At 30.8% G+C, this 57,671-nt stretch carries 57 protein-coding genes and 1 tRNA gene (2 of these 58 only partly in view); 30 read left to right on the forward strand and 28 right to left on the reverse strand.

Annotated features, from left to right (window positions below):
• The 4 genes from sprA to WHD54_RS06560 form a co-directional block, all read left to right on the forward strand.
• Positions 1–5,901, forward strand: partial view of a cell surface protein SprA gene (gene sprA, locus WHD54_RS06545; RefSeq protein ID WP_088324203.1) — the 3' portion only. It extends 1,206 nt beyond the left edge of the window; only the last 5,901 of its 7,107 coding nucleotides appear in the window; its start codon lies off the left edge, out of view; its stop codon occupies positions 5,899–5,901.
• Between the two features lie 25 nt (positions 5,902–5,926).
• Complete coding sequence (gene gcvH / locus WHD54_RS06550) at positions 5,927–6,307, forward strand: glycine cleavage system protein GcvH (RefSeq protein WP_088324202.1); 381 nt, start codon at positions 5,927–5,929, stop codon at positions 6,305–6,307.
• Between the two features lie 58 nt (positions 6,308–6,365).
• Positions 6,366–6,653 (forward strand): VanZ family protein, encoded by a 288-nt coding sequence (locus WHD54_RS06555; protein ID WP_340766588.1) that lies wholly within the window; start codon positions 6,366–6,368, stop codon positions 6,651–6,653.
• A 64-nt stretch (positions 6,654–6,717) separates the two neighbouring features.
• Positions 6,718–7,437 (forward strand): energy transducer TonB, encoded by a 720-nt coding sequence (locus WHD54_RS06560; RefSeq protein ID WP_088324200.1) that lies wholly within the window; start codon positions 6,718–6,720, stop codon positions 7,435–7,437.
• A gap of 250 nt (positions 7,438–7,687) precedes the next feature.
• Here the strand turns inward: WHD54_RS06560 and WHD54_RS06565 are convergent, their stop codons facing one another.
• The 3 genes from WHD54_RS06565 to WHD54_RS06575 all read right to left on the reverse strand — a co-directional run bounded on the left by WHD54_RS06565 (position 7,688) and on the right by WHD54_RS06575 (position 10,217).
• The gene (locus WHD54_RS06565) at positions 7,688–8,038 is read right to left on the reverse strand and encodes a toxin-antitoxin system YwqK family antitoxin (protein ID WP_088324199.1); all 351 of its coding nucleotides are present in this window, start codon (positions 8,036–8,038) and stop codon (positions 7,688–7,690) included.
• A 156-nt stretch (positions 8,039–8,194) separates the two neighbouring features.
• The gene (gene rseP, locus WHD54_RS06570; protein ID WP_088324198.1) at positions 8,195–9,541 is read right to left on the reverse strand and encodes an RIP metalloprotease RseP; all 1,347 of its coding nucleotides are present in this window, start codon (positions 9,539–9,541) and stop codon (positions 8,195–8,197) included.
• 142 nt (positions 9,542–9,683) lie between these two features.
• Positions 9,684–10,217, reverse strand: coding sequence for a TrmH family RNA methyltransferase (locus WHD54_RS06575; RefSeq protein ID WP_088324197.1), 534 nt, complete (start codon positions 10,215–10,217; stop codon positions 9,684–9,686).
• A 118-nt stretch (positions 10,218–10,335) separates the two neighbouring features.
• On the opposite strand from WHD54_RS06575, the gene mutS reads away from it, so the two are divergent.
• Positions 10,336–12,945, forward strand: coding sequence for a DNA mismatch repair protein MutS (gene mutS / locus WHD54_RS06580; protein ID WP_088324196.1), 2,610 nt, complete (start codon positions 10,336–10,338; stop codon positions 12,943–12,945).
• Between the two features lie 321 nt (positions 12,946–13,266).
• Here the strand turns inward: mutS and WHD54_RS06585 are convergent, their stop codons facing one another.
• Positions 13,267–13,479 carry a hypothetical protein gene (locus WHD54_RS06585; RefSeq protein WP_088324195.1) on the reverse strand — a complete coding sequence of 71 codons (213 nt, stop codon included), beginning with the start codon at positions 13,477–13,479 and terminating at the stop codon, positions 13,267–13,269.
• An 84-nt stretch (positions 13,480–13,563) separates the two neighbouring features.
• Between WHD54_RS06585 and WHD54_RS06590 the strand changes: the two genes are divergently transcribed.
• Positions 13,564–13,845: a Sec-independent protein translocase subunit TatA/TatB gene (locus WHD54_RS06590; RefSeq protein WP_088324194.1), complete on the forward strand. Its 282-nt coding sequence runs from the start codon at positions 13,564–13,566 to the stop codon at positions 13,843–13,845.
• Between the two features lie 5 nt (positions 13,846–13,850).
• Here WHD54_RS06590 and WHD54_RS06595 read toward each other — a convergent pair whose 3' ends face one another.
• The 3 genes from WHD54_RS06595 to WHD54_RS06605 form a co-directional block, all read right to left on the reverse strand.
• A complete protein-coding gene (locus WHD54_RS06595; RefSeq protein WP_088324193.1) occupies positions 13,851–14,492 on the reverse strand; it encodes an O-methyltransferase in 642 nt (213 codons plus the stop codon).
• A gap of 98 nt (positions 14,493–14,590) precedes the next feature.
• Complete coding sequence (locus tag WHD54_RS06600; RefSeq protein ID WP_088324192.1) at positions 14,591–14,851, reverse strand: hypothetical protein; 261 nt, start codon at positions 14,849–14,851, stop codon at positions 14,591–14,593.
• A gap of 3 nt (positions 14,852–14,854) precedes the next feature.
• On the reverse strand, positions 14,855–15,421 hold the full coding sequence (locus tag WHD54_RS06605; RefSeq protein ID WP_088324191.1) for a sigma-70 family RNA polymerase sigma factor: 567 nt from the start codon (positions 15,419–15,421) through the stop codon (positions 14,855–14,857).
• Positions 15,422–15,567: 146 nt separating this feature from the next.
• On the opposite strand from WHD54_RS06605, the gene panB reads away from it, so the two are divergent.
• The 3 genes from panB to WHD54_RS06620 are packed head-to-tail and all read left to right on the forward strand — an operon-like array spanning position 15,568 to position 17,762.
• Complete coding sequence (gene panB / locus WHD54_RS06610) at positions 15,568–16,386, forward strand: 3-methyl-2-oxobutanoate hydroxymethyltransferase (protein ID WP_088324190.1); 819 nt, start codon at positions 15,568–15,570, stop codon at positions 16,384–16,386.
• A 1-nt stretch (position 16,387) separates the two neighbouring features.
• Positions 16,388–17,332, forward strand: coding sequence for an NAD(P)-dependent oxidoreductase (locus WHD54_RS06615; RefSeq protein ID WP_088324344.1), 945 nt, complete (start codon positions 16,388–16,390; stop codon positions 17,330–17,332).
• Between the two features lie 31 nt (positions 17,333–17,363).
• The gene (locus WHD54_RS06620) at positions 17,364–17,762 is read left to right on the forward strand and encodes a DoxX family protein (protein ID WP_088324189.1); all 399 of its coding nucleotides are present in this window, start codon (positions 17,364–17,366) and stop codon (positions 17,760–17,762) included.
• Positions 17,763–17,902: 140 nt separating this feature from the next.
• On the opposite strand, the gene WHD54_RS06625 is transcribed toward WHD54_RS06620, so the two are convergent.
• The 4 genes from WHD54_RS06625 to WHD54_RS06640 are packed head-to-tail and all read right to left on the reverse strand — an operon-like array spanning position 17,903 to position 24,551.
• A complete protein-coding gene (locus WHD54_RS06625) occupies positions 17,903–18,763 on the reverse strand; it encodes a class I SAM-dependent methyltransferase (RefSeq protein ID WP_088324188.1) in 861 nt (286 codons plus the stop codon).
• A gap of 58 nt (positions 18,764–18,821) precedes the next feature.
• A complete protein-coding gene (gene mnmG, locus WHD54_RS06630; RefSeq protein WP_088324187.1) occupies positions 18,822–20,699 on the reverse strand; it encodes a tRNA uridine-5-carboxymethylaminomethyl(34) synthesis enzyme MnmG in 1,878 nt (625 codons plus the stop codon).
• Positions 20,700–20,744: 45 nt separating this feature from the next.
• Positions 20,745–21,158 carry an rRNA maturation RNase YbeY gene (gene ybeY / locus WHD54_RS06635; protein WP_088324186.1) on the reverse strand — a complete coding sequence of 138 codons (414 nt, stop codon included), beginning with the start codon at positions 21,156–21,158 and terminating at the stop codon, positions 20,745–20,747.
• A 3-nt stretch (positions 21,159–21,161) separates the two neighbouring features.
• Positions 21,162–24,551, reverse strand: a complete 3,390-nt coding sequence (locus WHD54_RS06640; protein ID WP_088324185.1) for a DUF4175 family protein — start codon at positions 24,549–24,551, stop codon at positions 21,162–21,164.
• 141 nt (positions 24,552–24,692) lie between these two features.
• On the opposite strand from WHD54_RS06640, the gene gltX reads away from it, so the two are divergent.
• From gltX to WHD54_RS06655, 3 genes are all read left to right on the forward strand, one after another.
• A complete protein-coding gene (gltX, locus tag WHD54_RS06645) occupies positions 24,693–26,213 on the forward strand; it encodes a glutamate--tRNA ligase (protein WP_088324184.1) in 1,521 nt (506 codons plus the stop codon).
• Between the two features lie 155 nt (positions 26,214–26,368).
• Entirely contained in the window at positions 26,369–27,289 is a 921-nt protein-coding gene (locus WHD54_RS06650) for an SPFH domain-containing protein (RefSeq protein ID WP_198943159.1), read from the forward strand.
• A 10-nt stretch (positions 27,290–27,299) separates the two neighbouring features.
• A complete protein-coding gene (locus WHD54_RS06655) occupies positions 27,300–27,617 on the forward strand; it encodes a heavy metal-binding domain-containing protein (protein ID WP_088324342.1) in 318 nt (105 codons plus the stop codon).
• A gap of 156 nt (positions 27,618–27,773) precedes the next feature.
• Here the strand turns inward: WHD54_RS06655 and tatA are convergent, their stop codons facing one another.
• The 3 genes from tatA to rnr form a co-directional block, all read right to left on the reverse strand.
• Positions 27,774–27,962 (reverse strand): twin-arginine translocase TatA/TatE family subunit, encoded by a 189-nt coding sequence (tatA, locus tag WHD54_RS06660; RefSeq protein WP_088324183.1) that lies wholly within the window; start codon positions 27,960–27,962, stop codon positions 27,774–27,776.
• Positions 27,963–28,017: 55 nt separating this feature from the next.
• Entirely contained in the window at positions 28,018–28,710 is a 693-nt protein-coding gene (locus WHD54_RS06665) for a head GIN domain-containing protein (RefSeq protein ID WP_088324341.1), read from the reverse strand.
• 99 nt (positions 28,711–28,809) lie between these two features.
• A complete protein-coding gene (gene rnr / locus WHD54_RS06670; protein WP_088324182.1) occupies positions 28,810–31,032 on the reverse strand; it encodes a ribonuclease R in 2,223 nt (740 codons plus the stop codon).
• 151 nt (positions 31,033–31,183) lie between these two features.
• Between rnr and WHD54_RS06675 the strand changes: the two genes are divergently transcribed.
• The 3 genes from WHD54_RS06675 to WHD54_RS06685 all read left to right on the forward strand — a co-directional run bounded on the left by WHD54_RS06675 (position 31,184) and on the right by WHD54_RS06685 (position 33,582).
• Positions 31,184–32,116 carry a diacylglycerol/lipid kinase family protein gene (locus WHD54_RS06675; RefSeq protein ID WP_088324181.1) on the forward strand — a complete coding sequence of 311 codons (933 nt, stop codon included), beginning with the start codon at positions 31,184–31,186 and terminating at the stop codon, positions 32,114–32,116.
• Between the two features lie 547 nt (positions 32,117–32,663).
• Entirely contained in the window at positions 32,664–33,095 is a 432-nt protein-coding gene (gene rpiB, locus WHD54_RS06680; RefSeq protein WP_088324180.1) for a ribose 5-phosphate isomerase B, read from the forward strand.
• 37 nt (positions 33,096–33,132) lie between these two features.
• The gene (locus WHD54_RS06685; RefSeq protein WP_088324179.1) at positions 33,133–33,582 is read left to right on the forward strand and encodes a GNAT family N-acetyltransferase; all 450 of its coding nucleotides are present in this window, start codon (positions 33,133–33,135) and stop codon (positions 33,580–33,582) included.
• A gap of 186 nt (positions 33,583–33,768) precedes the next feature.
• Here the strand turns inward: WHD54_RS06685 and WHD54_RS06690 are convergent, their stop codons facing one another.
• Entirely contained in the window at positions 33,769–34,338 is a 570-nt protein-coding gene (locus tag WHD54_RS06690) for a pseudouridine synthase (RefSeq protein ID WP_088324178.1), read from the reverse strand.
• Positions 34,331–35,131 (reverse strand): aldose 1-epimerase, encoded by an 801-nt coding sequence (locus tag WHD54_RS06695; protein WP_088324177.1) that lies wholly within the window; start codon positions 35,129–35,131, stop codon positions 34,331–34,333. The genes WHD54_RS06690 and WHD54_RS06695 overlap by 8 nt, the downstream gene beginning before the upstream one ends.
• 109 nt (positions 35,132–35,240) lie before the next feature.
• Here WHD54_RS06695 and recA point away from each other — a divergent pair, with 109 nt between their 5' ends.
• Complete coding sequence (gene recA, locus WHD54_RS06700) at positions 35,241–36,251, forward strand: recombinase RecA (protein WP_088324176.1); 1,011 nt, start codon at positions 35,241–35,243, stop codon at positions 36,249–36,251.
• A gap of 78 nt (positions 36,252–36,329) precedes the next feature.
• Positions 36,330–36,866: a GNAT family N-acetyltransferase gene (locus WHD54_RS06705; protein ID WP_088324175.1), complete on the forward strand. Its 537-nt coding sequence runs from the start codon at positions 36,330–36,332 to the stop codon at positions 36,864–36,866.
• Positions 36,867–36,868: 2 nt separating this feature from the next.
• Here the strand turns inward: WHD54_RS06705 and WHD54_RS06710 are convergent, their stop codons facing one another.
• From WHD54_RS06710 to WHD54_RS06725, 4 genes are read right to left on the reverse strand one after another with little or no spacing between them, the layout of a single operon-like run.
• Positions 36,869–37,021 carry a PspC domain-containing protein gene (locus WHD54_RS06710; RefSeq protein WP_088324174.1) on the reverse strand — a complete coding sequence of 51 codons (153 nt, stop codon included), beginning with the start codon at positions 37,019–37,021 and terminating at the stop codon, positions 36,869–36,871.
• A gap of 6 nt (positions 37,022–37,027) precedes the next feature.
• Positions 37,028–37,396 carry a hypothetical protein gene (locus WHD54_RS06715; protein WP_088324173.1) on the reverse strand — a complete coding sequence of 123 codons (369 nt, stop codon included), beginning with the start codon at positions 37,394–37,396 and terminating at the stop codon, positions 37,028–37,030.
• A 3-nt stretch (positions 37,397–37,399) separates the two neighbouring features.
• Positions 37,400–37,831 carry a dUTP diphosphatase gene (gene dut, locus WHD54_RS06720; protein ID WP_088324340.1) on the reverse strand — a complete coding sequence of 144 codons (432 nt, stop codon included), beginning with the start codon at positions 37,829–37,831 and terminating at the stop codon, positions 37,400–37,402.
• Positions 37,832–37,836: 5 nt separating this feature from the next.
• Entirely contained in the window at positions 37,837–38,706 is an 870-nt protein-coding gene (locus WHD54_RS06725) for an alpha/beta hydrolase (protein ID WP_088324172.1), read from the reverse strand.
• A gap of 93 nt (positions 38,707–38,799) precedes the next feature.
• Here WHD54_RS06725 and WHD54_RS06730 point away from each other — a divergent pair, with 93 nt between their 5' ends.
• From WHD54_RS06730 to WHD54_RS06740, 3 genes are read left to right on the forward strand one after another with little or no spacing between them, the layout of a single operon-like run.
• On the forward strand, positions 38,800–39,798 hold the full coding sequence (locus tag WHD54_RS06730; RefSeq protein ID WP_394364890.1) for an NAD(P)H-dependent glycerol-3-phosphate dehydrogenase: 999 nt from the start codon (positions 38,800–38,802) through the stop codon (positions 39,796–39,798).
• Positions 39,799–39,841: 43 nt separating this feature from the next.
• A complete protein-coding gene (locus WHD54_RS06735; protein ID WP_088324171.1) occupies positions 39,842–40,501 on the forward strand; it encodes a hypothetical protein in 660 nt (219 codons plus the stop codon).
• Positions 40,502–40,504: 3 nt separating this feature from the next.
• Entirely contained in the window at positions 40,505–41,770 is a 1,266-nt protein-coding gene (locus WHD54_RS06740; RefSeq protein WP_088324170.1) for an MFS transporter, read from the forward strand.
• A 57-nt stretch (positions 41,771–41,827) separates the two neighbouring features.
• Here WHD54_RS06740 and WHD54_RS06745 read toward each other — a convergent pair whose 3' ends face one another.
• On the reverse strand, positions 41,828–42,163 hold the full coding sequence (locus WHD54_RS06745; RefSeq protein WP_088324169.1) for a hypothetical protein: 336 nt from the start codon (positions 42,161–42,163) through the stop codon (positions 41,828–41,830).
• A 166-nt stretch (positions 42,164–42,329) separates the two neighbouring features.
• Positions 42,330–43,979 carry a glycerol-3-phosphate dehydrogenase/oxidase gene (locus WHD54_RS06750; protein WP_088324168.1) on the reverse strand — a complete coding sequence of 550 codons (1,650 nt, stop codon included), beginning with the start codon at positions 43,977–43,979 and terminating at the stop codon, positions 42,330–42,332.
• 121 nt (positions 43,980–44,100) lie between these two features.
• Between WHD54_RS06750 and WHD54_RS06755 the strand changes: the two genes are divergently transcribed.
• Together WHD54_RS06755 and WHD54_RS06760 are read left to right on the forward strand one after the other, a co-directional pair.
• A complete protein-coding gene (locus WHD54_RS06755) occupies positions 44,101–44,541 on the forward strand; it encodes a fructose 1,6-bisphosphatase (RefSeq protein ID WP_088324167.1) in 441 nt (146 codons plus the stop codon).
• 175 nt (positions 44,542–44,716) lie between these two features.
• Positions 44,717–46,189 carry a Na+/H+ antiporter NhaC family protein gene (locus WHD54_RS06760; RefSeq protein ID WP_088324166.1) on the forward strand — a complete coding sequence of 491 codons (1,473 nt, stop codon included), beginning with the start codon at positions 44,717–44,719 and terminating at the stop codon, positions 46,187–46,189.
• A gap of 198 nt (positions 46,190–46,387) precedes the next feature.
• Here WHD54_RS06760 and WHD54_RS06765 read toward each other — a convergent pair whose 3' ends face one another.
• Genes WHD54_RS06765 through pheS form a run of 4 tightly spaced genes read right to left on the reverse strand, consistent with a single transcriptional unit; the run spans position 46,388 to position 48,544 of the window.
• Complete coding sequence (locus tag WHD54_RS06765) at positions 46,388–46,783, reverse strand: hypothetical protein (RefSeq protein WP_088324165.1); 396 nt, start codon at positions 46,781–46,783, stop codon at positions 46,388–46,390.
• Between the two features lie 12 nt (positions 46,784–46,795).
• Positions 46,796–47,215 (reverse strand): META domain-containing protein, encoded by a 420-nt coding sequence (locus tag WHD54_RS06770; RefSeq protein ID WP_158211820.1) that lies wholly within the window; start codon positions 47,213–47,215, stop codon positions 46,796–46,798.
• Positions 47,216–47,267: 52 nt separating this feature from the next.
• On the reverse strand, positions 47,268–47,525 hold the full coding sequence (locus WHD54_RS06775; RefSeq protein ID WP_088324163.1) for a hypothetical protein: 258 nt from the start codon (positions 47,523–47,525) through the stop codon (positions 47,268–47,270).
• Positions 47,525–48,544: a phenylalanine--tRNA ligase subunit alpha gene (gene pheS, locus WHD54_RS06780; RefSeq protein WP_088324162.1), complete on the reverse strand. Its 1,020-nt coding sequence runs from the start codon at positions 48,542–48,544 to the stop codon at positions 47,525–47,527. The genes WHD54_RS06775 and pheS overlap by 1 nt, the downstream gene beginning before the upstream one ends.
• Positions 48,545–48,738: 194 nt before the next feature.
• Between pheS and gdhA the strand changes: the two genes are divergently transcribed.
• From gdhA to WHD54_RS06795, 3 genes are all read left to right on the forward strand, one after another.
• On the forward strand, positions 48,739–50,094 hold the full coding sequence (gene gdhA, locus WHD54_RS06785; RefSeq protein WP_088324161.1) for an NADP-specific glutamate dehydrogenase: 1,356 nt from the start codon (positions 48,739–48,741) through the stop codon (positions 50,092–50,094).
• A gap of 103 nt (positions 50,095–50,197) precedes the next feature.
• Positions 50,198–50,827, forward strand: a complete 630-nt coding sequence (locus WHD54_RS06790) for a LysE family transporter (protein ID WP_088324160.1) — start codon at positions 50,198–50,200, stop codon at positions 50,825–50,827.
• Entirely contained in the window at positions 50,818–51,663 is an 846-nt protein-coding gene (locus tag WHD54_RS06795) for an alpha/beta hydrolase family protein (RefSeq protein WP_198943158.1), read from the forward strand. Before WHD54_RS06790 ends, WHD54_RS06795 begins: the two co-directional genes overlap by 10 nt.
• A gap of 78 nt (positions 51,664–51,741) precedes the next feature.
• On the opposite strand, the gene WHD54_RS06800 is transcribed toward WHD54_RS06795, so the two are convergent.
• Positions 51,742–51,815: transfer RNA gene (locus tag WHD54_RS06800), tRNA-Ala, on the reverse strand.
• Between the two features lie 66 nt (positions 51,816–51,881).
• Here WHD54_RS06800 and dinB point away from each other — a divergent pair.
• Genes dinB through WHD54_RS06825 form a run of 5 tightly spaced genes read left to right on the forward strand, consistent with a single transcriptional unit; the run spans position 51,882 to position 57,077 of the window.
• A complete protein-coding gene (gene dinB, locus WHD54_RS06805) occupies positions 51,882–52,964 on the forward strand; it encodes a DNA polymerase IV (protein ID WP_088324159.1) in 1,083 nt (360 codons plus the stop codon).
• Positions 52,965–53,014: 50 nt separating this feature from the next.
• On the forward strand, positions 53,015–54,124 hold the full coding sequence (locus WHD54_RS06810) for an NAD(P)/FAD-dependent oxidoreductase (protein WP_088324158.1): 1,110 nt from the start codon (positions 53,015–53,017) through the stop codon (positions 54,122–54,124).
• Positions 54,125–55,261 carry an NAD(P)/FAD-dependent oxidoreductase gene (locus tag WHD54_RS06815; protein ID WP_088324157.1) on the forward strand — a complete coding sequence of 379 codons (1,137 nt, stop codon included), beginning with the start codon at positions 54,125–54,127 and terminating at the stop codon, positions 55,259–55,261.
• A 49-nt stretch (positions 55,262–55,310) separates the two neighbouring features.
• Positions 55,311–56,021, forward strand: coding sequence for a methyltransferase domain-containing protein (locus WHD54_RS06820; RefSeq protein ID WP_088324337.1), 711 nt, complete (start codon positions 55,311–55,313; stop codon positions 56,019–56,021).
• Between the two features lie 3 nt (positions 56,022–56,024).
• Complete coding sequence (locus tag WHD54_RS06825; protein ID WP_088324156.1) at positions 56,025–57,077, forward strand: type III polyketide synthase; 1,053 nt, start codon at positions 56,025–56,027, stop codon at positions 57,075–57,077.
• A gap of 67 nt (positions 57,078–57,144) precedes the next feature.
• Here the strand turns inward: WHD54_RS06825 and WHD54_RS06830 are convergent, their stop codons facing one another.
• Positions 57,145–57,671 carry the 3' portion of a UDP-2,3-diacylglucosamine diphosphatase gene (locus tag WHD54_RS06830; protein ID WP_088324155.1) on the reverse strand. Its footprint extends 238 nt past the window's final position, so 527 of the gene's 765 nt are visible here — the last part of the coding sequence; the start codon falls outside the window, past its right edge; it ends in the stop codon at positions 57,145–57,147.

Consider the following 57,671-nt stretch of genomic DNA (forward strand, 5'->3'; position numbering starts at 1 on the left):
TCTGGCATAGACAATACTTTACAACAGTATAGCATGGAAAACGGTACCAATTATTCGGTACTAGAAAATGCTAGAAAACTAAACCCTAATGAGTATAATTTAAATGCTCAACTCGGTTTCATCTCTTTAAATAGGCGTTTGCAAGACGGTGAAGTATTGGCTGTAGCCTATGAATATACTGTAGCAGGAAATGTTACCGGAACAACCAAAAACTCTTTTAAAGTGGGTGAGTTTTCAAATGATGGTATACAAGCTCCTCAAAATTTAGCCGTAAAATTATTACGTTCAGAAATACTACAAACAAAAAGATTAAATACTGCAACAGGAAACGAAGAGTCTTTTCCTACTTGGCGTTTGATGATGAAAAACGTATATGCCTTAGGGGCGTATCCGCTAAGTCAGGATGGATTTCGTTTCGAAGTACAGTACAGAGACGATCAAACAGGAATTCCATCAAACGTGTTGCAAAATGCTCAAACACCTGGCATTCCAAATTTACCTCTATTACAAGTATTAAATTTAGATCAACTAGACCAAAGTCAGTTTAGAGAGCCAGATGGTTATTTTGATTATGTAGAAGGAATTACTGTAAGTTCTGAGAATGGATACGTATTTTTTCCTGAGCCAGAGCCTTTTGGTAACGACTTAGAAGACGCTTTAACAAATACTGCAGATGCTAAATATTTATTTAAAGAACTGTATTTAAATACAAAAATCAATATCAAAAATAATTTTCAAAACAAAGACAAGTACTTCTTAAAAGGATATTTTAAATCTGAAAATTCTGGAGGAATTTCTATTGGTGCCTTCAACGTTCCTAGAGGTTCTGTGCGTGTTTCTGCAGGAGGAAGGCAATTGGTTGAGGGAGTAGATTATGTGGTAGATTATCAGTTAGGAAAAGTACAAATTATAGACCCTGGTTTACAAGCATCGAGCACTCCAATAAGCGTATCTACCGAAAATAATGCGGTTTTTAATCAGCAAAGAAAAACCTACATGGGTGTAGATATTGAGCACAAATTTTCAGATGATTTTATAGTCGGTGCTACTGTATTAAATATAGAGGAAAGGCCTTTAACTCCAAAAGTAAACTTTGGTGCAGAACCCATAAATAACACCATGCTAGGGTTTAACTTTAACTATGCTACAGAAGTTCCTTTTTTTACAAAAATGGCAAACAAATTGCCTTTTGTAGATACCGATGCTCCTTCGAACCTTTCTGTAAGAGCAGATATGGCTTATTTAATTCCGGGAACCCCAGGTGGTATTGATGTAACAGGAGCGGCAACCTCTTATATAGATGATTTTGAAGCTTCTCAAATTCCTATCAGCCTTTTGTCTCCTTTAGAATGGTACGAAGCCAGTACGCCAAAATACTTTCCAAATTTTAACGGAGAAAAAGACGACTTATCTTACAACTACAAAAGAGCAAAATTAGCTTGGTACAGTGTAGATCAAATTTTTTATGGTATTGGAGAAACTCCGGCAAGTATAGATGCAGATGAGCTTTCTAGGGCAGAAACAAGACAAATAAATTATGGAGAACTGTTTCCAAACGTTCAATTAGATGTTACTCAAAATGCCTTGGTTAGAACTCTCGATTTGGCTTACTTTCCGCAAGAAAGAGGTTCTTATAATTTTGACCCTGGCGCAAGCATACAAAATGGCAAAGTTACATTACCAAACCCAGAAACTAGATGGGGCGGAATTACTAGACCTTTAACAACCAACAACTTCGACCAAGCAAACGTAGAGTTTATTCAGTTTTGGATTATGGATCCTTACGATAATTACTCTATTACTGAAGAAGAAGGATTACCAGCAGGAATTGACCCCAAAAACCCAACTAACCAAGTAGGAGATTTATATATAAACCTTGGTAATATTTCTGAAGACGTACTAAAAGACAACCGTAAAATGTACGAAAATGGTTTGCCAGAAGATGGTTTAAAAGTTGCAGGTAGTAATATAAATAGAACTACTTGGGGAGATGTACCGAGAAATCCGTCTATTGTGTATGCTTTTAGCGAAGAAGATAATGCAAGAACAAATCAGGATATTGGATACGATGGGTTAAATGATTTGGAAGAAAAAAACCTTCCAGGAATAGGGCAATATGCAAGCTTAGATGATCCGGCGGCAGATAATTTTCAATTTTTTAGAGGTGGCAATTTAGACGCTATAAACGCTTCTTTAATAACTAGGTATAAAGACTTTAATAATACAGAAGGGAACTCGCCAACCTTAAATCAATCACCAGAAAACTACCCAACCTCGTCTACAACATATCCAGATGCAGAAGACATCAACAGAGACCAAACCATGAATACGGTAGAAAGTTATTATGAGTATAAAATTTCTCTAAACAAAAGTAATTTAAGGAAAGGTGTAGGATATATTGTTGATGAAAAAACCACTAGTGTTACACTAGAAAATGGAGATACACAACAAACAAAATGGTATCAATTTAGAGTTCCTGTAAGAAGCGGAACTCCAATTAATGGTATTTCTGACTTTAACAGTATTCGTTTTGCTAGAATGTTTTTAACAAACTTTAAAATGCCAGTGGTTATTCGTTTTGGAGAGTTAGATTTAGTAAGAGGAGATTGGAGACGTTATGTAAGAACATTAGACGAAGCTATAAACCCAGATAGAGAATTAACCCAAGCCGAATTAAATGATTTTGAAGTTGGTGTAGTAAGCATCGAGCAAAACGAAGGAAGTTACATTCAACCACCAGGTATTGAGCGTGAGCGCTTACAAGGAACTACTACTGTTCAATTACAAAATGAGCAGTCGGTTACGCTTAAAGTAAACTACTTAGCACCAAACAAAACAAGAGCAATTTATAAAAATATTAGTGTAGACTTAAGAAGGTTTAAGCGTTTAAAAATGTTTATGCATTTACAAGAAGCACAAGATGAAACAACAGTAAACGACAATGATTTTTCTGCAGTTATTAGACTAGGAACAGATTTAAATGAAAACTTTTATCAAATAGAAGTGCCTTTAAAAGTATCGAGAAACGGAACATCAGCATTAGATATTTGGCCTGAAGCAAATAATTTAGATGCTTTATTAGAAACCTTCGGAAAAGTAAAATTAGAGCGAGATGTAGCTAATTTCGATATCAATAAAATATATACATCTCAAGAACAAAGTAGCGAGGTAACCTATACAATTGGTGTAAGAGGAAACCCTACATTGTCTCAATTAAGAACCATTGTACTAGGACTTAAAAATACGTCTTTATCTCCTAAAAGTGCCGAAGTATGGTTTAACGAGCTACGCTCTGCAGGATTCGATAATAAAGGAGGATGGGCGGCAGTTGTAAATGCAGATGCTAACTTTGCAGATGTTGCAAATGTTTCTGTGGCAGGAAGCATGTCTACCATAGGTTTCGGAAATGTAGAAGATAGGGTAAACCAGCGTAGTTTAGACGAAACAAAACAATACGACATTGCAACCACGGTTCAATTAGGAAAAGTATTAACACCAGAAAACTGGGGCATTCAACTCCCGATGAGTTATAGTATTGGCGAAAAGTTTATAGATCCTAAATTCGATCCTCAATACCAAGATGTTACTTTAAAAGAGGCTTTAGGAGAAAACCCTAACAGCGAATTTTCTAGAGATTACACCAAAAGAACTAGTATAAGTTTTATGAATGTTAAGAAAAATAGAAATCCGAATTCAATAAAAAAACCTGCTTTTTACGACGTCGAAAATTTTGCTATTTCTTATGCTCACAACAGAGAGTTTCATAGGGATTATAACATTCAAAAATATATTAATGAAAACGTAACTGCTGGTGCGAATTACAACTATAGTTTTTCTGCAAAACCTATAGAGCCTTTTAAAAACGTTTCTTTTTTACAAAGCAAGTACTTAAAATTAATTAAAGATTTTAATTTTAATCCGATTCCAACTACAGTAGCAGTAAATTCAAGAATTAATAGAAATTACTCTGAACAGCAATCTAGAAACTTAGTTGCAGGCTTGTCGGACCAACCATCTTTAAAACAAAGAAGGTTTTTATTTGACTGGGATTACACCGTAGGTTTCGACCTAACAAAGTCGATTCAGCTAAATTTTAATGCCACCAATAGTTTTATTTACGACACCTTTGGAAGTACAGAAGATATTCAGATTTTTGATGACTTTTTTAATACCGGTAGAGCAAATCAATACCATCAAAAGTTAAACGGAACTTATCAATTACCTATAGATAAAATTCCTTTTTTAAGTTGGATAAAAGCCGATTATGCGTATACCGCAGACTTTGATTGGCAAGCGGCGGCACAAAGCACTATTGATGTAAACGGGGTAGATGTTGGTTATGTAGACCTTGTTGGAAATGTAATTCAGAATGCAAATACACACAATTTAAACACCACTTTTACCTTAGAAAAGTTTTACAAAAGTTTTGGTTTTGAAAAGTTATTACAACCAAAATCAATTCGTAGAAATGCCAAAAACAAAAAAGGTATAAAATTACCTCAAACACCTAATAGCAATAATAGAAGTAGAATAAACACCAAAAAACTTCCTTTAGGTAAAAAAATTCTGAAAGGAGTGTACGATGTGGTTACTGCAGTAAAACAAGGAAAAATTAGTTATTCAGAAAACAACGGTCAATTTTTACCTGGTTACACACAAGGAGTAGGGTTTTTAGGGGGTGCGCCAACATCTTTTGCCTTTGGAAGCCAAGTAGATATAAGAAATAAAGCGCTAGAAAATGGTTGGTTAATTGGGCCTAGAGACCCAAATAATAGCGAGTATTATAATAAAACATACAGCAGAACACACTACAATAAACTAGACTATACTTTTACTGTAAAACCCATGAAAGATTTAAATATAGATGTTCGGGGAAACAAGATTCAAACAAGAGATATTTCGCAACAACTAGATGTTATTGATAATGGTACCCAAAATGGTGTTTTAGATTTTAGCGCTCAGGCCTTTGAAACAGGAAACTTTAGTACAAGTCATAGTATGTTAGCAACTGCTTTTACTAGTGGAGACGAGCTTTTTAATAAAATGAAAGCCTATAGAGCAACAATTTCAAACAGACTTGCTACTAAAAATAATGTGCCGGTTTCTGGGTACGGTGGTAATAATCAGGATGTACTGTTGCCTGCTTTTATAGCGGCGTACTCTGGTACAAATCCTGAAAAAGTAAATACTGGCCTATTTAGAAATATACCGATACCGAACTGGACGATGCGATACAACGGACTAATGAAATTCGACTTTTTTAAGAAAAACTTTAGCACATTTGTTGTTTCTCACGCCTATAAATCTTCTTACACAATATCTGGCTTTACCAATAACCTACAATATGATGCAAATAATCCTTTTGCAAATACAAATGCAGCAGGAAACTATGAATCTGAACTACTTGTAGCCTCTGCAACACTTGTAGATGAATTTTCGCCACTTATAAAAGTAGATATGAAAATGAAAAACTCTTTCTCTTTAAGAGGAGAAATAAAAAGAGATAGAACGCTAACCATGAATTTTAACAATAGCACTTTAACAGACATAAAAGGTACCGAATACGTAGTAGGTATGGGCTATATTTTTAAAGATGTTAAGGTAAATACCCGTTTTACAGGAAAAAAACAAACTTTAAAAGGTGATATCAATTTAAGAGCTGATGTGTCTTTACGAGACGATTTAACACAAATTCGGTCGATAGATGAAGAAAATGACCAAATAAGTGGTGGACAAAGATTATTTTCTATTAAATTTACAGCCGATTACAGATTGAGTTCTAGTTTAACAGCATCATTTTACTACAACCATCAAACATCTAAATATGCCATATCTACCACGTTCCCAAGACAGGCAATTAATGGCGGATTTAATATAATTTATAATTTAGGAGGAAACTAAAAATAACAACTATAAAATTAATAAAATGAATATTCCATCAGAATTAAAATACACAAAAGACCACGAGTGGATTAAAATTGACGGCGATACTGCAATTGTAGGAATTACAGACTTTGCGCAAGGAGAACTAGGTGACATTGTATACGTAGATGTAGATACGCTAGACGATACTGTAGAAGAAGGTGAAGTTTTTGGGTCTGTAGAAGCTGTAAAAACAGTTTCTGATTTATTTATGCCATTAACAGGTGAGGTAATTGAATTTAACGAAGCCTTAGAAGACGATCCTGAATTGGTAAACACCGATCCTTATGGAAAAGGTTGGATGATTAAGATAGCCATTTCTGATAGTGAACAAATAGAAGACTTACTAGATGCAGAAGCATACCAAAACCTTATTAAAGGATAATTTTATATATATAGCTATTGCTATAACTATAGCTGTAGTTTATTTAAGTCTTATAAAAATGCCCAAACTAAATGTAACCATTAAGTTTGGGCATTTAGATAAAATTCAGCATTGTATTGCCTATTTGTGTTTGTCTTTATCGTGGCTAGTAAGTACAAAAAAGAGAATTAAAAAATTTATTGTAGTTTTACTTTGTATTGTTTTTGGTATGATTATTGAAGTTTTACAACACACTGTAACTAGTTACCGAACTGGAGATGTGCTAGATGTTGTAGCAAATACAATTGGAATTTTAATTGGTTTACTTGTATTTAATAAGTATTCTAAAAAAAAATCATATAATTAACAGAAAGACTTGTATATAAATCAATAATTTAGTTAAATTAGCGAACTATTAAATAATCTTTACAATGGAAATAAAGAAAAACCCGAAATCGAATTTAGAGAATTACAGCAAAATATTTATGCAAATAGGCTTAGTTTTAGCATTATTTGTAACCTATGCTGCAATAGAAAAGAAAACCTATGACAAATCAATAGGAGATTTAGGAGTCGTGAACATGATGGCTCAAATGGAAGAAGAAATTCCTATTACAGAAAGAGCTGAGCCAGTTAAGCCAAAAACTCCACCGCCACCAGCGCCAGAAGTTATAGAAGTTGTAGAAGATGATAAAGAGGTTGAAGAAACTGTAATTGAATCTACAGAAACAGATGAAACAGAGGCTGTAGAAGTGGAGGAAATTGTAGAAATTGCAGAAGCTGAAGAAGTAGTAGAAGATGTAAACTTTATGATTATTGAAGATTCTCCTGTTTTCCCTGGCTGTAAGGGAGACAAAAAAGAGTTAAAAGACTGTTTTAGTAGAATGGTTCAAAAGCACTTTTCTAGAAAGTTTGATGCAGAACTACCAAATGAACTAGGTCTTTCTTCTGGTAAAAAAAGAGTATTTATTGGTTTTAAAATAGATAGAGAGGGTAATATTGTAAATGTACAAGCAAGAGCGCCACACCCAAAAATTAAGTCGGAGGTTATTAGAGTAATGAAAATGTTACCTAAAATGAAGCCTGGTAGACAAAGAGGGAAACCAGTTGGTGTAAGCTACAATATTCCGTTTTCTTTATTGGTAGAATAATACCACACAAACAATTACTAAAAAAGGTCTAAAATTATAATTTTAGACCTTTTTTATTTACTCTATTATAATCTTAAAGATCTTATAATACCATAAAATTGGTTTTGATATGGTAAACGTGGTAATATATACCTAGAGCTAAAGTTACTAGCTAAAAACCACTCAGAAGAGTTATTAAAAAACAAAAAAATAACTCTAAAAGAACAATTCTTTTAGAGTTATATTATAGTTATTATACTATAAAAATTAATTAATCATTAACCGCTACTCTTACGCTTGGCTTCCAAACATTAACACTTGCAACTGTATTGTCTTTGTAAGTAATCTCTTGTAATTGGTCTTTTTTCCAAACAAACCACTTTCCTACTTTTTTTCCTTCGTTATAAAAAGCCATCTGTGTTTTTTCTCCTTGCTTATTGTAGCGTATCCACTTTCCGGTTAATTTTTTATCCTTAAAATAACCTTCTGTGCTCACTTTACCATCTTCATAATAATAAGTAGCTTTCACTAAATTTCCATCTGCCTTAAATGTTGGCTTTACTTCTTGCGAGTATGCAATTGCAGCAATACAAAAGATAGCCATTGTTACTAATTTCTTCATGATATATAGTGTTTAAAAAATTATTATCACTTCAAATATAAATAATTAATAACAATTATCCAACATTTACATAACATTAATTTAACATTGGGGTTAAAAACCAAAAAAAGTGTACTGATTAAGTACACTTTTTTTAAATAAAGATTGACTATTAACTTAATTAAAAAGTCTAAAAATATCGTTTCCGTTGGCAAAAAGTAATAGTGCAATTAATAACACAAAACCAACAACTTGCGCATACTCTAAAAATTTATCTCCTGGCTTTCTTCCTGTAATCATTTCCCATAAAGTAAAAACTACATGTCCGCCATCTAATGCAGGTATTGGTAATAAGTTCATAAAACCTAACATAATAGAGAGAAATGCTGTAATATTCCAGAAAGACTCTGCACTAAACTCGTCAGGAAAAATACTCCCAATAGATATAAAACCACCCAAACCTTTGTAAGCACCGGTACTTGGGTTAAAAATCTTTTTTAACTGTTTTACGTAATCAGTAAGTGTTTTCCAAGATTTACTCCAACCAGCAGGAATTGCTTCTGCAAAAGAATACTCTTTATTAGCTAGTTTGTAATAACCTAATTTCTCTAAATCGTTAAACGAAGTGCCTCCAAAAACAACTCCTATATTACCATAGCTAGACACTTTTACAGGAACATCTTGTAAGGTGCCGTTTCTTTTTACGGTAATAGAAATTTCTTGGCCTTTGTGCTTTGCAAACTCGCTTTTAGCTTCATCATAATACACAATTGGAGTGCCATTTATTGCTGTAACAATATCTTTTGGTAAAATATTGGCTGTTGCGTTTAAGGAGTCTTTTTGAACACCAGCTATTACAAATGGATATCTAGGAAACAAAAATGCTCCTGCATCTTTTCCTCTGTCCATCAATTGAGAAATAAAGTCTTCTGGAATTTCTTTATCTAAAATAGTTCCATTTCTTTCTATTTGATAGCTGTTTCCGTTTATAAACTCTAATGTAAGTTCAGAAAATTTCTTTACTTTTTCTCCGTCTACAGTCAATACTTTATCTCCCGTTTGAAGACCTAACTTTACGGCTAGTGAATCTTGTACCCAAATACCGTCTTTTACATTTTCATTTGGCAAGTATTTCTCTCCATAAGCATACATTAGCATGATATAAATAAAAATACCCAAAACAAAATTTACAAAAACCCCACCTAACATAACAATTAATCGCTGCCATGCTGGTTTAGAGCGAAACTCCCATGGTTTTGGTGGCAAAGCCATTTGCTCGGTATCCATACTTTCGTCTATCATACCAGCAATTTTTACATATCCGCCTAAAGGAATCCAACCAATACCATAAACGGTATCTCCAATTTTTTTCTTAAGTATAGAAAACTTATAGTCAAAAAAAAGGTAGAACTTTTCTACTTTTATTTTAAATAATTTCGCTGGAATAAAATGCCCTAGCTCGTGTAAAACAATTAATAATGATAAACTCAATATAAATTGAGATGCTTTTATAAATATTTCCATACAGGTATAAAGTCTAATTTTAAAAGAAACAAATGTAAGGTTTTAAAGAGAGTTGTAAAAGAACTATTAAATGTTGGTTATTCTTTTAACAAAGATTTAGAGTTGACAGATAAAACAGGTAATTTTTAACGACAATTGCTCTTTATAATTGTTTCATTTTTTGAAACAAATCCCACAAAACAATTCCGGTTGTTACCGATATGTTTAAAGAGTGTTTTGTGCCTAATTGCGGAATTTCGATACACAAATTAGAAGCATCTACAACTTCTTGTTGTACGCCTTTTACCTCGTTGCCCATAACAATTGCATAGGTTACCTCTTTTTCTGGAAAAAAAGTATCTAGTTTGGTGCTATTCTCTGCTTGCTCAATAGCTAAAACCTGAATGTTTGCTGCTTTAAGTTTTTGTACTACAGAAAGTGTACTTTCGGCATATTCCCAAATAACAGATTCTGTTGCACCCAAGGCAGTTTTATGTATTTCTTTATTTGGTGGTGTTGCAGAAATGCCACATAAATATATTTTTTTTATCAAAAAAGCGTCACTTGTTCTAAAAACAGCACCAATATTGTTTAAGCTTCTAATATTATCGAGTACCACTATAATTGGTGTTTTTTTTACTGCTTTAAACTCATCTACAGAAATTCTGTTAAGTTCAATATTTTTAAGTTTTCTCATTTCTCACATTGTTAAAATATGCCTATTTTTGTTACTGATGTAAGGTTATATTTACGCGATGAATCACTAACAACTATATTTTATATCTTCGCAAAACTAATTTAAAATTTCTTAAAACTTGGCAAAAAAGCAAGCAAAAAAGGTAACTCCTTTAATGAAACAATACAATGCAATCAAGAAAAAATATCCTGATGCTATGTTGCTATTTCGTGTAGGAGACTTTTATGAAACCTTTGGAGAAGATGCCAAAAAAGCAGCCCATGTTTTAGGAATTACACTTACAAAAAGAGGTGCTGGTAGCGATACTGAAACAGCTTTGGCAGGTTTTCCGCATCATTCTTTAAATACCTATTTACCAAAGTTGGTAAAAGCCGGAATGCGTGTTGCTATTTGCGATCAGTTGGAAGACCCTAAAATGACCAAAACAATAGTAAAGAGAGGCGTTACAGAGTTGGTTACTCCGGGGGTTTCTTTAAACGATGAGGTGTTACAATCTAAAACAAATAATTTCTTAGCCGCTGTTCATTTTAATAAAAATCTATTAGGTATTTCTTTTTTAGATGTTTCTACAGGAGAGTTTTTGGTGGCTCAGGGAAATACCGAATATGTAGACAAATTATTACAAAATTTTTCTCCGAGTGAGGTGTTGGTTCAAAAACAACACAAACAACAGTTTTTAGAATTATTTGAAAACAGATATTACACTTTTTATTTAGATGATTGGGTGTTTAACGCCACTTATGCAAATGAAATTTTACAAAATCATTTTGAGGTTAAAAACCTAAAGGGGTTTGGTGTAGAAGATTTAAAAAATGCTATAATTGCTGGTGGAGCAGTTCTTTATTATTTATCTGAAACACAGCACAATCAGCTAAAACACATTCAGAATATTAGTAGAATTGCTGAAGATAATTATGTTTGGATGGATCGTTTTACGGTACGAAACCTAGAGCTTTACAACCCAAATTCTATAAATGCCGTTACTCTTTTAGATATTATAGATCAAACCATATCACCAATGGGTGGCCGATTGTTAAAACGTTGGTTGGCACTACCATTAAAAAACTTAGATGCTATAAAAAAGCGTCATGAATTGGTAAAGTTTTTTATAGATTCTGATGATTTTTCTACAATTGTAAGTTATCAATTAAAGCAAATTTCCGATTTAGAAAGGTTAATTTCTAAAGTAGCAACGGGCAAGGCATCACCAAGAGAAATTGTGCTTTTAAAAGATTCTTTAAAAGCTATAATTCCCATTAAAATTGCCGCTGAAAAAAGCAATAACAGTGTGGTAAAAGAGCTAGGCAAACAGCTACACACATGCAAAGAATTAGTTGATAAAATTACTGAAACTTTATTTGATGATGCTCCTGTAAATGTGAACAAAGGAAATGTTATTGCCACAGGAATTCACAAAGAATTAGACGATTTGAGAGCCATTTCTAAGTCTGGTAAAAGTTATTTAGATAATATGTTGGCTAGAGAAACTGAACGTACCGGAATACACAGTCTCAAAATTGCTTTCAACAATGTATTTGGATATTATATAGAAGTTAGAAATACGCACAAAGATAAGGTTCCAACAGAATGGATTCGTAAGCAAACTTTAGTAAACGCAGAACGTTATATTACAGAAGAGTTAAAAGAATACGAAACAAAAATTTTAGGAGCAGAAGAAAAAATAAGTCAATTAGAGCAAGAAATATTTTCCAAACTACTACAATATGTAATCGGTTTTGTACAAATAGTTCAAGAAAATGCTCAAATAATTGCAAAAATTGATTGTTTACATTCTTTTGCTGTTCTTGCAATAGCAAATAATTATGTTCGCCCAATAATGGATGAAAGTACCGATTTAGAGATAAAAAACGGACGTCATCCTGTAATTGAAAAACAATTACCTATAGACCAATCCTATATTGCAAATGATGTTGTTTTAAACAGAAATATGCAACAAATTATTATGATTACCGGACCAAACATGTCTGGTAAATCTGCTATTTTAAGACAAACAGCACTTATTGTTTTACTGGCACAAATGGGTAGTTATGTTCCTGCGCAAAATGCAAAAATTGGTTTGGTAGACAAAATTTTTACACGTGTTGGTGCTAGTGATAATATTTCTATGGGAGAATCTACATTTATGGTAGAAATGAATGAAACCGCCTCGATTTTAAATAATATTTCCGATCGTAGTTTGGTCTTATTAGACGAAATAGGAAGAGGCACTTCTACCTACGACGGAATTTCTATTGCTTGGGCGATTACCGAATTTTTACACGAACACCCATCAAAACCAAAAACTCTTTTTGCAACTCACTACCACGAACTAAATGAAATGACCACTAGTTTTAAACGGATAAAAAACTTTAATGTATCTGTAAAAGAGCTAGAAAACACTATTATTTTTCTGCGAAAACTTGTTGCTGGCGGTTCTAACCATAGTTTCGGTATTCATGTTGCTAAACTTGCAGGAATGCCCAATACGGTTATTCATAGAGCAAATAAAATACTAAACAAGCTAGAAGAAAACACTAAAAAAAGTGAGGTTAAAGAGGCCTTAAAACAAGAACAACATACTGAAATGCAACTTAGTTTTTTTCAGTTAGACGATCCTTTGCTTGAAAATATTAGAGAAGAAATTTTAGCCACAAATATAGATTCACTAACGCCTATTGAAGCACTAATGAAGTTAAATGAGATTAAACGCATGCTTCAAAAAAAATAATATTTACAACAGGCTCACTAAATTAAAGCCCAAAATAAATACAAGTAACAAACCTAGTATGCTTGTAATTACTTTGTGTAGATTTTTTTGTTTAGAATAGTTTTGTAAAATCAGTAAAATTCCCACTATAGAAAGTAAGATATTTAATACAATTATTAGCGTAACATTTTCTATTAAATTAAAAAAGAACCCTTTGAAAGCGGTAACTCGATCTTATTGATTTTTGTATGTACTGCTGTTGTAAATAAAAACCCAAGAAAAAAAATTATAAACAGGAATAGCAGCAACTAAAATTAAAAGTAATTTCTTTTTCATAATACACTAAATTTTGTTGATTTTTACTTTTCTATCACTTGTATAATAATTGATAATACATGCCAAAGCACCCACAACTGGCACAAATAAAATAACCGCTCCCCATATTAAAAAACGTAAATTACTAGTGCTTCTAGAGGCAAAAACAAGAGCTGTTATTACCAAAGCAAGTAGTAAAATAATTAGGATAATAACCTGAAAAGAAGAAATGAATAACATATTTGATTTTTTATAAAGCTACAAAAAAAACTTAATAAAATAATTGTTTTTCTATTTCTTAAAATAACTCAGTATCTTTGTACTATGAATGTAACACTGTTGTTTATTAGTGGACCAGAAATTATAGTTATCATGTTAATTGTGGTAATGTTATTTGGCGCAGATAAAATTCCTGAAATTGCAAGAGGTTTAGGAAAGGGAATCCGCCAGGTTAAAGATGCTACCAACGATATAAAAAGAGAAATAAAAGACAGTTCTGAAAAACACGGTTTAGATACAGACGTTACAAAAGATATTCATAAAGAAATTAATGCTGTTAAAGATAATATAGATGATTTTACTGGGCCTATAAAAAGGCAATTATAGTTTTATTATTTCACCCTAGTTATTGTTAAACCATCTCTTATTGGCAGCAATACTGTTTCTACTCTTTCATCTGAATTTATCAATTTATTATACCTTAAAAGAGCTGCGGTATCTTTATCCTTCGGATCTAATTCTTCTACTATTTTACCACTCCACAAAACATTGTCTGATAAAATAATACCTCCACTATTCATTTTATCGATTATAAGATGATAATAATTTTCATAATTTGACTTATCGGCATCAATAAAAACCATATCAAACTTCTGTTTTAGAGTAGGTATCACTTCTAAAGCATTGCCAATATATTGTTTAATTTGATGTCGGTATCCAGACTTTTCAAAATATTTATTTTGCAAATTTTGAAGTTCTTCATTTTTATCAATCGTAATTATGTTTCCTTCTGCAGGCATTGCTTCTGCAAAACACAAGGTTGCATAGCCTGTATAAGTACCTATTTCTAGAATATTTTTTGGTTGCTGAATTTTTGTTATCATTGCTAAAACTCTACCCTGAAAAGCACCGCTTAACATTCTTGGGTTTAATACTTTTTGCCAAGTTTCTCTAGTTAATTCTTGTAATATTGTTGGCTCTTCTTGTGAATGTGCCAAAACATAATTATCTATTTTTTCTGGTAAAAAATGCATATTTCTTAACTATTTTTTTGTTGATAAAAAGTAATTCCAAAAGTACAAAAAAGCGGAACTTTATTAAAAAAGTTCCGCTTTAATAATACTTATTAGTACTATTTATTTTTTTCGAGAAGCTGTTTTAATTGCTCTTTTTCTATTTCTGGCATACAGTGCTTAACGTCTTTACAACTCTTAGCATACCCTTTATAAAAAGTAGTTAAAAGTCCGTTTTGTTTCGTATAAAGACTGCATATTTTACAGCTCAAAAAATGAATCCCTAGTTTTAATTTATCAGTAAAGGTAGCCTCACCGTACTGATTTTTATCACATATTGTGGTTGCTTGATTGCAACTAATTGTAAACTTTTTAAACATCTTTTACTTATTAAACCAGTTATCTTCCATACATTTTCTTAGTTGCGTTCTGGCTCTGTGAATCATCACCCACAAATTTGACGAACTAATATTTAACTCCTTACAAATTTCTTCCGTTTCGTACTCCAAAATAGTTTTCATTCTAAACACCATTGCATACTTTTCTGGCAACGCATTAATGCACTTTTCTAGCTGTTCTTTTAGTTCTTCATTCTCAATGGAACTACTCGAAGTATCATTCCAATTTTGCGGAACTCTCTCCTCTAACCAGCTTCCTTCATTATCGCCACTTTCATGAAAATTAATGCGAACTTCTGCTTGCCCTTTTCTCGAATTTATCTTTCTATAATAATCTATTATTTTTCTTTTTAAAATAGATACCAGCCAAGTTCTCTCAGAGGCCTTTCCTAAAAAATTATCTGCAGATTTTAAACCTGCCAAAAAAGTTTCTTGAACCAAATCTTTAGCAACATCGGCATCGTTTACTCTCGTAATTGTGTAGTTGTATAAATAATCTGCATAATTATCTATCCAGTTATTAACCTCTAAACTATGTTTTTTAGCCCCCATTTGTTTATTGAAAGCTCAAATATAATGCTTTATTTTATTTACCTAACAATGCATTTATGTATTCAATAAAATAAAAGGACTTCTATTTTAATGTATGCGATATCTTTACATATTTATTACTTTTACCACAAATTAAAATATTTACTATGTCTGTTGCTAAAAAACAATATAAGCGAGTTACTGTAAAGTCTTTAGTCGATATGAAGGCTAATGGAGAAAAAATCTCTATGTTAACTGCGTATGATTATACGATGGCAAAAATTGTTGATAGTGCCGGAATTGACGTTATTCTTGTAGGAGACTCTGCATCGAACGTTATGGCGGGCCACGAAACTACTTTGCCAATTACTTTAGATCAAATGATTTATCATGCTAGCTCTGTAGTAAGAGGTATAGAGCGTTGTTTGGTTGTTGTAGATTTGCCTTTTGGAAGTTATCAATCTGATCCCAAAGAAGCCTTGCGTTCTGCAATTAGAATCATGAAAGAATCTGGTGGTCATTCGATAAAACTTGAGGGAGGAAAAGAGATTAAAGATTCTATTAAACGGATTTTAAATGCTGGGATTCCTGTTATGGGACATTTAGGATTAACGCCACAATCTATTTATAAATTCGGAACCTACACCGTAAGAGCAAAAGAGGAAGAAGAAGCAGAAAAACTTATGGAAGACGCCTTAATGTTAGAACGTATTGGTTGTTTTGCACTTGTTTTAGAAAAAGTACCTGCCAAACTGGCCAAAAAAGTTGCTGATGCACTAACCATACCAGTTATTGGTATTGGAGCTGGTAACGGAGTTGATGGTCAGGTGTTGGTTACGCATGATATGATTGGAATGACGCATGAATTTCATCCTCGCTTTTTAAGAAGGTATTTAGATTTGTTTAAAGACATGACCGGAGCTTTTAAAAACTATATTTCGGATGTAAAAAGTGGTGATTTTCCGAATGAAAAAGAACAATACTAGCATGTTTAAAATTCTTCATTTAGATGTTAATCATCCGTTGCTTATAAACCAACTGACAAATGCTGGTTTTACCAATGATGAAGATTATACATCTTCGAAAGAAGACGTTATAAAAAAAATTAATTTGTATGACGGAATAGTTATCCGAAGTCGTTTTTCTATTGATCAAGAATTTATTAAAAAAGCATCTCGCTTAAAGTTTATTGCTCGTGTTGGCGCTGGACTAGAAAATATAGATTGTGATTTTGCTTCTTCGAAAAATATAGCCCTAATTGCAGCTCCTGAAGGTAACAGAAACGCTGTTGGAGAACATTCGTTAGCAATGCTTTTGTCTTTGTTTAACAAACTAAATAAAGCGGATAAGGAGGTAAAAGAAGGTACATGGTTACGGGAAGAAAATAGAGGTTTAGAGCTAGACGGAAATACAATAGGCTTAATTGGTTATGGGAATATGGGAAAATCGTTTGCAAAAAAACTTCGTGGTTTCGATGTAAAAGTACTTTGCTATGATATTAAACCAAATGTAGGAGATGAAAATGCCACACAAGTATCATTAAAAAAACTCCAAGAAGAGGCTACTATTGTAAGTTTACATACACCAGAAACACCTCTTACAAAAAAAATGATACATACAGAGTTTATCAGAAAATTTAAAAACAATATCTGGCTTGTAAATACTGCAAGAGGTAGCGCTGTTGTTACGAATGATCTCGTCTTAGCATTAAAAGAGGGTAAAATAAAAGGAGCAGGATTAGATGTTTTAGAATATGAAAATTCCTCTTTTGAAAACCTATTTACTTCAAATGATTTACCTCACGCTTTTGAATATTTAATACGTTCAGATAATGTAATTCTTACGCCACATATTGCAGGATGGACCATAGAAAGTAAAGAAAAGCTAGCTCAGACTATTGTAGATAAAATTATAAAAAATAACTATATGTAGCTGTTTTTTAAACACTTACACAAAATAACACATGCGTTTTCTATCAAATTTTCCTGCAGAAGTTTTAATTCTTACTTTTTTAAGCATTACGTATGTAATGTCAAGTTTTGAAAAAATTACAGACTTTAAAGGAAATGTAACTTTTATTAAAGCACATTTTAAAAGCTCTCCGCTACAAAAATATGTTTCACAATTACTAATTGTTTTATTGATATTAGAAGTTTTGGCTTCCACATTAATGCTATTTGGGATTTATCAATTGTATACCTCTGAAAAAAAAGAAATAGCATTACTAGGAACACAAGTTTCTGCAATAGTGCTACTTTTTTTATTAATCGGTCAACGGCTAGCAAAAGATTATCAAGGCGCCATGTCGTTAACTGTATATTTTACATTAACTGTTTTTGCTGTTTTTTTATTAAATAACTAATTCTTATAGTAAAAAATATTTCTATTACAAAAAGTTATTAAAAACGGCTTAGAAATAACCGTTTTTAAAAGGTTTTAAATATTTTTGATATATAATCATATCAAAAACACAAAAACGGTTTTAAAACAGCTTAAAAGGTGTTATTTTTTATTTTTGATTATGTATATGAGAGAAGAATACTCAGATGTCCTTTTTGCTTTTAAATTTGAAATAAAACCTCTGTAAACTGCTTTTACAAAACTCATTTTACTTCTCTTATATTTTTCACTAAGCAAGGAAACATAAAATGCATCAAATTTCATTGGAAGTACTTTTTCTACTTCCATAGAAACATCAGAAAAAAGCAACTGTATGCTTTTTTGAGAAAAATGCCATACATGTCGTGGTACGTCAAATGCTGCCCAATGTTCTTTATAATAATTTGCATCATAACTTTTATAATTGGGTACAGCAATTACTAATTTTCCATCCTCTTTTAAAAGGTTTTTTAGAGTTAGCGTATAATCTTGTAAATTATGTACATGTTCTAAAACATGCCACAAAGTAATTACATCATATTTTTTACCAGATAGTTCGGTTGTATTTTCATTTAAAAAAAGACCCTTTTTTTGAGCCGACTCTCTAGCAATTAAACTTGGCTCGATTCCGAATATTTTCCAATCATTACTTTTACAAACTTTTAAAAAATCTCCTGTTCCTGCTCCAACATCTAAAATAGTTTTTTGTGCTGTTTGAAAAGAATTAATCAAAGATAATTTTTGCTTTAAAGTATAATTTTTTACGATTTGATAAATCTTATCTAAAAAAGATTTTTTACTATCTGTGTGGGAAATATAATTTTCGCTTTTATAATATTCTGCTAAGTTTTTCGGAACTGGCTTCGTAGCTAAAAAATCGTATTTTGAATGATAATAAAGTTCAAAATTTTCTTTAGAAAAAGCATAATCTTTACAAGAAAGGAAATGTGTTAAGTTTGAATAAAGATTTTTATTATCGTCCAATTTTTGATATTTATTTTAATTTGTTCCACGAGGAACATTGCTTTTTTTTTAAAACTTTTTACCTACCCATATACACTAAAAGAACAGAAATATCACTTGGCGAAACACCACTAATTCTGCTTGCTTGAGAAATGGAAGTTGGTCTAATTTTATTTAACTTTTCTCTTGCTTCAAAAGATAATGATTTCACTTTTTCATACTTAAAAGAATCTGGAATAATAACATTTTCTAAGCGATTAAGTTTGTCTGCATTATTTTTTTCTTTTTCTATATAGCCAGAATATTTTAAATGAATAACAGCTTGTTCGATAGCCTCTTTATCGATATTATTTTCCTTTAAAAAAGTAGTTAATTTTGTCAATCCGTTGAAATCAGAAAAATTTAACTGTGGTCTAGAAGCAATCTTATACAACTTCATAGATTGATTAATCAGAGCCAAATTCTTTGAAGCCAAAATAGGATTAATTTCATTTTCGGTAACACTCGTTTTTTGAAGAAAGTCGATTAATAGATCGGCGTTCTCTTGCTTTTTTTGAACCCTATCCATTCGCTCTTTTGATGCGAGACCTAATTTATAACCAATGGGTGTTAATCTTAAATCGGCATTATCTTGCCTTAACAAAGTTCTATATTCTGCTCTTGAGGTAAACATTCTGTAGGGCTCTTCTGTACCTTTTGTAATTAAGTCATCAATTAAAACTCCTATGTAGGCTTCGTTTCTTTTTAAAATAAAAGGTTCTTTGTTTTTTACTTTTAGAGCTGCATTAACGCCGGCCATCAAACCTTGTGCAGCTGCTTCTTCATAACCTGTAGTACCATTAATTTGACCTGCAAAAAATAAATTTTTGATACGTTTGGTTTCTAAGGAATGTGTTAATTGTGTTGGTGGAAAATAATCATACTCAATAGCATATCCGTAACGTAAAAACTTTACATTTTCGAAACCAGCAATTGCGCGAATAGCTTTGTCTTGTATATCTTCTGGCAAGGAAGTAGAAAAACCATTTACATACATTTCTACGGTAGTCCAACCTTCGGGTTCAACAAAAATTTGATGTCTTTCTTTCGTTGCAAAACGGTCAATCTTATCTTCTACAGAAGGGCAATATCTTGGACCCGTAGACTGAATTCTTCCATTAAACATTGGAGACCTATCGAAACCTTCTCTTAGCAAATCATGAACCTTTTTATTTGTATAAGTTAAGTAACAAGAACGCTGATTTGTAAGTGCTTTAGAGGTTGGTAAATAAGAAAATTTTTCTGTTTCATTGTCTCCTGGTTGTTCTTCCATTTTAGAATAATCTAAAGATCTACCATCTACTCTTGGCGGGGTACCTGTTTTCATTCTTCCTGCTTCAAAACCTTTTTTAATCAGGTCTTCTGTAATTCCTGTAGAAGCACCTTCTCCTGCTCTTCCTCCTCCAAAACTCTTATCACCAATATGAATTAAACCATTTAAAAATGTACCTGCGGTAATAATAACAGTTTTTGCTTTAATGGATAAACCTAAAGCAGTTTTAACACCAACCACAACATCTCCTTCAAACAATAAGCCGTTAACAGAATCTTGATAAAAATCTAAATTAGGTGTTTGCTCTAACATTGTTCGCCAACATTCTGCAAACTGCATTCTATCGGATTGCGCTCTCGGACTCCACATTGCAGGGCCTTTCGATTTATTGAGCATTTTAAACTGTATAGCCGTTTTATCTGTAACAATTGCACTATATCCACCCAAAGCATCAATTTCTCGTACAATTTGACCTTTTGCAATTCCGCCCATAGCAGGATTACAACTCATTTGTGCAATGTTTTGTAAGTTGGTTGTTATAAGTAATGTGTGTGCACCCATATTGGCACTTGCTGCAGCAGCTTCACTACCTGCGTGACCTCCACCGACCACGATAACATCAAATGTTGTTGAAAATAAACTCATAATTGAATAGTTCCACGTGAAACTTGTATTTTAATTAATTGAAAATCAATAATTTAATATTGATAAAGCGGCGTTTTCTTCGATAGTCATCTGCTCTTGTTCTTTAGTTGTTTTATCTTTAAAACCACAATAATGTAACACTCCATGTATCATAACACGGTGTAGCTCATTATCAAATGACACATTATACGTTGTGGCATTATCTGCTACACGATCTACAGAAATATAAATATCGCCATTAATTAAGTTTCCAAGACAATTATCGAAACTTATAATATCTGTAAGCGTATCATGGTTTAAAAATTGTACATTCAATTTATGCAGATAATCATCGTCACAAAAAATATAATTAATTTCTCCTTGCTCAAAACCGTGATTGTCGATAACTCTAGAAATCCAAGCCTGTAGAACATCCGATTTATCAATTGAAAAATCTGTTTCGTAATTAAATGTAATCATAAATCAATCGTTCTTTTGTTCAGAAAAGTAATTACGCACTTTTACTTTATAAATTTGGTGCAAAGGTAATGATTGTCTGTTTAAAATTTCAATTTCATTAAAAAACTGCTTTTTAAAATTAAGCGCTTTAACAGAATTTCCAATAGAAGTTTTTTTGTTCGAAATAGATTGTCTTTTAGAATCGAAACCTTGTTCTTTAGAAGCTGTTTCTAACTTTAATAATTGGTATTCTAGTAAGTTCATTTTATTAAAAGAAGGTGATGAAAAACCTCTTTCTAGAATATCATTCTCTAACTCTTCCATAGTTTTTAATGCTTTTTTTGCCATAGAACCAGATTTCGAACCTTTGTCTATTGCCCCTTCCTTAATAGCGTTTTCTAATGCTTGCCTTAATTGTGCTTGTTGTTTGTAAATCTGAAATAATTCTTGATCAGACTCAGATTCTGAACCATTAGAATTCCCTTCTTTGGTATTAATAGTATTTGAACCAGGCTTAGTTCCTGATCCACTTCTACTATTATTACCCTCGTTACCTTTGTTATCTTGTTTACCTTGTTTTGAAGTACCAGCTTTTTCTTCTCCTGGTGATTTTTTGTCACCTTTACTGGAGCCTTTTTGCATACTTTTATTTAAATTTTGTTGCTTTTTTATAATATCTGGCAAACTAAATCCTTGACCTTTTCCCTTTCCTTTACCTGGCTTTATTTGAGCATTTTGCATACCGTTAAGGGTGTTGCTTAAATAATCTGCTAATTTATTCGTTGAAGTCATAACATAGCGTTGATTAGAAATTCCGTTAGAAAATCTATTCTCGGAGAAATTGTCTAAAGCAGCTTCTAAATTATAATGAGTATTGGATAAATTGTCTTGTATTGTGATAGAAATTTTAGGTAATCGCATCGATAGCACATATAAACTGTCATCAATATGCTGAAAATAAGTACGAATGTCATGCTGACGTTTTAATGAGGAACCAAAATCGGGATGAGTAGTTGACAAATCTGAAAAACGATTCATTAAGTTTTCTTGTTTAAATGAAAAAGTAACTAGATTTTCTAAAATGTTTCGGAGGTCTTCCATATTCTCTTGAATAGTTTCACCCTGCATCTCCATCATTGCATTCTCTAATTTAGAGGCCATTTTATTCATCTGCTCAGAAGACTTTTTCTGACTCATTTTAGCTTTTTTTGCTTCCTTAGTGCTTAAGCTTTGTTCCGCTGATTTAAGAGAATTATCAATCTTTTCTTTGTCAGAATCTAAGTTTGGTATCTCCATAGATTCCTTTAACTTTTCATTATCCTTAGAAAGTGTAGATAGTTCATTTTTCAAAAGAGTAAACGTTTTAGAAATATCTTTTTGTTTTTCAATTTCTGGAGTTTCAGACAATGATAACTTTTCTTGCTTTTTAGAAAGATCTTTTAATTTATTAGCAATTTGCATAGCTTTTTGTTCTACATAAAAACGTTTGGTAAGTTCTAACATACGTTCTAAACTTCTTTCTCTTTGCTTATTTTGTTGTGCAAGTTGCTTGGCTTTTTGTAACAAGTTTTCTTTGTCTAGCTTGTCTGCCATTTTAGATAATTCTTCTAGTAATTTTTGTTCTTTGGCAGATTTTTTAAACTCTTCTAAACGTTGCTGTAATACTTCCTTTTTATCTTTTAAATCTGATGTTGCTTCTTTAATATCTTCTAAATTTTGTTGAAGTTTTTCTGTCTGACGTTCCATCATATTAGTATACTTCTCTTGTCTATTTAAAAATTTATCAATCTTTTTTCTATCATTCCATTCCAGTCTTTTTTTATGCTGAATATCATTTTTAAGAGACTGTAAAGATTGTTGTTCTTGTTGTTGTTGATTAAGGGAGTTTTGTAAATTATTAATAGAATTTTTTTGTTCTTCTAACAGCTCATCAGACAATTCTTCTTCGGTTTTTAGGCGATAATTAAAGATTTTAGAAATGGATTTTTTAGGGCCATTTACAGCATCATTGTCAAAAACCTGAAAAAAGAATTCGTAATTGGTTCCTTCTGTTAGAGACAATCCTTCAGGAAATGAGTAAAAAAAGTTTTGAATAGTACTATTGTTAACCGATAACGGATACACTTTTTTATCCAATGGATTCGTAGCTGCATAATGCACCAATTCTAACCTTGTAAGTCCATAATCGTCGGAAACTTGTCCGCCGAACTGTGCAAAACCTCTCGATATACTATCAATATTCGTTTGAACGGAAATAGTAGGATATTCATCTTTAACAACGCCAATAGAATATTGTAATTTTTCAAAGTTTTTTAACGAAGTATTAGAGGAACTAATTTCATATTTAATTGGAGAATATAAGCGTTTCGAAAAAGTAAAAGTGGTATCGTTACGTTTTATAAAATGATGAAAACTATCCTTTGAAGAAAAGGTAATTGAATCGGTATGAATAGCCTCTACATTCCATGTTATTTTTGTTCCTTCTGGTACAACTATATTGGATGTGTTTAAGAGTTTTTCTGGTTGTTTTTTTAAATAATTAGGGTAAGAAATTCGGAGAAATATATTTTGAATGGTAGGTGTTTTTATTACATTAAGGGTAAAGTTATCAGAAAAAACAGTGTTTGCAGCAATAAAAAAATCAATAGACTCTTGAACATTGGTAAATGTGTATGAAAAACTACCATCAGATAATTGATCTAAATAATATACCTGATTTTTAAAATAAATCTGTGCTTCTGATGGCATAACTTTTCCGTGAGCCGCAAAAGAAACAGTATACGATTTTCCTTGAATTACTTCTAAAGAGGTGTTTTGAAGTTTCCAATTAAAAGGAGCTGGTGGTTGATAAACTTGTGTATAATTAACCACCCTATTTAAACTTTTAGTAAATACCTCTACTTTATCTGTAAGGTAAACTAAAAGGACAATAACTATAGGAAGAAATACAAGTTTTAGGTATTTAGTATTCTCTTTAAAATCTATTGCTTTAAGAAACGGAATTGGTTGCAATTCTTTAGATTTTTGTTCGATACTTGCTAAAAGTAAATCGGATTGGTTGTGAGAAGATTGTAATTGTAAAATATTCAATAATTTATCATTAACCTCTAAAAAGTGACTTCCAATGATTGAAGATGCATCTGCTAAAGAAATGCCTTTTCGAATACCTAATAGTTTAAAAATTGGAAAAGCAATAAAACGAATCACTAAAAAACTTTCAACACAAACAAATAACCAAAAAAATACGGTTCTAAAAAAGGAGTTTAACCAAAGAAAATGTTCTACAAATAAAGTAAAAATAAGATATAATAAACCAAAAGAAAAAAACAATAATGTTCCTTTTATCAGTTCGTTTAAATAATACTTTTTTATAAACTGATGTAATTTTTCTTCTATTTGTAAAAATGTACTCATATAACACATAAAAATACTGTTTCTTACAGAAATATCAACTACTTTTTTGTTAAATGAATTTTTAAAGAAAATTATATTTTTAAAAGTGGCATTTCTATTCTCTTTTTTAAAAACTATCTTTGCACCTTTAAAATAAAAAAAATGGAATCTAATGTTCGTGTACGTTTTGCACCTAGTCCAACAGGACCTTTACATATTGGCGGTGTAAGAACAGCTTTGTATAACTATTTATTTGCAAAAAAACACCAAGGCACATTTGTGCTAAGAATAGAAGATACAGACCAAACAAGGTATGTAGCAAATGCAGAAAAATATATTATAGATGCTTTAAACTGGTGTAATATACCATTTGATGAAGGACCAAATAAAAACGAAAAATTTGGACCATACAAACAGTCTGAACGTAAAGAAATTTATAAAAAATATGCCAACAAACTTATAGATACTGGTCGGGCTTACATTTGTTTCGACACTTCTGAGGCTTTAGATGAACATAGAAAACAACACGAGGCTGCTGGAAAAACATTTATTTATAATTGGCATAACAGAGAAAAAGGAAACTTAATAAACTCTTTAGTATTAACAAATGAAGAGGTGGAAAGTAGAATAAATGCGGGCGAGAATTATGTAATTCGTTTTAAAACACCACAAGACAGAATTTTAGAATTAAAAGACGAAATAAGAGGTGAAATCCGTATAAATACCAATACTTTAGATGATAAAATTTTATTTAAAGGAGATGGAATGCCAACCTATCATTTAGCAAATATTGTAGATGATCATCTCATGAAAATTAGCCATGTAATTAGAGGAGAAGAATGGTTACCTTCTATGCCTTTACATGTATTATTATATGAAGCATTTGAGTGGGAAACTCCAAAATTTGCTCATTTACCGTTGCTTTTAAAACCAGTAGGAAAAGGAAAATTAAGTAAAAGAGATGGCGATAAATTAGGGTTTCCGGTATTTCCGTTAGCCTATGAAAATTTAGAAACTAGAGAAGTTTCTAGAGGTTATAAAGAAGATGGTTATTTTGCAGATGCTTTTGTAAATATGTTGGCTTTCTTAGGATGGAATCCTGGAACGGAACAAGAATTATTTACCTTAGAAAATCTAATTGAAGAATTCGACTTAAAAAGAGTGAGTAAATCTGGTGCTAAATTTAGCCCAGAAAAAGTAAGTTGGTTTCAACAACAATATATGCAAACGAGAAACGATGAAGAATTAACAGCTTTATACCTACCTATCTTAAAAGAAAAAGGTGTGGAAAAAGATAAAGAATTCGTAAAAAAAGTAGTTTCTCTAATAAAAGAAAGAGCTGTATTTGTAAAAGATTTTTGGGAACTTTCTAGCTACTTTTTTGAAACCCCAACTAATTATGAGGAAAAAGCTGTTAAAAAAAATTGGAAAGAAGGAACCTCAGAATTAATGACTGAGCTTGTTACTATTATAAATACTATAGAAGATTTTTCATCAGAAAATACAGAAAAACAAGTAAAAGAATGGATTAGTTCTAAAGAAATTGGTTTTGGAAAAGTAATGCAGCCACTACGATTAAGTTTAGTAGGTAAACTAGCAGGACCACATTTATTTGATATTATTGCTATGATAGGTAAAAAAGAAACCATTACTAGAATAGAAAATGCTACTAAAAATTTATAATTTTTAAACCATAATAGTATCTCTAAAACAGCTCTTTTAAAATTTTAAAAGAGCTGTTTTTTTTAAGAAAACCATAAAAGAACGAGTATAAAAAAATCATATAATTTTAGTACATTTACCTACATACATTATTAACCCTTAATAAATTCATAAATATGATACCTTTTGTACCTTTTATTATAATCATTGGAATACTTGTTTTTGCGGCTTTTTTTATGGTTCAACAACAAACTGCTGCTATTATAGAACGATTTGGTAAATTTCAAAGTATTCGCCAATCTGGTCTACAACTTAAAATACCTATTGTTGATAAAGTTGCAGGAAGATTAAGCTTAAAAATTCAGCAATTAGATGTAATTATAGAAACTAAAACATTAGATGACGTATTTGTAAAGTTAAAGGTTTCTGTTCAGTATAAAGTAATTAGTGAAAAAGTATATGATGCGTTTTATAAGTTAGATTATCCGCATGAACAAATAACCTCTTATGTATTTGATGTTGTGAGAGCCGAAGTACCAAAAATGAGGTTGGATGATGTTTTTGTAAAAAAAGATGATATTGCAATAGCCGTAAAATCTGAATTAAATGACGCTATGCTAGACTATGGTTTCGATATCATTAGAACACTTGTTACCGACATTGATCCAGATCCGCAGGTAAAGATAGCTATGAATAGAATAAATGCAGCAGATAGAGAAAAAACTGCTGCACAATATGAAGGTGACGCACAACGAATTTTAATTGTAGAAAAAGCAAAAGCAGAAGCAGAAAGTAAACGATTACAAGGACAAGGTATTGCAGATCAACGAAGAGAAATAGCCCGTGGTTTAGAAGAATCTGTAGAAGTATTAAATAAAGTAGGAATCAATTCTCAAGAGGCATCTGCACTTATTGTTGTAACTCAACATTATGATACTTTACAATCTATTGGTAGTGAAACTAATAGTAATTTAATATTATTACCTAATTCACCACAAGCAGGAAGTACTATGCTAAATGATATGGTAGCAAGTTTCACTGCAAGTAATCAAATAGGTGAAGCAATGAAAAATAACAAACCAAAATTAGAGGAATAGCATGTACAAAATGATAATTACAACTACACCAACCATAGAAAATAAACCTGCAACACAATACTTAGGTATCGTAACTGGTGAAACTATTATTGGTGCCAATATATTTAAAGATTTTTTTGCAGGTTTAAGAGATATTGTTGGCGGTAGATCTGGTTCTTACGAAAAAGTATTAAGAGAGGCTAAAGATTCCTCTTTAAAAGAAATGGAAGAAATGGCTGCAAAATTGGGCGCAGATGCAATTGTTGGTGTAGACTTAGATTATGAAACTGTTGGACCAAATGGAGGTATGCTTATGGTTACTGCCTCAGGAACTGCTATAAAATACTAATTAAAACAATATATTTTGTAATTATATTAAAAAATTATATATTTGTGAACTTAATTCTAAGAATTAGATTAGTTGGGGGATTGATTTAATTCTAGTAAACAAAAAGCTCTATTTGATTAATCAAATAGAGCTTGTTTTTTGAATACCAATAAATTATTATTTTTCTTTTAACTTGTCTTCAGTATCATCTTCTTTAGAAGCATTTTTAAATTCTTTAATACCACTTCCTAAACCTTTCATTAATTCAGGAATCTTTTTACCTCCAAATAATAAAAGTACTACCAATAAAATAATGGCTATTTGTGGCCCACTAACAAAACCAAAGTATATTGTTAAATTGATCATTTTTATAATATTTAAAGTACAAAGATACAAAAACTAATAACTAGTTTAAATCTTCTTAATTCTTTTTCTCTATAATACCACCAATAACTTTTTTATCTTTTACTAATTTAGGTTCTCCTTTATAAAAAATAGTTCCCCCAAAGCTTACTGATGCATTTAATGTTTCTCCAGCTGTTATTTCTGCTTTTGCTCCTGTTCCTGATTTTATAGTAGAATTTCCTTTAGTTACTAAATTATATCCATGATAAATACCATACAAATCTACAGAAGCTTCCTGGTTTTTTGCTGATCCAGAAACTTTTATAATTCCGCCAGAAGTTGCTCTAACCGTTAAATAATTAGTAATTGTAGTGATGTTTATAAAAGCTCTTTCTTGAGCTTTTACATGTACTTTTTCTTGATCAAAGTTTTTACCTGTAATAGTTGCACCTTCATTAGCATCTAAAATAGCTATTTCTTTGTTATAAAATAATTTAATTAAAACCTCTCCTTCAGCAGCATTATCCTCTGGTTTTAAAGAAAAGGGTAAAGATAATTTTAATGTATTATTTACATTTTTTACTTTTACCATTTCAGACTTTTTACCAGTAATTTCTATCTTTTGATCATCACTTTTTATCAATTCTACTTCTATACCATTGTATACTTTTAAAGTAGAAAAATCTCCAATATTTTTGGTTATTAACGTTTGTGAAAAACCAACAATAGTAACAAACAGAAAGCAAGTTGTAAAAAATATTTTTCTCATTTTTTTTGTTTTTATACTACTTTTTCTAATCAAAAAGTATACCACTATAAAGGGTTATTTTTAATATTTATTGTGTAAATAAAATTAATTAATATTTATTTATTCATCTTCAATTAAATAAAAATCTAAATGTTTACGTTCTAAATCAGTCTTTTTTACCTGAACTTTTACATCATCTCCTAACTGATACATATGTTTGGTAGATTGCCCTATAATTGCATATTGGTCTTCATCAAAAATATAATAATCACTTTTTATATCTCTAATTCTTACCATTCCTTCGCATTTATTACTAGAAATTTCTACATAAATACCCCATTCTGTAACACCTGTAATTACGCCATCAAAAATGGTATCTTTTTGATCTTGCATATATTTTACTTGCATATATTTTATAGAAGATCTTTCTGCTTTAGAAGCTAATTCTTCTCTTTTAGAAGAATGTTTACATTTTTCTTCATAAGGAAGTGCTTTTGGCGTTTCTCCGCCATCTAAATAATGCTGAAGTAATCTATGTGTCATTACATCTGGATATCGTCTAATTGGTGATGTAAAATGACTGTAATAATCAAAAGCCAAGCCATAATGACCAATATTTTGAGTAGTATAAACAGCTTTAGACATTGTTCTAATAGCTAAAGTTTCTATCATATTTGCTTCGGCTTTTCCATGAACGTCATTTAAAAGCTTATTTAAAGTTTCGGTAGTTGTTGCTTTTGTTTCGGTATTAATTTTATAACCAAACTTGCTAATAATATTTTGTAAAGAGGCTAATTTTTCGTCATCTGGCTCGTCGTGAACTCTGTAAATAAATGTTTTATTGGTTGCTTTTCCTTTTTTAAATCCAATAAATTCTGCTACTTTTCTATTTGCTAATAGCATAAATTCTTCTATTAATTTATTGGCATCTTTAGATGTTTTAAAGAAAACACCAACAGGATTTGCAGCATCATCTAAATTAAATTTAACCTCTACTCTATCAAAAGAAATGGCTCCTTGTTGCATTCTTTTTTTTCTTAAAATTTTAGCCAATCTATCTAATTGTAATGTTGCTTCTACAATTTCTGGTGCTACGGTATATGTATTATTTGTAATAGATACATTAGCAGGCATTGTAAAAGGTAAAATAGTATCGGTTAATGCAACGTTTTCTATAATTTCTTGTGCCTCTTCGTAGGCAAAACGTTGGTCGGAGTAGGTTACTGTTCTTCCAAACCACTCTCCTATTATTTGTGCTTTTTCATTTATTTCAAAAACAGCAGAAAAAGTTAATTTTTCTTCATGAGGTCTAAGCGAGCAAACACCATTACTTAGCATTTCTGGTAACATTGGCACTACTCTATCTACCAAATAAACAGAGGTAGCACGTTGGTATGCTTCAGTATCTAAAATTGTATCTGGTTGTAAATAATGAGAAACATCCGCAATATGAATACCTATTTCATAATTACCGTTTTCTAACTTTTTAAAAGAAAGGGCATCATCAAAATCTTTTGCATCTTTTGGATCTATGGTAAAAGTTAAATCTTTACGCATATCTCTTCGTTTAGAAATTTCTTTTTTAGTAATTTCTAAAGGTAAATTTTTTGCTTCTTTTTCTACTTCTGGTTCAAAATGATAAGGTAAATCGTATTCTAAAAGTATAGAATGCATTTCTGTATTATGATCTCCTGGTTTTCCTAAAACAGTAGTAATTTTTCCAAAAGGATTTTTAGAATTTTCTGGCCAATCAGAAATTTTTGCTTGTACTTTATCACCATGTTCTGCGCCATTCATTTTACTTTCAGATATAAAAATATCTGCATACATTTTGCTATTGTCACAAATAACAAAACCAAAATTTTTATTTTTTTGCAATACACCAACAAATGTTGTTTTAGAGCGTTCTATAATTTCTACAACATCTGCCTCTAATTTATTACTTCTTTTTCTCTTGTAAACATAAGCTCTAACAACATCACCATGTAAGCCTTTACCAAGGTTAATATTAGGAATAAAAATATCGTTTTCGTAGTCGTCTGTAATAAAATAACCATTTCCATTTGAGGTAATATCTAAAGTACCTACAGAATATTTTCTATCTTCATTAATTTGATATTTTCCTTTTTCTACCTCTTTAATTTTTTTGGTTGCCGTAAGTTCTACCAACTTTTTTAATATTTGTGTTTTACCATCGGTATCTGAAATATGCAACTTTGCTGCAATTTGTTTATAATTAAAAAACTTACTACTATCTTCATTTAAAATTCTAAATATATTTCTAGTTAAGTCTTTTATTATAGCACCTTTCTTTTTGTATATTTTTTTTTTCTTTTTTTTCATTGATTCTTATTATTAAACATTGAAAGGTAATTATTCTTATATATTAAACTACTTTCAATAAGCTGCAAATTACAATATATTGTGCTCTTATTGTATTAAAAAAAAGTTATCAATCTTTTTATTGTATTTTGCTTATTCTAAATTATTATTTATGTCTAACTTCATCAACATTTCTGATGATAATTCTTGGTTTATAATTGCAAATCCTACAGCTGGAAATGGTAAATTTTCTAAACAATGGAAAAAAATTAAGCAATTATTAAAACATAAAAATGTAGACTTTTCTTATGCTTTTACTCAGTACTCAAAGCACGAAATTTTATTGGTAAACGAGGCAATAAAACAAGGCTTTAGAAAAATAATTTCCATTGGCGGAGATGGAACACTACACAATGTAGTAAACGGAGTAATGTTACAAAGGTATGTAAAAACTTCGGATATAACTATTTCGGTAATTCCTTTAGGAACAGGAAACGATTGGATTAAAACCTATAATATTCCAAAATCGATACATAAATCGATAGAAATTATAACTCGAAACAACACAACTTTACAAGATATTGGTGTTATTACAACGCAAAATAATACAGTTACTTATTTTAATAATTTAGCCGGATTAGGATATGATGGTTATGTTGTTTATAAACTTAAAAATCTTAAAAAATTAGGTGCTTTTTCTTATTTAATAGCTGGTATTTACGGACTTTTATTTTACAAGAAATCGATATTTACCATTGTTATTAATAATAAAACTATAAAAACTCGCTGTTTAATGACAGTATTTGGAATATGTAAATACGCTGGCGGTGGTATGCAATTTACTAAAAACGTTGTTGTTTCAGATGGATTATTAGATATTAGTATTTTTAAAAATATTGGTTTTTTTGATTTAATTTTGAACCTTCCAAAATTATACACTGGTACTATTATACATCATAAAAAAGTAACAACTTACAAAACGAAAGAAATAACGGTAATTCCGGAAAAAAATTCCCCTTATATTCAAGCAGACGGAGAATTAATTGGCAACGGTAAACTACAAGTAACTATTTTACAAAAAGCAATCCGTTTTGTAATAACTTAAATTTCTTTTTTAAATTTTAAACAGTTATAAACATTCTATTTAATTATTATTTTTCTTTTATAAAATTTTTAAAAAAATATAATGTTTATAATAGCATGTGAATAGATACAATAAAAAATGTAGCTAAAATTTTAATATATCAGTTATTAAAAATAGTTTACATTTTATAAGTAGGGTAATGTATTAGAAATCAAATTTAAACTCTATTTATTAACAAAAGTTATAAACACTTATTCACTGTAAAATGATAATAGTTTATAAGATGATTTGTGTAAATAAAGTGTCTATTTTATGTTGATAAACTTTTATCAAAAATCAATAAAAAAAGTTGCGTATGTTTATTGTAGAGTTGTATTGTAATAATATTTAGAACTGCCAAAAAAAGTTACGAGTTTCTCGTTACAACTTCTTAACAATTTTAAAAAACGTTAAAAACTTCATAATTAAATAGTTATTAAAATTGTATAAAATATAGTTGTTTATAACTGTAAATAGCTGTTAATTTCTATACTTTTGTAATGTACAACTAAATTACAATCAACTTATTATGACAATAGCAATAGGAAATGATCATGCAGGAACAGTATACAAATTTGAAATTTTAAAATATTTAGAGGAAAAAGGATATACTGTTTTAAATTTTGGAACAGATACCGATAGTTCTATGGATTATCCAGATGCAATTCATCCAACAGCAAATGCTGTAGAATCTGGAAAAGCTACTTTAGGTATTATTTTATGTGGTTCTGGAAATGGAGCACAAATGACTGCTAATAAACACCAAGGTATACGAGCTGCTTTGTGTTGGAATAACGAGTTAGTTGCTTTAACAAGACAACATAATAATGCTAATATTTTAACGATACCTGCTCGTTTTGTTTCTTTACAGCAAGCTATCGGTTTTGTAGATATTTTTTTAACAACAGATTTTGAAGGAGGAAGACATGCAAATAGAGTAGAAAAAATAGCGTGTAAATAAACGTATTTTAAGTACAATTTTTTGGTTGTTAAAAAACATGAATTTTATTATAAAAACATTTTCTGAATTAAGTACTTCAGAACTTTATCAAATTTTACAATTAAGAGCAGCTGTATTTGTGGTTGAGCAAAATTGTGTGTATCAAGATATCGATTTTAAAGACCAAAAAGCGCTTCATATTTTTGCTTATAAAGAAAATGAAATTATTGCATATTCTCGAATTTTTAAGCCAGGAGATTATTTTTCTAATGCTAGTATTGGTAGAGTTGTTATTAAAAAAAGTGAACGTAATTTTGGGTATGGTCATTTATTAATGTCTGCCTCTATTAAGGCAATTAAAAGTAAATTTAACCTAAATACCATTACTATTTCTGCACAACAATACCTTACTAATTTTTATGAATCTCATTTATTTAAACAGGTAGGAGAAAGTTATTTAGAAGACGGAATTCCACACATTAAAATGATTCGAGAAAAAGATGCATAAAACATTAAAACTTATATTAATATTAGCTAGTATTTTTCTAATAATATATGCTTTTTATTCATTTTTAATAACTAATAAAAATTTCGATTCTTTAAGTGGTTTAATAATTGGTTGTTGTTTTCTTGGGGCACTTTATTTTAATAATTACAGAAAAAAAAAGTAACTATTTTTATAGAATTATTAAAATTATAATAAAGAAGGTACTTCTACCACTTCACCAGATTGTAAGTTTTGTAATTGTATGTTTCCTATTCTAACTCTAATAAGTCGTAGGGTTGGAAAACCAACAGCAGCTGTCATTTTACGTACTTGTCTAAATTTTCCTTCTGTAATAGTTATAGAAATCCAACTTGTTGGTCCATGTCTTTCATCACGAATTTTCTGACTTCTTTCTGGAAAATTTACATTTTTTAAAAGTGATGCTTTTGCAGATTTTGTTATGTATTTTTTTCCATTAAAACCTATTTCTACTCCTTTTTTTAATTTTTCTATTTCTGTATTTGAAATAATACCATCTACTTGAACATAATATTCTTTTTCAAATTTAGTACTTCTTATTGTTGCAGATACTTTACCATCTGTTGTTAATAAAAGTAATCCTTCCGAAGGAACATCTAGCCTACCAATAGCCATGGTTCCTTCCGGAAAATTATACAAATCTCCTAATAATATTTTTTTTCTTTTAGCAGGATTTATAAATTGAGAGATAACACCCCATGGTTTATATAATAAAAAATGACGATGTTTTTTAGTCAAAATCTACCACTTTTATTTCCATAGAAAACACTTCTTTACCAGAAGAACTTCGCATATTTTTTTCAGAAAATATTTCCGTTACATAAGAAGTATATTGAGAAATTGGCTCAATACACAACATATTATCAACTTGCGTCCATAACATAAAATTATTAAAACCTTTTGTTGTAATTTTTATATCACTTTTATTAATATTTTCGAGTGTTAAAGTATCCGTTTTTAAAAAAGGATACGCGTTATGACCTGCATTATACACTTCTTTTAAACCAATTTTTTTAGAATCAGAAAAGATAGTTTCTTTTCCAGTGTTAGAGAGTAAAAAAGCAGGATGATACCCCAACATAAAAGGCATTCCTTTTTCTGATATAAGGGTAAAATTTATTGTTAACTTATTATTTACTAAAATAAATTCTTTTTCGAATGTAAAATCGAATGGCCAAAAAACCTCTTTTTTAGGTGATTTTTCTGGAAATTTATTGTTTTTTAATAAAGTATTTTTGGTGTATTTTTTTTGGTATTTTACACAATTGTCACTACTATAAATCAGCGAATATTCTAATTCTCGTAGTAAGCCATGTTGGTCTAAAATAGCTACTCCCTTTGGAGTTTGTACCCTATAATCATCTTTAGAAGTTGGGCCAATAACCGGAAACATTTCTATGTCTGTATTTCGCCAACCTTTACTTCCTTTTTGATGCATATACTCTGTATGATCAACTTTATAAGAAATAAGTTCTCCGTTTTCTATAGTTACAACACTTAAATTATTAACAAGAGTATAAATTGTAGACATATTCTGTTTTAAGAAACAATACTACAAAAATCTCCTTTGATTTTTAGTTATTTTGAGATACTTTTTTGTAACTTGCTCTACTTTTTAAAATGATATTATTCTAAGATTTATGGCAGCAGCAGATAAAGAAAAAACAGCAAAATTAAAGGCATTACAACTTACGTTAGACAAGTTAGATAAAACTTATGGTAAAGGTTCTGTAATGAAATTAGGAGACGTAGTAACCGAAGAGGTAGACGCTATTTCATCAGGTTCTTTAGGGTTAGATTTAGCTTTAGGAGTTGGAGGATATCCTAGAGGAAGAGTTATAGAAATTTATGGACCAGAATCTTCAGGAAAAACTACATTAACTCTACACGCAATTGCAGAAGCACAAAAAGCAGGTGGAATTGCCGCTTTTATTGATGCAGAACACGCTTTTGATAAGTTTTATGCAGAAAATTTAGGAGTAGATATAGATAATTTAATTATTTCGCAACCAGACCACGGAGAGCAAGCACTAGAAATTGCTGATAATTTAATTCGTTCTGGCGCAGTAGATATTGTAGTAGTAGATTCTGTAGCTGCATTAACTCCAAAATCTGAAATAGAAGGAGAAATGGGAGATTCTAAAATGGGACTTCATGCAAGATTGATGAGTCAGGCTCTTAGAAAATTAACAGGTACTATTTCTAAAACAAATTGTACGGTTATTTTTATAAACCAGTTAAGAGAAAAAATAGGGGTTATGTTTGGTAATCCAGAAACTACAACTGGTGGTAATGCATTAAAATTTTATGCTTCTGTACGTTTAGATATTAGAAGAAGAACACAATTAAAAGACGGAGATAAAGTTATTGGAAACAGTACCAAAGTTAAAGTTGTAAAAAATAAAGTAGCGCCTCCTTTTCAAGTTGCAGAATTTGATATTATGTATGGAAAAGGGATTTCTAAAGTTGGAGAAATTTTAGACATTGGTGTAGAGTTAGGAATTGTTAAAAAAAGCGGTTCTTGGTTTAGCTACGGAGAAACTAAATTAGGTCAAGGTAGAGATGCTGTTAAAGGATTAATTGCAGACAACCCAGATTTGGCAGAAGAGTTAGAAGGAAAAATAAAAGATGCTATAGAAAATCAGGAATAAGTATTAAAAGTTCCAATTATTAAGTATTAACTGCCATAGAATTAATCAATCTGTGGCAGTTTTTTTATTGTAAGTAAAATGATAAAAATTACAAAAACAATTCATTTAAAGAGAGTTTTAGCCTCCAACTCTAAAGATGTTTATAAATTAATGACGGTTATTTATCCACCTGCCTATAGCTATTTATGGAAAGATAGAGGCGCTTGGTATGTAGCAAAACAATATTCAAAAGAAAATGTTTTAAAAGAACTTTTACAAGATAAAAGCCATTATTACTTTGTTCTTTTTAATACCGAAACAATTGGTATTATAAGAATTATTTGGGACGAAAAACTACAAGGATTATCTATAGAAAAACAGGTTAAGTTACATAGAATTTATTTACACCCAAAAACGCAAAACATGGGTTTAGGATCTCAATTATTAAATTGGTTAGAGCAGTTAGCAACACAAAAAAAGTACAATGTTATTTGGTTAGATGCTATGAATGCTCAAGAACAAGCGTTTCAGTTTTATGAAAAAAAAGGCTTTTTATACCATTCTCATTGTTATTTAGAATTTGAAAATATGTATAAAAATTTTAGAAAAATGAGTCAACTCTATAAATTGCTCTAAAATTATTCTCTAGAAAGAATTTTTACCATCCAAAAAATTAAGTAAGCGCCAACACCTAATCCGGCAAATAAAACTAGTAGAATAAAAAGGATTCTTATATTTTTTGCTGTAAAATTTGTTTTTGTACTTAACCATTCACATACTCCGAAAATCATGATTTTTTATTTTTTAATAGTTGCTTTAAAAGGAGGAACTTGTACTACTAATTGTTCAATTTTAGTAACAATTTCTTCTCTTATTTTAGAAGAAAACTCGTAATATAAATTTTCCCAATCTCCTTCATATTTATTGTTAGAATTTTCATTTTCAAGTAAGTTTATAACACGTAAATAATATTGTCCATTTACATCATTTTCTGGCTTAAATTCTAAGTTAATAGCTCTTTTTAGATTATAATTGCTAAGGTGAAGCAAAGAGGTAGAATCTAGGTAGCATAAATTTTCTTCGGTAGTTTCTACTTTATAAAATAAATTCCACTCAATGTTCCAGCCAGCAGTAATTCGTAAAGGTTGTAATGTAGGTTCTTCCATTTTTCAAACTCCTGTACTTCCAAAGCCACCTTCTCCACGTTCAGTTTCAGACAAAACGGATACTTTTTGCCAAGTAACTCTTTCGTGTTTTGCAATAATTAATTGCGCAATTCTTTCACCATCATTAATAATAAAATCATCGTTAGAAAGGTTTACTAAAATTACCCCAATTTCTCCTCTATAATCAGCATCCACAGTACCAGGAGCGTTTAAAACTGTAATTCCTTTTTTAGCAGCTAAGCCACTTCTTGGCCTAACTTGAGCTTCAAAACCAGCAGGCAAAGCAATAAATAAACCTGTTTTTACAATAGCTCTTTCTAAAGGCTTTAAAGTAATTGAAGCATCAATATTTGCGCGTAAATCCATTCCTGCAGCACCATCAGTTTCATAGTTGGGTGTTGCGTGTTTTGATTTGTTTATTATCTGTACATTTATCATTGTTATAAATTGAATAAAAATGTAATGGACTCTAAAAATTCTGCTTTCCAAAAAGACTCAGAATGTGTACCATTTTTTACAATTTTAGTTTTAATATTTTCAAAAGGGAAACCATTATCACTTAATAATTTACTCATTTTTTTGGTGTCTGAAACCATTGTTTCACTTTCTTTTTCACCAGCTAAAAGGTAAATTTTCGACTTTTTTTGTGTTGCATTTCTTTTAGCAAAGTCATCTATTTTATCAGAAAACCAAAAAGATGGTGAAAGAGCACCTATTTTACCAAAAACATCAGGATATTTTAAACCTCCGTAAAATGAAATTAAACCACCTAACGAGCTTCCAATAATGGCAGTATTTTTAGCGTCTTTTTTAGTTCTGTAATTTTTATCAATATAAGGTTTTAGTTCATTAGCTAAAAACGTTATGTAAATATCGCCTTTTCCACCACCATATTTTTCATTTTTATAAGGTGTATATTCTGCTATTCTATTTTTACCTCCGTTTTCAATACCTACTACAATAAAACTTTTTCCTGTTTTTTTATATAAATTATTTAAGGTTTCATCAATTTCCCATTCGCCTATAAAAGAAGTAATATTATCAAATAAATTCTGACCATCATGCATATAAATAACAGCATAATTCTTTGTTGTTTCGTTATAATTTGCTGGCAAATAAACCCATACTCTACGAGTATTTTCATTTAAGCCAGCTATTATAAACTCTTTCTTTAAAATAGTAACATTTGCCGATTTTGTACTCATTTGTTCATAAGCACCAAGTGTATCACTTTTAAAAACAAACTCTTTTTGCTTATTTACAGTTGTGTTCCATAAAAAAGGAAGTAAAAAAAAGGCAACTATTTTCATGTTTTTATCTGATTACTACAAATATAATAAATCGTATAAGTTTTAAACAATAGATACTAATTTTATTACTTTTGAAAATCTAAAAAGGAACTCATGATAATTGATGATAAAAAAATAGCTGTTTTAGGCGGTGGAAGCTGGGCAACGGCTATTGTAAAAATGCTTACAGAAAATTTAGAAAATGTTGGTTGGTATATGAGAAGCGCTACCAGTATTTCGCATATTAAAGAAAACAACCATAATCCTAATTATTTACAAGCGGCAGATATTAATGCAAATCAGTTAGATTTAACCAACGATATTAACAAGATTGTTGCCAATTATGAGGTATTAATTTTTGCAATTCCGTCTGCCTTTCTAACGCTAGAACTAGAAAAATTATCGACTTCTTTAGATGAAAAAATAATTTTTTCTGCCATTAAAGGTATTGTTCCAGAAACAGGTTTAATTGTTGGAGAACATTTTCATGAAAAATATAATATACCACTAGAAAATATTGGGGTAATTACTGGTCCTTGCCATGCCGAAGAGGTGGCAATGGAGAGATTATCTTACTTAACCATTGCTTGCTTAGACAGCCAAAAGGCAGGTTTTGTGAGTAATTGTTTAGAAAGTTGGTATATAAAAACAAAAACATCTGATGATATTATAGGCACAGAATATGCTGCGATGTTAAAAAATATTTATGCCGTTGCTGCTGGTATTGCTCACGGTTTGGGTTATGGAGATAATTATCAAGCGGTTTTAATGAGTAATGCTATTAGAGAAATGAAGCGTTTTATTAAAAAAGTTCATAAAATGAAACGGAATATTAACAATTCTGCATATTTAGGAGACTTGTTAGTAACCGGATATTCTGTTTTTTCTAGAAATAGACAGTTTGGTAATATGGTTGGTAAAGGATACACAGTAAAATCTGCACAAATGGAAATGAGTATGGTAGCAGAAGGTTATTATGCAACAAAAAGTGCTTATAAAATTGCACAAGAAAAGAAAGCAAAAACACCCATTATAGAAACAGTTTTTAATATTATTTATAATCATAAAGATCCTAAAAAAGAATTTAAAAAGTTAAGTGATAAGTTGGATTAATTGTTTAATTTTGAACATTATTATGTTTTATTAAACAATAGTTATGAAAACAATACAAGAAGTTGTAGAAAGCACCATTAGAAAAACGCCTTTTATAGAGGAGGCTTTAAATGAAAAATTAATAAATGTTTCTTCTTTAGCAAGAATTATTTTGCCTGAAGTATCTGCCCTTTTAAAAAAAGAGGTAAAAGTTGGGGCTGTTATGATGGCAATAAACAGGCTTTCTCCTGCCAGTGAACTTCGTATTAGAAAAAACATTAAAAAGTTAGCCTTAGATTTAGGAAATGTTATTGTTCGTTCAGATTTATGTGATTTTACCTTTAAAAATACCACATCTTTATTAAAAGAGGTGGCAAAAATTTTAATGAAATCATCTGAAAGTTCAGATTATTTTTTAACTGTTTCACAAGGAATTTTCGAGACAAATATTGTAACAAGTAAAAATTTAGAGCCTTTTGTAAAAGAAATTTTCGAAAAAGAAGCGCTTATTTCTAGTGTGTTAGATTTAGCTTCTATTACCATTAAATTACCGAAAGAAAATCAAGACCAATCGGGTATTTACTATTTTATTTTAAAGCAACTAGCTTGGGCAGATATTCCTTTACAAGAAATTATTTCTACAACAAATGAAATGACAATAGTCGTAAAAGAACAAGATATTAATGAAACTTTTGCCATTTTAATGGATATGAAATTAAGTTAATAAATGGCAAAGAACGATCCGTATGCAGCTCTTAAAATAAAAGAATTCAATATTTTTTTATTTGTTAGATTTCTTCTTGTTTTTGGATGGTCTATGCAATTTATAGTTATAGAATGGCAGGTATATTCTATAACAAAAGACCCTCTTTCTCTCGGAATTATTGGTTTAATGGAAATAATTCCTGCATTTTCTATGGCACTCTTTGCAGGCCATATTGTAGATCAAAAAGAAAAGAGAAATTTGTTAGCTGTTTGTACTGCTGCTTTTTCATTAATAAGTTTAATGCTTTTTATTTTAACCACAGACACTATAACTCAAAGCTGGGAAATTAATAGCATTTTATATTCAATTTATGCATTGGTGTTTTTTGGTGGTTTTTTACGTTCTTTCTTTGGTCCAACTATTTTTTCTTTAGTAGCCTTGTTGGTTCCTAAAAAAATATATCATAATGCGGCAACATGGAGCACCAGTACCTGGAAAACCGCTGCCGTTTCTGGCTCTCTAGCAGCCGGATTTTTAATTAGTGGTATTGGTGTAGATTATACTTTATTACTCGTATTTATTTTAGTTATTCTTTCTTTAATTTTTACCTTTTTTATTCAAAAGAAACCAATTTTAAACACCAATATTGGCGAACCAATGGCACAGAGTTTAAAAGCAGGCTTGCGTTTTGTTTTTAAGAATAAAGCTATTTTAGGGGTTTTAACATTAGATATGATTGCTGTATTATTTGGCGGAACGGTGGCAATTTTATCGGTTTTTGCACAAGATATTTTAAAAGTGGGTCCTGAAGGTTTTGGCTTATTAAACGCTTCCATTTCTATGGGAAGTATAGTAACAATGTTTTTAACAACTTATATACCTATCAATAAAAAAACGGGCAAAAAAATGTTGATTTCTGTGTTTTTATTTGGTGTAAGTATTATAGCATTCGGACTCTCTTCTATATTTTGGGTAAGTGTATTGGCTTTGTTTGTAAGTGGCGCAGCAGACGGAATATCTATGGTAATTCGTCAAACAATATTACAATTAAAAACACCCGATGAAATGCGTGGTCGAGTGTCTTCTGTAAATTCTATGTTTGTTGGTTCTTCTAATGAGTTAGGGGCTTTTGAAAGTGGCTTGGCGGCTAAAATTATGGGCCCAGTAGCAGCAGTTGTTTTTGGAGGTACTATGACATTAATTACCGTAGTTACAACGGGAGTTGTAAATCCTACGCTCAGAAATTTAGACTTAACCAACGAAATAGAAGAAAACGAAAAGGCATAAAAAAACCGTTTTCTATTTCATTAAAAAACGGTTTTAATTATTAGTTTCTAAAAATAACTACTTATTGATTTTAAGAGAAACGATTGTTTTTATTTTCATTTTTTCTCCTGTTTCTTCTCCATCATCATCTGTAATTGCTACTTCTTTTTCTAGCCAAGTTAATTCGAAGTTTTTACCAATATAGCTATCTTCATATAAATCTATTTCTATGGCATCATCAAAATCATAAAAAAGGAATTCTTTTTTATTTTTATCTACAAATTTATAATAATCATCTTCTGTAATTCCTAAATAAGTAGCTGTTAATTTGTTTAAATTCTGATTTTCTTTAACTGAAAAAGAAAATGATATAGCAATAAATAGCAATAATGCTAAGGAAAGTATTTTTTTCATTTGGTATTAATTTTAATTTTTTAATGAATATTCGCCATTCTTTTTCCGAAAAGAACTTGCGTAATTGCGGTGGTAAAAGAGCTATATATTCATAGGCCTTAAAATTAATATTTGGGTATAGTAAATATAAATTATTTTTTTATGATATGTAAAAAAAGTGCCTTTTTTATTCTTTAAAAGTTTGTGCAGTTTTTATATGTTTTTCTAGGTCTAAACGGTGTTTTTCTGTAATTTCTTCACTCCAAGAAAAGGTGTCTTTAAAAAGCGCTAAAATTGCTTCTTTGTGAGTGATAACACTTGGCATATCAAAAAATAAACGACCAGTTCTTCTCATAAAAAAGTCTGTTGGTGTACATGCCATTTCATTTTCTATACAGAAAATAGCCTCTGCTTTAAGCAATCTTTCTGGGATGTTTTCATCAGTAGCATCATCAAATTTTTGTAAAATGTTATCCGTTTGTTTACCATAATTATAAACTAAATATTCGGCATCTATTCTAGTAAAATCAACCTCATTTATTCTGTTATGAACTGCATCAATATAACTCTTTACCTCTAATGTATTTTTAAATTGACCACCAGAAAGCACAATTTCTTTGGTTTTAATTTCCCCAAAAGTTGTATCGTATTGCTTTTCATATTTTTTTGCCACTACATCTACAATTCGTTCTGCCATTTTTCGGTATCCTGTAAGTTTTCCTCCTGCAATAGAAATAAGATCAGAATCTGAAACAAAAATTTCATCTTTTCTAGATAGTTCAGAGGCAGATTTTCCTTCTTCATGAATTAAAGGACGTAAGCCAGCCCATGACGATTCTACATCTTCAATATTTAAATTAATATTAGGAAACATATTATTCACAGCAGAAATTAAATAAGTAGCATCTACCAAACTGGTGTTTACATTGTCTTTATCGTCTTGATAATTAGTGTCTGTTGTTCCAAAATATGTAACTTTTCCTCTCGGAATCGCAAACATCATTCTTCCGTCTGGCACATCAAAATATACCGACTGTTTTACAGGAAATTTGTGATGAGGCACCACCAAATGCACGCCTTTGGTTAAGTGTAACCTTTTACCCGTTTTAGACTTGTTTGTTTGTCTTAATGTGTCTACCCAAGGCCCAGTAGCATTTACAACGTATTTTGCATTAATACTATATTTATTATCTGTTAAACTATCTTTTACAGTAGCACCAACAACTTTATTATTTTTATAAATAAAATCAGTTGCCTCTGTGTAATTTATAATTTTGGCTTGGTAGTTTAGTGATGTTTTTAAAACTTCTATCGTTAATCTAGCATCATCTGTTCTATACTCGGCATAATAACCTGCACCATTTAGTATTTTTTTTGGTAGTAGAGGTTCCTGAGTTAAAGCTTCTTTTTTTGTAAGCATTTTACGTTTGTCTTCTCCTTCTACAGCAGCCAAAATATCGTATACTTTTAAACCAATTGAGGTTAGCCAAGACCCGTAAGTTCCTCCTTCAATTAATGGCAATATCATTTTTTCTGGCAACACTAAATGAGGAGCTAATTTATGAACAATTGCTCTTTCTGTTCCTACCTCTTTTACCAGCCAAAAATCGAATTGCTTTAAGTAACGGAGTCCGCCATGAATAAGCTTTGTAGATTTGCTAGAGGTTCCAGAAGCAAAATCATTTTTTTCTATTAAGGCAACTTTCATTCCCCTAGAAGCTGCGTCTAAAGCAATGCCAGCCCCTGTTATACCACCACCAATAATTAATAAATCGAAAGTGTTGTTTTGAAGCTCTGTAATGGTTTCCTTTCTGTTGATAGCTGAAAAAAGATGCATGAATATGTTTTATATTTAAGTAATAATTAAGCGTTACCAAAGTACAAAAATCTAAAAGAAACGTTTTGTTTTTTTAGTGATTTTAGACATTTTTTTTTACCTTAGATAAAAATACCTTAATATGTCTATATCTGATATTTATCCAAGTGGAAAACACAAACAAGAAGTGGGGCATTTTGCTAATATTGTAAAAATAGCAAAAGCCGACGGCAATATTTCTAACGAAGAAGAAATCGTTTTAAACAGAGCCAGTAAAAATCTAAATATTACTCCAGAGGAATATGCTGCTATTATAGAAAACCCCGAAAAATTTCCTATTAATCCACCGATAGATTATGACGAAAGAATAGAGCGTCTGTATCGTTTGGCAAAAATGATTTTAGCAGACGGAGAAGTGGCGCCAATAGAACTAAAATTAATGGAAAAAATTGCTGTTGGATTAAACTTTTCTAGTAATAATTCAGAAAAAATATGCGAAACTGCTGTTTCTTTAGTGCTGCAAAATAACGATTTAGACGATTTTACTTCAGCTATTAAAAAAGTTAATAAAAGCGATTCTTAGAACAAGTAGTTATCTTTTATTTTTTGTAAAAAAAGTTGCAATTACTAGAAATCAACTGAAAAATAATTGTTGTATTTCTTAATACTTTGAACAGAACATTTGTTTACAAAAAGCAACGGTATAATTTTGGTTAAATAGTTACAATTTTCTTACCTTTCCACAAAAACATTTTTTTATGGAATACGGTTTCTTATCAGTAATACCACCCATTATTGCCATTGTTTTAGCACTAAGAACTAAGCAAGTTTATATTGCATTATTGTTTGGTATTTGGTTTTCGTGGTTTACTATTAAAGGATGGAATCCTTTAGAGGGAACTTTGGCTATGATAGAAGGAATGGTGGCTGTTTTTAAATCAGAAGGAAACACAAGAACCATTATGTTTAGTGCATTGGTTGGTGCTTTGTTACTTTTTATTCAATACTCAAGAGGTGTTGAAGGTTTTGTAAATATTATTAATAAGAAATTAGTAAAGCTAGAGCAAAAAAGTACAGGTTATAGTAGAGTTATGGTACAAGTTTTAGCTGCTGTTACAGGCGTATTGCTTTTTGTAGAAACAAGTATTAGCTCTTTAACGGTAGGTACTTTATACAGACCAATTTTTGATAAGTTAAAAATATCAAGAGAAAAATTGGCATACATTGCAGACGCTAGTTCTGCACCTTCTTCTATATTAATTCCTTTTAATGCATGGGGAGCATTTATTATGGGTCTTTTACTTACCCAAGAAATAGACAAGCCTTTTGCAGTAATGATAAGCTCTATTAAGTACAACTTTTATCCTTTATTAGCGCTGCTTATATTGTTTATAGTTATCCTTATAAAGAAAGATTTTAGGCTGATGAATAAAGCAGAAAAAAGAACACAATCTGGGGTTATAATGAATGAGGGAGCTACACCAATGGTTTCTGATGAAATTACCTCCTACCCGCCAAAAGAGGGCGTTCCTGCTAGAGCTTACAATATGATTGTTCCTTTACTAACTATGGTTTTAATGATGCCAATAAACCTTATTTATACTGGCTGGAGCTCTGTTAAAGAAAGCACTTCTACCTTAGAACATATACAACAAGCAATAGGAGCAGGATCTGGTTCATCGGCAGTTTTGTATGCTGTTATTACTGCTATACTAGTGGCAATTTCAATGTATTTTATTCAAGGAATTTTAAAACCTAAAGAAGCGGTAGATTTAACCTTAAAAGGAATAAGTGAGTTAATGCCATTAGCATTACTTATGTTGTTGGCGTTTTCTATTGGTGATGCATGTAAAGAGTTAGAAACAGGCATTTATGTAGCAAATGCTACAAAAAGTTGGTTGTCGCCAGAATTATTACCAGCCGTAGTTTTTTTAATAAGTTCTTTTATTGCTTTTTCTACTGGAACTTCATGGGGTACTTTTGCCATTATGATAGCAATAGCTGTTCCTATGGCAAATATTCATGACGCTGATATTACAATTGTAATAGCAGCAACTTTAGGAGGAGGAATTTTCGGAGACCATTGTTCGCCAATTTCAGATACTTCAATAATCTCTTCAATGGCTTCTGCCAGCGACCACATAGATCATGTAAAAACTCAATTACCGTACGCGTTGTTTGGTGGTGTAGTAAGCATTATTTTGTATTTAATTATTGGGTTTTTAATGTAGTTTTCCCATACAGTTTGTTATTCTGTGGGAATCTCCAGCAGAGGTTTTAAGAGTTGTTGTTTACACTTATGTGAGTCCCTTTCAGGGAGATAAACAGTTTTCCCATACAATTTGTCATTCCGTAGGAATCTCACTCACAGCTTTTAAGAGTTGTTGTTTACACTTATGTGAGTCCCTTTCAGGGAGATAAATAGTGTGCTACTTTGCTAATACACCACGCTTTTTTAATTCAGGTATTTCTCTTAAAGCACCTTCCTTTACCGTATTTTCTTTAAATACGAATGTTTTTTCAAATAAGGTATTTCCTTCAAAAAAAGAAACTTGAAATCGATTATTTAGTTGAAAAAGTGCTGGTTGCATAAATTCAATTCTTGCGAAAGAGTTTGCAGGAAGTTTTTCTATCTTTTTGCGTAATAAAGAGGTTGTTTTATGCTCAGAAAAGCCTTGAGAAACAATAACAACCATTTCTAAATCAACGTTTTTATTATTCATTAAATATACATTCCAATCATGGGTATTGTAAATGTAGTTAAATTCGAAAACAACAGCCATTTTTAGTCCAGTTACCTCTGGTATTGTTATGTCTTTTTTCAATTTTAATGTTTTTTATTTTTTTCTAAATGTAAGAAGTTTTTCTCCTGAATCATCTAAAAGAGTCAAGGTTGAAGAGTTAACTAAATAATTAGATGTTTTTTGTAATAGATTGTTAAATGCATCTGGTATTTTCATATCAAAACACAGCCTTTTTGTTTCGCCAATACCAAAAATTTGAAGAGAATTATTTGTATGAAGCTGTAGGGAACCAAAAAAATTATTACAGCCATTAGAGCCGGATATTTTGTCGTTATCAATGGTTAAAAAAGGGTTGTTTTTAACAGGAAGCTCTACATTGATATTGCTTATTTCTAAAAGCGTCCAAGTTCCATTAATATCAAAATAATCTGATTTTTCAGTAAGGTTGGTGTCTGAATTTGATCCACAAGAAATCATAAAAATTGTACACAAAGTTAAAACGATATTTTTCATTGTACTTGTTTTAGAAAGATAAATCAAAAAGTATACCAATGATTCTTTTAAATTACCAAATGTTGTAAAAATCTTCTTTAGAAATTTCTGTACCATCACAATCTTCAATTGTTAGGGTATGTTCACCTAAATTTCCAAAGGTATCTTTTGGGTTTTCTTCACTATATTTTAGAACTTTACCGTTTTGATACACTGTAATTTGTTTTAGAATTTTAGCATCATTATTGGTTTCAAAATACCAGGTAGAGTTTCCCCAATTAGAGTATTCATCGTCTCTGCCTTCGTCCCAAAACTGTGAAAAATAGTGCATTATAAAACCGATTTAAATTGCTCTAAAAAGCGCTTATCATTTTCGTAAAACATTCTAATATCTGGTATTTGATATAATAACATTGCTATACGTTCTATTCCCATACCAAAGGCATAACCAGAGTATTTTGTAGGATCTATATTTGCGTTTTTAAGTACATTAGGGTCTACCATACCACAGCCCATTATTTCTAACCAACCGGTGCCTTTGGTAATTCTATAATCGGTTTCTGTTTCTAATCCCCAATAAATATCTACCTCTGCACTAGGTTCTGTAAACGGAAAATAAGAGGGACGCAACCTAATTTTAGATTTACCAAACATTTCCTTTGTAAAGTAAAGAAGGGTTTGTTTTAAATCTGCAAAAGAAACATCTGTATCTATGTACAAACCTTCTACTTGATGAAAAATACAGTGTGCTCTAGCAGAGATATCTTCATTTCTAAAAACTCTACCAGGAGAAATTGTTCTTATTGGTGGTTTGTTTTCTTCCATATAACGCACTTGTACAGAAGAGGTGTGTGTTCTTAAAAGAATATCTGGGTTTTGCTCTATAAAAAAAGTGTCTTGCATGTCTCTTGCCGGGTGATATTCTGGTAAGTTTAGTGCGGTAAAATTATGCCAATCGTCTTCAATTTCTGGGCCTTCAGAAACTGTAAAACCAATTCTGTTAAAAACGTCTATAATTTGGTTTTTTACTAAAGATATTGGATGTCTAGAACCCAATTCTATTGGTTCAGATGGGCGAGTTAAATCGCCATAAAAGCGCTTGTTTTCTGAGGTGCTTTCTAGAGAATTAGTAAGGTCTTTTACTTTGTTTTCTGCAGATTTTTTTAGCGTATTTAGTGCCTGACCAAAATCTTTTCGCATTTCAGCGTCAACATTTTTAAACTCAGCAAACAGCTCTTTTAAAAGTCCTTTACTTCCTAAATATTTAATTCTAAATGCTTCTATTTCTTCCTTAGTGGTTGCTTTAAAAGCATTTACATCGCCAATAAGTTCTTTTACTTTGTGTAACATTTGGGTAAATTATGCGACAAATTTAGTGATTTTTTTAGGGTTTTATCAACCAAATAGTAAGAAAAGGATATACACAAACGAAATCGATTGAAATATAGAATTGTACAGAATAAATAAAAAATCTTTTTTTATTTGCGAAATTAAAAATTAAGTATCTTTGTACTACTAAATTTTTATTAATCTCATAAATAATTATGGCTGAAAGTACAGAGTTAAAAATTAATGAGTTTATGGAAATGGTTAAAACTAGAAATAACCATGAGCCAGAATTCTTACAAGCGGTTCAAGAAGTTGCAGAAACTGTGATTCCTTACATCGTAAAAAACGATATTTACCATGGTAAAAATATTTTACTAAGAATGGTAGAGCCAGAAAGACTAATTTCTTTTAGAGTTTCTTGGGTTGATGATGCAGGAGAAATCCAAGTAAACAGAGGGTATAGAATTCAAATGAATTCTGCTATCGGACCTTACAAAGGAGGTTTACGATTTCATCCAACAGTAAATGCAAGTATTTTAAAGTTTTTAGCTTTTGAGCAAGTATTTAAAAATTCTCTAACAACACTACCAATGGGTGGTGGTAAGGGTGGTTCTGATTTTGATCCGAAAGGAAAGTCAGATAACGAAATAATGCGTTTTTGTCATTCATTTATGAGTGAGTTATTCAGACATATAGGACCTAATACCGACGTTCCTGCAGGAGATATTGGTGTAGGAGCAAGAGAAATTGGTTATATGTTTGGCAAGTATAAAAAGTTACGCAACGAGTTTACAGGGGTTTTAACGGGTAAAGGTGCCTCTTGGGGAGGTTCTTTAATTAGACCCGAAGCCACAGGTTACGGAACTGTATATTTTGCACAAAATATGCTACAAAGAAAAAATGATTCTTTTACTGGTAAAAAAGTAGTAATTTCTGGTTCTGGAAACGTGGCACAATTTGCTGCAGAAAAAGCACTAGAATTAGGCGCTACGGTTTTAACATTATCAGATTCTAGTGGTTATATTTTTGATGAACAAGGCATTAACACAGAAAAGTTAAAGCATATTATGTTTATTAAAAACGAAAAAAGAGGTAGAATAAGTGAATATTTAGAAAAATATCCGGAAGCAAAATTTGTTGCAGGAGGTAGGCCTTGGTCTGTAAAATGTGATATTGCATTGCCATGTGCTACTCAAAACGAGTTAAATGGAGAAGAAGCAAAAATGCTGGTAACAAACGGTTGTATGTGTGTTTCTGAAGGAGCCAATATGCCTTCTACACCAGATGCTATTCACGAATTTCAAAAAGCAAAAATATTATTTGCTCCCGGAAAAGCAAGTAATGCTGGTGGGGTTGCTACTTCTGGATTAGAAATGAGCCAGAATTCGTTACGCCTTAGTTGGTCTCGTAAAGAAGTAGATGAAAGGTTGAAGGATATTATGGAAGATATTCACGATTCTTGCGTACAATACGGAGAAAATGAAGACGGAACTATAGATTATATTAGAGGAGCAAATATTGCAGGTTTTGTAAAAGTAGCCGATGCAATGTTGGCCCAAGGTGTCGTTTAATATTAATATATATTTAAATTTAAAAACGCATTAAAATTAATTTTAATGCGTTTTTTTGTATTTGCTGTTTTACAATAATCCTTATAGTTGTTATTTTTACAATATGATTTTATTAAGTCACTTTTTCTTTGGTTTTCTGTTCTCTTTTATAGGATCAATAACACCTAGCATGTTAAATATGACAGCGCTAAAAATTAGTTTAGAAAAAGGACAACAAAAAAACAATTGGTATGCTATTGGTGTTGCAATTTTTGCTATTCCTCAAATAACAGTAGCTGTATTTTTAACCAATTACATTATTGAAAGGCCTACTATTTTAGAAACGATAGAAAAAGTAGGAATCTTTATATTTTTAATTTTGTCTGCTTATTTTTATAAATTATCTAAAAAAGAGAATAAACAGTTAGAAGGCCACACTAATTTAAAAAGCAATCCTTTTTTAACCGGAATTATATTGTCTTTATTAAATGTTTTTTCGGTTCCTTTTTTTTGTGGATTAATAGTAGGTTTAGATTATTTTAACCTTTTTAGTTATGAGCTATTACCAGTAACTTTTTTTTCTTTTGGAGCAGTAGTAGGAACTTTTTATATTTTATATTTATATGGAAAGTTTTCACATACAATTCGAAAAAAAACAGGAAAACTAACAAAAAATATACATTTAATTTTGGCTATTATTACGGGTTTTGTGGGCATTTTTACACTACTAAAATTATTTTTTAAATGGATATAAAACGAACTCAAAACTTTACAATTAGTGGTAAACATCAAAAACCTATTGTAGCAGATGTTTTTTATACTGCTAACAAAACACCCAAAAAAATAGTTGTTTTTTGTCATGGTTATAAAGGATTTAAAGATTGGGGCGCTTGGAATTTAATGGCAGAAACTTTTGCCAAATCGGGTTTTTTCTTTGTAAAATTTAATTTTTCTCATAACGGAGGAACTGTTAATAACCCCATTGATTTTCCAGATTTAGAAGCTTTTGGAAACAATAACTACACTAAAGAATTAGACGATTTAGAGACTGTTTTAGATTGGCTATTTACACAAAAAACTTACCAAAAAGAAGTTAACACATCGCAAATATGCTTAATTGGGCACAGCAGAGGAGGAGGTATTGTAACTATAAAAGCTGCAGAAGACAATCGGATAAAAAATCTTATTTCCTTGGCTGGTGTATGCGATTTTGAAAAAAGAACAAGTACTGTTGGAGATTTAGAAGACTGGAAAAAGAATGGTGTTAAATATGTTGTAAACGGAAGAACAAAGCAGCATATGCCTCATTATTATCAGTTTTATGAAGATTTTATTGCTAATAAAAATCGTTTAGACATAAAAAAAGCAACCCAAAAAATTAGCGTACCACACTTAATAATTCACGGGAATAAAGATACAGCTGTTTTGATAGACGAAGCGAAAAAGTTGCACAAATGGAATCCTAAAAGCAGTTTAGAAATAATTGATGATGCCAATCATGTTTTTAATGTTTCTCATCCTTGGAAACAAGAAAAAACATCTGTTGAACTAGAAAAGGTAACAAATTTGTGTATTAATTTTTTATCCTAATACTATTAGTTTTTAATACTGAAATAGAAAATTTTATCAATAAAACAACAACAAGTTATTTTTACTTGCCTTATTTTGTGGAGCATATCGGATTCGAACCGATGGCCTCTACGCTGCCAGCGTAGCGCTCTAGCCAACTGAGCTAATGCCCCTTCAAAAAGGAAATTAAAAGTAAGCATTTTTAGAATATCAAACACCAATTTTTGTATTTTTAATTTATGAAATTGGAGCCACCTTATCGTAAAATTATACATGTAGATATGGATGCTTTTTACGCATCTGTGGCAGCGTTAGACAATCCTAATTTAATAGGAAAAGCAATTGCAGTTGGTGGTAATGAGCTTAGAGGTGTGGTATCTGCTGCAAGTTACGAAGCAAGAAAGTTCGGTGTAAAATCTGCCATGAGTGGTTTTTTAGCTAAGCAAAAATGCCCTCATCTTATTTTTGTAAAACCAGATTTTAAGAGGTACAAAGAAATTTCTTTAAAAATAAGAAGTATATTTTTTGAATATACAGATCTTGTAGAACCTTTATCTTTAGATGAAGCTTACCTTGATGTAACCGAAAATAAGAAGGGAAACCCTTCGGCTAATGATATTGCTAGAGAAATAAGAGCGCGTATTTTAGAAGAAACAGGCCTTTGTGCATCTGCAGGCATTTCTATAAACAAGTTTTTGGCAAAAGTTGCTTCAGACATTAATAAGCCCAATGGTCAAAAAACAGTTCATCCGAATGAAGTTCTTCAGTTTTTAGAAGATTTACCAGTAAATAAGTTTTATGGAGTAGGCAAAGTTACCGCTGCAAAAATGTATAATTTAGGAATTTTTACAGGAAAAGACTTAAAAGAAAAGTCATTAGAAACCCTTATGAAGTTTTTTGGTAAATCTGGCAAACACTATTACAATATTGTAAGAGGAATTCATAATAGCGCGGTAAAACCAAATAGAATTAGAAAGTCTCTGGCCGCAGAAAGAACTTTTAGAGAAAATATTTCTTCTGAAATTTTTATGCTAGAAAAACTCGAAAAAATTGCTGATGAGTTAGAACGAAGAATGATAAAAAATAACACTCGAGGAAAAACAGTTACATTAAAAATTAAATATTCCGACTTTACTCAGCAAACCAGAAGCAGAACAAAAACTACTTTTATGCAAACTAAAAAAGAGTTTTTTCCGTTGGTAAAAGAGTTGTTGTTTCAGGAAAAATTAACAAATTCGGTTCGTTTATTAGGAATATCTTTCGGAAATTTAAACACCGAGAAAAAACTACCTGTTTGGGTACAGTTACAGTTTGAGTTTTAGTGACTAACAAACCTAAAAAGTTTTTTATTATTAACCTACACATCAAAACCATGAATTATAGTTATTGGGAATTAAAAGAGTGGTTTTCTAACATCGATTTTACTATAATAGGAAGTGGTATTGTAGGTTTAACTTGTGCTTTAGAGCTTCGAAAAATTCACCCAAAAGCACGTATTTTAATTTTAGAAAAAGGAGAATTGCCTCAAGGAGCAAGTACAAAAAATGCAGGTTTTGCGTGTTTTGGTAGCGTGTCTGAATTATTAGACGACCTAAAAAATCACTCAGAAGAAAACGTTTTTAATTTAGTAGCAAAACGTTGGCAAGGCCTACAGTTACTTAGGCAAAACCTGGGAGACAAAAACATTAATTTTCAACAAAATAAAGGCTTTGAATTATTTGAAAATAATGAGTTCTACGAAATGTGCGTTTCTAAAAAAGACGTATTAAATAAACTGTTATATCCTATCTTTAAAAATGATGTTTTTACCGTTACTAATAACAGGTTTCATTTTAAAAATGTACATGAAAATTATTTGGTTAATAACTACGAAGGTCAAATAGATACGGGTAAAATGATGCATACATTATTGCAAAAAGCGATGAAAGCATCTATAAAAATAATAAACGGAATTACGGTATCATCCTTCGAAGATATAAATGAAAGTGTGGTTATTCATACAGATAAAATTACTTTTAAAACAAGTAAATTATGCCTCGCAACTAATGGTTTTACAAACCTAATTTTAAACGAAAAAGTAACACCAGCAAGAGCACAGGTGCTAATTACAAAGCCCATAAAAAACTTGGCTATTAAAGGAACATTTCATTTAGATAAAGGGTATTTTTATTTTAGAAATATAGACAATAGAATCCTTTTAGGAGGAGGAAGAAACTTAGATTTTACAGCAGAAGAAACTACAGAATTTGGTAAAACACCTCTTGTACAAAAGGCCTTAGAAACACTGCTAAAAGAAATAATCTTGCCAAATACACCTTTTGAAATAGAGTATTCTTGGAGTGGAATAATGGGGGTTGGTAAAAAGAAATCTCCTATTGTAAAGCAACTGTCTAACCATGTTTTTTGTGGAGTACGTTTAGGCGGAATGGGCGTTGCTTTAGGTAGTTATACAGCAAAAGAATTGGCAGAATTAATAGGTTAAATGAATAAAGAAAATAAATTTACAGATGTTGTAATAGTTGGAGGAGGTTTAGCCGGACTTTGTAATGCAATACATCTTTCTAAGTTTAGAAAAAAAGTTATACTAATAGAAAAGAATGTGTATCCAAAACATAAGGTTTGTGGCGAGTATATTTCAAATGAAGTTTTGCCATATTTAGAGTTTTTGGGAATTAATCCGTTCGATTTTGGAGCTGTAAAAATTAACGAATTTCAACTTTCCACAACCAAAAATAAGTTAATAACTTGTAAATTACCGTTAGGAGGTTTTGGAATTTCTAGATTTCAATTAGATTTTATTTTATCTGAAAAGGCAAAGAAAAACGGGGTAACTATTTTAAAAGATACTGTTACAAATACTTGCTTTAAGAGTAATCTATTTACAACAGAAACAAAAGAAAATGGCTTATTTACCTCTACATTTGTTCTTGGCGCTTTTGGTAAACGTTCTTTATTGGATGTTAAAATGAACCGTAAATTTATAAAAAAGAAATCGCCTTATTTAGGAGTAAAAATTCATGTTCAAGGAAATTTTTCTTCAAATTTAGTAGCTCTTCATAATTTTAAAGGTGGTTACTGTGGAGTTTCTAAAGTAGAAAACAATCTTATCAATTTGTGCTATATTACCGACTTTTCATCTTTTAAAAAGTACAAAAACATTGATGAATTTCAGGAAAAGGTAGTTTTTAAAAATACGTTTTTAAAAGAAGTTTATAAAAATTCAACTCCTGCTTGGGAGAAACCGTTGTCTATTAGTCAAATTTCATTTGAAACAAAAAATCCTGTAGAAAATAATATTATTATGTGTGGAGATGCAGCCGGAATGATTCATCCGCTGTGCGGAAACGGAATGAGTATGGCAATACAGTCTGCACAAATAGCGTCTAAACTGATTCTAAATTACTATGAAAGAAAAGTTACCTCTCGAAAAGAGTTAGAAAAAGAATATATTAGACAGTGGAATAAGCAGTTTAAATGGCGTTTAAAGGCAGGACATTTTATTGCAAAGTTGTTTAGAAATGATAAAATTGCTAGCTTTTTATTACTAGTTTTAAAAAGAATACCTTTCTTATTACCTATTATTATTAAACAAACTCACGGAAAACCAATTAAAGTATAGCCTAAAAAAGTAAAAATTTTATAAAGCAATTTTATAAATTTAAATGAAAATGGATTTATTTATTCAAACTAAAAAGCGAACAGACAAAGAAGAGTTAATGGACGATTTTTCTATTGGAGGCGATTTGTTACGGGATACTTTAGATAAACTAGAAAATATAAATAGGTGGTTGGGAGGAAATAAAGTTACCATTAAAGGACTTAAGACCATTTTAAAAAATGCAGATAAGACTAAAGAAATAACAATTGTAGATATTGGTTGTGGCCATGGAGATATTTTAAGAGATGTGGCAAAATTTGGCAGAAAGAACAACTATAAATTTAATTTAATAGGCATTGATGCTAATCCGGCAGCTATTTTATATGCAAAAGAACTTTCTAAAGATTTTTTAGAAATTACCTTTGAAACGCAAGATATTTTTTCGAGTGCCTTTAAAAATAGAAAGTTCGATATAGTTTTAGCTACCTTATTTTTACACCATTTTAAAGAGCCCGTATTAATTCCCTTTCTAGAGAATATTGTAAACCAAGCAAAAATTGGTGTTGTTGTAAATGATTTACACCGACACAAAATAGCCTATTATTTGTTTTTTTTATTGTCGCTTTTTATATCAAATAAAATGATTGTTGAAGACGGATTAACCTCTGTATTAAGAGGGTTTAAAAAAATAGAATTAAAAAAGATGTCTAGTATAATTGGTGTAAAACCCATTGTTTCTTGGAAATGGGCTTTTCGTTATTTATGGATTTTAAAAAGATAATTTATGAGTGTAAAAATTACTTCTGTTGCAAAGCAATTGCCAAAATTTTATAGAGAAACTAAAGACATTATTCCGTTTGTACAACTATGGATGCAAGGTCAAGAAACTCGTTTTCAAAGAAAGGTTATTAAACTTTTTGAAGGTGCAGGCGTAGACAAACGTTATTCTATTATGGATCCGGAAGAGGTTTTTACCGCAACTTCTTTTCAAGATAAAAACGATATTTATAAGAGAGAAGTTACCGAATTAGCAGAAAAAGCACTCCAAAAATCATTAGATAAAGCTGCATTAAAACCGACAGATATCGATTATATTATTTCTGTAAGTTGTACCGGAATTATGATTCCGTCTGTAGATGCATATTTGATAAATTCTTTGGGTATGAGGCAAGATATTGTGCGTTTACCAGTAACAGAAATGGGTTGTGCAGCAGGAGTTTCGGGAATTATTTATGCTAAAAACTTTTTAAAAGCAAATCCGAATAAAAGGGCTGCTGTAATTGCCGTAGAAGCACCAACGGCAACGTTTCAGTTAGATGATTATTCGATGACAAATATTGTTAGTGCTGCAATTTTTGGCGATGGTGCCTCGGCAGTAATTCTGTCTTCTTACGAAGAAGATAAAGGACCAAAAATTATAGACGAAGCAATGTATCATTTTTATGATGCTACTAATATGATGGGTTTTAAATTGGTTAATACAGGTTTGCAAATGATTTTAGACAAAGCGGTTCCACAAAAAATTGCCGACCATTTTCCTGCAATTGTTCATCCTTTTTTAGAGAAAAATAATTTATCAATAGCGGCAATAGATCATTTAATTTTTCATCCCGGAGGGAAAAAGATTGTGCAAACTGTAGAGGATTTATTTGGTGTTTTAGGTAAAAATATAAACGACACAAAAGAAGTTTTACGACTATATGGCAATATGTCTAGCGCAACTGTTTTATATGTTTTAGAGCGATTTATGGATAAAAACCCTGCACCAAATACCTATGGGTTAATGTTGAGTTTTGGACCAGGTTTCTCTGCTCAACGTATTTTACTAAAGTGGTAAAATGCAATTGTTAATACGTATTTTTTAATCAATAAATAGCAATTGTTATTAACTGAAACGTATTAGTTTATGGCGTATTTTTTAAAAGCTTAAATGTTTTTTTAAATTCACCATAAGTAAAATACTGAATCCAATCGCCCAGGTTTATATAGGTAGAATTTTCACTTAAAGCAATTTCTAACGGCAAGTGTCTGTGTCCGAAAATAAAGTAATCGTAGTGTTTTTCGGTTAATTTTTTCTTACAATATTGAACAAGCCACTCATTGTCTTCGCCCAAAAAGCGTGCGTCTTCATCACCAGAAATTAACTTATTTTTTACAGACATGTACTGCCCAAGCTGTACGCCAATATCTGGATGAAGCCATTTAAATACCCATTTAAAAAAAGGAAAGGTAAAAACTTTTTTCATTCTCTTATAGCCAATGTCTCCCGGACCTAAACCATCACCATGACCAATTAGAAATATCTTATTATTGATAACAAATTCTATAGGACTATGAAATACGGGTATGTTTAGCTCTTTTTTAAAATAGTCTTGCATCCATAAATCATGGTTTCCAACAAAGAAATAAATAGGGACTCCAGCGTCTTTAA

The sequence above is a fragment of the Polaribacter tangerinus genome (assembly GCF_038024095.1).
Taxonomy (GTDB): domain Bacteria; phylum Bacteroidota; class Bacteroidia; order Flavobacteriales; family Flavobacteriaceae; genus Polaribacter; species Polaribacter tangerinus.

Excerpts from the sequence above, each read along its gene's own strand:
- WHD54_RS06705 (WP_088324175.1), top strand. The coding sequence starts at position 36,330 with ATGATAAAAATTACAAAAACAATTCATTTAAAGAGAGTTTTAGCCTCC.
- WHD54_RS06820 (WP_088324337.1), top strand. The coding sequence starts at position 55,311 with ATGGATTTATTTATTCAAACTAAAAAGCGAACAGACAAAGAAGAGTTA.
- WHD54_RS06745 (WP_088324169.1), bottom strand. The coding sequence starts at position 42,163 with ATGAAAAAAATACTTTCCTTAGCATTATTGCTATTTATTGCTATATCA.
- WHD54_RS06685 (WP_088324179.1), top strand. The coding sequence starts at position 33,133 with ATGAATTTTATTATAAAAACATTTTCTGAATTAAGTACTTCAGAACTT.
- rpiB (WP_088324180.1), top strand. The coding sequence starts at position 32,664 with ATGACAATAGCAATAGGAAATGATCATGCAGGAACAGTATACAAATTT.
- WHD54_RS06760 (WP_088324166.1), top strand. The coding sequence starts at position 44,717 with ATGGAATACGGTTTCTTATCAGTAATACCACCCATTATTGCCATTGTT.
- WHD54_RS06555 (WP_340766588.1), top strand. The coding sequence starts at position 6,366 with ATGCCCAAACTAAATGTAACCATTAAGTTTGGGCATTTAGATAAAATT.
- WHD54_RS06770 (WP_158211820.1), bottom strand. The coding sequence starts at position 47,215 with ATGAAAAATATCGTTTTAACTTTGTGTACAATTTTTATGATTTCTTGT.
- gdhA (WP_088324161.1), top strand. The coding sequence starts at position 48,739 with ATGGCTGAAAGTACAGAGTTAAAAATTAATGAGTTTATGGAAATGGTT.
- recA (WP_088324176.1), top strand. The coding sequence starts at position 35,241 with ATGGCAGCAGCAGATAAAGAAAAAACAGCAAAATTAAAGGCATTACAA.
- WHD54_RS06650 (WP_198943159.1), top strand. The coding sequence starts at position 26,369 with ATGATACCTTTTGTACCTTTTATTATAATCATTGGAATACTTGTTTTT.
- rnr (WP_088324182.1), bottom strand. The coding sequence starts at position 31,032 with ATGAAAAAAAAGAAAAAAAAAATATACAAAAAGAAAGGTGCTATAATA.
- ybeY (WP_088324186.1), bottom strand. The coding sequence starts at position 21,158 with ATGATTACATTTAATTACGAAACAGATTTTTCAATTGATAAATCGGAT.
- WHD54_RS06750 (WP_088324168.1), bottom strand. The coding sequence starts at position 43,979 with ATGCATCTTTTTTCAGCTATCAACAGAAAGGAAACCATTACAGAGCTT.
- WHD54_RS06740 (WP_088324170.1), top strand. The coding sequence starts at position 40,505 with ATGGCAAAGAACGATCCGTATGCAGCTCTTAAAATAAAAGAATTCAAT.
- WHD54_RS06665 (WP_088324341.1), bottom strand. The coding sequence starts at position 28,710 with ATGAGAAAAATATTTTTTACAACTTGCTTTCTGTTTGTTACTATTGTT.
- WHD54_RS06710 (WP_088324174.1), bottom strand. The coding sequence starts at position 37,021 with ATGATTTTCGGAGTATGTGAATGGTTAAGTACAAAAACAAATTTTACA.
- WHD54_RS06605 (WP_088324191.1), bottom strand. The coding sequence starts at position 15,421 with ATGGGGGCTAAAAAACATAGTTTAGAGGTTAATAACTGGATAGATAAT.
- WHD54_RS06640 (WP_088324185.1), bottom strand. The coding sequence starts at position 24,551 with ATGAGTACATTTTTACAAATAGAAGAAAAATTACATCAGTTTATAAAA.
- WHD54_RS06600 (WP_088324192.1), bottom strand. The coding sequence starts at position 14,851 with ATGTTTAAAAAGTTTACAATTAGTTGCAATCAAGCAACCACAATATGT.
- WHD54_RS06725 (WP_088324172.1), bottom strand. The coding sequence starts at position 38,706 with ATGAAAATAGTTGCCTTTTTTTTACTTCCTTTTTTATGGAACACAACT.
- dinB (WP_088324159.1), top strand. The coding sequence starts at position 51,882 with ATGAAATTGGAGCCACCTTATCGTAAAATTATACATGTAGATATGGAT.
- WHD54_RS06715 (WP_088324173.1), bottom strand. The coding sequence starts at position 37,396 with ATGGAAGAACCTACATTACAACCTTTACGAATTACTGCTGGCTGGAAC.
- WHD54_RS06810 (WP_088324158.1), top strand. The coding sequence starts at position 53,015 with ATGAATTATAGTTATTGGGAATTAAAAGAGTGGTTTTCTAACATCGAT.
- WHD54_RS06735 (WP_088324171.1), top strand. The coding sequence starts at position 39,842 with ATGAAAACAATACAAGAAGTTGTAGAAAGCACCATTAGAAAAACGCCT.
- WHD54_RS06695 (WP_088324177.1), bottom strand. The coding sequence starts at position 35,131 with ATGTCTACAATTTATACTCTTGTTAATAATTTAAGTGTTGTAACTATA.
- rseP (WP_088324198.1), bottom strand. The coding sequence starts at position 9,541 with ATGGAAATATTTATAAAAGCATCTCAATTTATATTGAGTTTATCATTA.
- WHD54_RS06595 (WP_088324193.1), bottom strand. The coding sequence starts at position 14,492 with ATGCATTTTTTACCAGAAAAAATAGATAATTATGTTTTGGCACATTCA.
- WHD54_RS06795 (WP_198943158.1), top strand. The coding sequence starts at position 50,818 with ATGGATATAAAACGAACTCAAAACTTTACAATTAGTGGTAAACATCAA.
- WHD54_RS06755 (WP_088324167.1), top strand. The coding sequence starts at position 44,101 with ATGTCTATATCTGATATTTATCCAAGTGGAAAACACAAACAAGAAGTG.
- WHD54_RS06590 (WP_088324194.1), top strand. The coding sequence starts at position 13,564 with ATGAATGTAACACTGTTGTTTATTAGTGGACCAGAAATTATAGTTATC.
- WHD54_RS06575 (WP_088324197.1), bottom strand. The coding sequence starts at position 10,217 with ATGAGAAAACTTAAAAATATTGAACTTAACAGAATTTCTGTAGATGAG.
- WHD54_RS06655 (WP_088324342.1), top strand. The coding sequence starts at position 27,300 with ATGATAATTACAACTACACCAACCATAGAAAATAAACCTGCAACACAA.
- gltX (WP_088324184.1), top strand. The coding sequence starts at position 24,693 with ATGGAATCTAATGTTCGTGTACGTTTTGCACCTAGTCCAACAGGACCT.
- WHD54_RS06730 (WP_394364890.1), top strand. The coding sequence starts at position 38,800 with ATGATAATTGATGATAAAAAAATAGCTGTTTTAGGCGGTGGAAGCTGG.
- WHD54_RS06815 (WP_088324157.1), top strand. The coding sequence starts at position 54,125 with ATGAATAAAGAAAATAAATTTACAGATGTTGTAATAGTTGGAGGAGGT.
- WHD54_RS06620 (WP_088324189.1), top strand. The coding sequence starts at position 17,364 with ATGCGTTTTCTATCAAATTTTCCTGCAGAAGTTTTAATTCTTACTTTT.
- gcvH (WP_088324202.1), top strand. The coding sequence starts at position 5,927 with ATGAATATTCCATCAGAATTAAAATACACAAAAGACCACGAGTGGATT.
- WHD54_RS06565 (WP_088324199.1), bottom strand. The coding sequence starts at position 8,038 with ATGAAGAAATTAGTAACAATGGCTATCTTTTGTATTGCTGCAATTGCA.
- panB (WP_088324190.1), top strand. The coding sequence starts at position 15,568 with ATGTCTGTTGCTAAAAAACAATATAAGCGAGTTACTGTAAAGTCTTTA.
- WHD54_RS06560 (WP_088324200.1), top strand. The coding sequence starts at position 6,718 with ATGGAAATAAAGAAAAACCCGAAATCGAATTTAGAGAATTACAGCAAA.
- WHD54_RS06775 (WP_088324163.1), bottom strand. The coding sequence starts at position 47,525 with ATGCACTATTTTTCACAGTTTTGGGACGAAGGCAGAGACGATGAATAC.
- WHD54_RS06825 (WP_088324156.1), top strand. The coding sequence starts at position 56,025 with ATGAGTGTAAAAATTACTTCTGTTGCAAAGCAATTGCCAAAATTTTAT.
- WHD54_RS06585 (WP_088324195.1), bottom strand. The coding sequence starts at position 13,479 with ATGTTATTCATTTCTTCTTTTCAGGTTATTATCCTAATTATTTTACTA.
- tatA (WP_088324183.1), bottom strand. The coding sequence starts at position 27,962 with ATGATCAATTTAACAATATACTTTGGTTTTGTTAGTGGGCCACAAATA.
- mnmG (WP_088324187.1), bottom strand. The coding sequence starts at position 20,699 with ATGAGTTTATTTTCAACAACATTTGATGTTATCGTGGTCGGTGGAGGT.
- WHD54_RS06675 (WP_088324181.1), top strand. The coding sequence starts at position 31,184 with ATGTCTAACTTCATCAACATTTCTGATGATAATTCTTGGTTTATAATT.
- WHD54_RS06790 (WP_088324160.1), top strand. The coding sequence starts at position 50,198 with ATGATTTTATTAAGTCACTTTTTCTTTGGTTTTCTGTTCTCTTTTATA.
- pheS (WP_088324162.1), bottom strand. The coding sequence starts at position 48,544 with ATGTTACACAAAGTAAAAGAACTTATTGGCGATGTAAATGCTTTTAAA.
- WHD54_RS06615 (WP_088324344.1), top strand. The coding sequence starts at position 16,388 with ATGTTTAAAATTCTTCATTTAGATGTTAATCATCCGTTGCTTATAAAC.